Genomic DNA, 55,469 nt, shown 5'->3' with positions numbered 1-55,469 from the left:
TTATCCACAGCTGTGGGATATCTGGACCTTCGATTGGGTGCAATGGACCGGTTCGGCGCAGCAACCGATGGCGCGCAATATTGGCGAGGCGTTGGGTGTCGGCGCGACGTTGAATTTCTTCGACGCTGACGGTCAGCCGCTGCAAGGCGATGCGCGCTATCCCTCCAGCGTCCGCGTGCGCGACTTGAACCTGATCGAAGAAACCCTGCAACGCCTCAAGCCGCCCGCCTGGCCGGAAGACGTGTTGGGCAAGGTCGACAAAACCTTGGCGGCCCAAGGTCGCGGGTTGTTCGCCGAAAACTGTGCCGGTTGCCATGTGCCGCGGGTGAAGCCAATCGACGGGCGCGAGGTGCAACAACTCAAACTGATTCCGGTCGCCGCCATCGGCACCGATCCCACTGCGGCCAACAACATTGCCGATCACCGTTTCGACCTGACGGCCCTGCAATGGGACCCGGCGGAGCTCGGGCAACTGGACGTGCAATTGCACCCCAAACCGACTGAACCGCTGGACTTGAGCCAACTCTCGGTGGCCAAGGGGCTCGCGTATGTCACAGCGTTTGTCGAGAACCAGGCGTACCGCGAGGCCAATGTCACGCCGGCAGAGCGGCCGAACATGGACGGTTTCGGCTTGCCGATCGGTGTCCAGGAACTGCGCGCCTACAAGGCCAGGCCACTGGCCGGCGTGTGGGCCACGGCACCGTTCCTGCACAACGGTTCGGTGCCGAGCATTTATCAGTTGCTCTCGCCCCAGGACGAACGCGCGACCACCTTCTATAAAGGCAGCTTCGAGTACGACCCCCGGCATCTGGGCTATCGCACCGAGGCCTTCAACAACGGCTTTGTGTTCGATACGCGCATCACCGGCAATCACAACAGCGGCCACGAGTTCCGCGCCGGTGAGCGTGGCAGCGGCGTCATTGGCCGATTGCTGCAACCGCAAGAACGCTGGGCGCTGCTGGAATACCTGAAAGTCCTGGGTGGTCCGCTGGAGGCGCAATTGCCATGAACCCTGTCTCCGTCATAAGGATTTGCTCATGCTGATCACGCTTTGGCTGCGCCTCGGTGCATTCCTCGGAAAACTCCTGCTGTGGCTGCTGGGCCTGGGGTTGTTGGGCTGGGCATTGGCCACCGCGTGGTTTGCCTGGCAACACAGCGGCGCGGTGTCCGCCGATGAGCAAATCCCGCCCGGTGAAGCGGCGATGACCCAGGACATCATCCAGACCGCCGTGCGCATCGTTGATCAACACCGTGAAAGCACCCGCTACCTGCGCGATGCCCACGCCAAGGCCCATGGTTGCGTGAAGGCCGAGGTCCAGGTGTTGCCGGATCTGGCGGCGGAATTGCGTCAAGGTGTGTTCAGCGAGCCGGGCAAAACCTGGCAAGCGACCGTCCGCCTGTCCAATGGCAACGCCTACCCGCAATTCGACAGCATCCGCGATGCCCGGGGCATGGCGATCAAGTTGCTCGATGTGCCCGGCAACCCCTTGCTGGCTGATCAAGCGAGTCGTCATGAACAGGACTTTGTGATGTTCAGCCATCCGAACTTCTTCGTCAGCGATGTCGCCGAGTACCGTCAGAATGTGGCCGCGCAGGCTGACGGCAAGTCGGTGATGGCGTTCTTTCCGGGTTGGGATCCGCGTACGTGGCAGGTTCGTCATTTGTTTATTGCCCTGGCGACGCTCTCCCCTGCTCCGGACAGTCCGACGCAGACTACGTACTTTTCGGTTTCGCCCTACAAGTTCGGGGGAGCCAATGCCAAATTCCGGGTGATACCGGATCCGGGAAGCTGTCCGGCCTACGTCCTGCCCAAGCAAAATCAGGATCTGCCGAACTTCCTGCGCAGTGCGCTGAACCAACAGTTATCCACAGACCGGGTGCCAGCGTGTTTCGTCCTGCAGATCCAGCGCCAGGATGCGAACAAATACATGCCGATTGAGGACACGAGCATTGAATGGCGGGAAAGTGATGCGCCGTTTGAGACAATCGCGAAGATCAACATGCCGGCCCAGGACTTCGATACGCCGGCGTTGAATCTGCAATGCGATAACCAGTCGTTCAACCCTTGGTTTGGACTGGAGGCGCATCGCCCGATTGGCGGGATCAATCGTCTGCGCAAAGCGGTGTATGAAGCGATCAGCGACTATCGGCACAGCCGCAACGCCGAGCAATAACAGTCAAACACACAACCCCCTGTGGGAGCGGGCTTGCTCGCGAAGGCGGTAAATCAGTCACCGAAGATGTTGGCTGATACACCGTCTTCGCGAGCAAGCCCGCTCCCACAGGGGAAAGAATCGCGGTAGTGAGTCAAATCCCAGACGACAAAAAGCCCGCATTAAGCGGGCTTTCTGTGTGGTGACCAGGCGTTCAGCGTTCCAGGTTACCGAATATGGCGCAGCGGACGGGACTCGAACCCGCGACCCCCGGCGTGACAGGCCGGTATTCTAACCGACTGAACTACCGCTGCGCGTAGCATTGAAAGTAATGGTGGGTGATGACGGGATCGAACCGCCGACATTCTGCTTGTAAGGCAGACGCTCTCCCAGCTGAGCTAATCACCCAGTACCTTCGTTACGGGGCGCATTATGCCACAAGTTTTCGTAACGTGTTGATTTAATTGAATATTTTTTCAAATAAATCCGAAAACCGGAGAAACAACACATCCCGCAGGAACAACAGACAGAAAAAAACCCGCGTGAGCGGGCTTTTCCGTGGTGACCTGGCGTTCAGCATTCCAGGTTACCGAATATGGCGCAGCGGACGGGACTCGAACCCGCGACCCCCGGCGTGACAGGCCGGTATTCTAACCGACTGAACTACCGCTGCGCGTAACACTGAACGAATGGTGGGTGATGACGGGATCGAACCGCCGACATTCTGCTTGTAAGGCAGACGCTCTCCCAGCTGAGCTAATCACCCTTCGCTTCGGTGTGGCGCGCATTCTACGGAGCACCCCCACCTCTGGCAAGCACTTTTTTAATTAATTTTCTCAGGCCTTCCAAAGGCTTAGAGAAGGGTTGGCCTATGGCGCCGCGAAGAGAATAATGCCCCCCTTTGTATAAAGGAGAGACTCGCCCCATGTGGTTCAAAAACCTGCTTATCTATCGCCTGACCCAAGATCTGCCTTTTGATGCCGAGGCGTTGGAAACTGCACTGGCGACCAAACTGGCGCGTCCTTGTGCAAGCCAGGAGTTGACCACCTACGGTTTCGTCGCGCCGTTCGGCAAGGGCGAAGATGCTCCGCTGGCCCACGTCAGCGGCGACTTCCTGCTGATCGCCGCCCGTAAAGAAGAACGCATTCTGCCGGGCAGCGTCGTGCGTGACGCGGTGAAGGAAAAGGTCGAAGAGATCGAAGCCACGCAAATGCGCAAGGTCTATAAGAAGGAGCGCGACCAGATCAAGGATGAAATCATCCTGGCCTTCCTGCCGCGCGCCTTTATCCGTCGCTCGTCGACCTTCGCCGCCATCGCGCCGAAACAAGGCCTGATCCTGGTCAACTCCGCCAGCCCGAAACGCGCCGAAGACCTGCTGTCGACCCTGCGTGAAGTGATCGGCACCCTGCCGGTACGTCCGCTGACCGTGAAAATGGCCCCGACTGCCACCATGACCGACTGGGTGAAAACCCAGAAAGCCGCGGACGATTTCTTTGTACTGGACGAGTGCGAACTGCGCGACACCCACGAAGACGGCGGCATCGTGCGTTGCAAGCGTCAGGACCTGACCAGCGAAGAAATCCAGCTGCACCTGAGCACCGGCAAAGTGGTGACCCAGTTGTCCCTGGCGTGGCAGGACAAGTTGTCGTTCATGCTCGACGACAAAATGACCGTCAAGCGCCTGAAGTTCGAAGACTTGCTGCAGGATCAGGCGGAACAGGACGGCGGCGAAGAAGCCCTCGGCCAACTGGACGCCAGCTTCACCCTGATGATGCTGACCTTCGGCGACTTCCTGCCGGCGCTGGTTGAAGCGTTGGGTGGGGAAGAGACTCCACAAGGCATCTAAAGCTTGGTGATCTCGACTGTGGGAGCGGGCTTGCTCGCGAAGGGGGAGTGTCAGTCGACATCTATATTGACTGACACACTGCTTTCGCGAGCAAGCCCGCTCCCACATGGGTTCTGTGTGATTATCAAAAACGAATAATAAGGATCAGACCATGCGTGCCCTCGCCGCTTTAAGCCGCTTCGTCGGCAACACCTTCGCCTACTGGGTGCTGATTTTCGCTGTCGTGGCGTTCTTGCAGCCTGCGTGGTTCATTGGCCTGAAAGGCGCCATCGTGCCGCTGCTGGGGCTGGTGATGTTCGGCATGGGCCTGACCCTCAAGCTCGAAGACTTCGCCGAAGTCGCTCGCCATCCGTGGCGCGTGGCGTTGGGCGTGGTCGCTCATTTCGTGATCATGCCGGGTATGGCGTGGTTGCTTTGCCAGGCGTTTCACCTGCCACCGGAAATCGCGGTCGGCGTGATCCTGGTCGGTTGCTGCCCAAGCGGCACCTCGTCGAATGTGATGACCTGGCTGGCTCGCGGCGACCTGGCGCTGTCGGTGGCCATCGCCGCCGTCACCACCCTCCTCGCCCCACTACTGACCCCGGCGCTGATCTGGCTGCTGGCTTCGGCGTGGTTGCCGGTGTCGTTCATGGAGTTGTTCTGGTCGATCCTGCAAGTGGTGTTACTGCCGATCGTGCTCGGCGTGGTTGCGCAACGAGTGCTCGGTAACAAGGTACGTCACGCGGTAGAAGTGTTGCCGCTGGTGTCGGTGGTGAGCATTGTGATCATCGTCGCGGCGGTGGTGGCGGCCAGTCAGGCGAAGATTGCCGAGTCCGGCCTGCTGATCATGGCGGTGGTGATGCTGCACAACAGCTTCGGCTACTTGCTGGGTTACTTCACCGGGCGCCTGTTCAAGCTGCCGCTGGCCCAGCGCAAGTCCCTGGCGCTGGAAGTCGGCATGCAGAATTCCGGTTTGGGCGCCGCGCTGGCCAGTGCGCACTTCTCGCCACTGGCGGCGGTGCCGAGCGCGCTGTTCAGTGTGTGGCACAACATTTCCGGGGCGCTGCTCTCGACGTATTTCCGCCGGATGAGTGAGAAAGAAGACCGGGAAATCGCCGCTCGGGAAGCGACGGAATAAGCCCTAGGCTTGATCCCCGGATTAAGGGTTGGCACTCTATGGCGCAACGCGGGGACGACCTCGCGGCTCGATCGAGTCATTAATCTGGGGACGACCCCGTCAATCGATGGAGGTCTTTCATGTCCTGGATCATTCTGTTTTTCGCCGGCCTGTTCGAAGTCGGCTGGGCCGTCGGCCTGAAATACACCGATGGCTTCAGCCGCCCGCTCCCCACTGCCCTCACCGTCGCCGCCATGGCCATCAGCCTGGGTTTGCTCGGCCTTGCCATGAAGGAATTGCCCCTGGGCACGGCCTATGCGATCTGGACGGGTGTGGGTGCGGTGGGCACGGTGATTGCCGGGATTATTCTGTTTGGGGAATCGATGGCGCTGTTTCGGCTGGCCAGCGTGGCGTTGATTATTGCCGGGCTTATTGGGCTTAAGGTTAGCGCTTAGCTTTCAGACCGCTTTCGCGAGCAAGCCCGCTCCCACAGTGGAAATGTGTTGTGTCACAAATGGTGGACACACCACCCTCTCACTGTGGGAGCGGGCTTGCTCGCGAATAGGCCCTCAATCACACCAATTATCTAACGGCCCCGCGCAACTCCCCCACCATCGCCTGCAACTTCGCCGGCTCAGCCACTTCAACCGCCACCGCCGGCCCCGCCACCAACGTCACCCGCGACCACAACCGGCGAAACAAACCCTTGCCCGGATCGCGGCTGAAGAAACTCCCCCACAACCCCTGCAACGCCAGTGGAATCACCGGCACCGGTGTCTCTTCGAGAATCCGCGTCAGCCCGCCCCGGAACTCATTGATCTCACCATCAGCGGTCAATTTTCCTTCAGGGAAAATGCACACCAACTCACCGTCCTTCAGATACTGGGCAATCCGCATGAAGGCCTTTTCGTAGATCTGGATGTCTTCCTGACGCCCCGCGATCGGAATGGTCCCGGCGGTGCGGAAGATAAAGTTCAGCACCGGCAGGTTGTAGATTTTGTAGTACATCACAAAACGAATCGGCCTACGCACCGCACCGCCAATCAGCAAGGCATCGACGAACGAAACGTGATTGCACACCAGCAACGCCGCGCCTTCGTCGGGAATCAGGTCGAGGTTGCGGTGCTCCACGCGGTACATGGAATGGCTGAGCAGCCAGATCATGAAACGCATGCTGAACTCGGGAACGATGCTGAAGATGTAGGCGTTGACGCCGATGTTGAGCAGCGACACCACCAGGAACAATTGTGGGATCGACAGTTTCACCATGCTCAGCAGCACGATCGAGACTATCGCCGACACCACCATAAACAGCGCGTTGAGAATGTTGTTGGCAGCAATCACCCGCGCCCGCTCGTTCTCGGGGGTACGTGATTGAATCAAGGCATACAGCGGCACGATGTAAAAACCACCGAAAACCCCGAGCCCGAGGATGTCGATCAACACCAGCCAGGTATGGCCGAAACCCAGGATTTCGATCCAGCCATGGCCGGTCACGCTGTCCGGGATACCGCCGGAATGCCACCACAACAGCAAGCCAAACACGGTCAGGCCAAACGAGCCGAACGGCACCAGGCCGATCTCGACTTTGCGCCCGGAAAGCTTCTCGCAGAGCATCGAACCGAGGGCGATACCGACCGAAAATACGGTGAGGATCAGTGTCACCACGGTTTCGTCGCCGTGCATCCACTCCTTGGCGTACGCCGGGATCTGCGTCAAATAAATCGCCCCTACAAACCAGAACCACGAGTTGCCGACAATCGAACGCGACACCGCTGGCGTTTGCCCCAAGCCCAATTTCAAGGTGGCCCAGGACTGGGTGAAAATGTTCCAGTTCAAGCGCATTTCCGGCGACGCAGCCGCCGCGCGCGGAATGCTGCGGCTGGCCAGATAACCGAGCACCGCCACACCGATGATCGCCGTGGAGACGATGGGCGCGTAGTGACCGGACGACATCATGATCCCGGCGCCAATGGTCCCGGCGAGAATCGCCAGGAACGTGCCCATTTCCACCAGGCCGTTACCGCCCACCAGCTCATCTTCCCGCAAGGCCTGGGGCAGGATCGAATACTTCACCGGCCCGAACAGCGCCGAGTGAGTGCCCATGGCGAACAGCGCCACCAGCATCAGCGACAGGTGATCGAACATAAAGCCGACCGCGCCCACCGCCATGATGGCGATTTCCCCGAGTTTGATCAGACGAATCAGCGCGTCCTTGGCGAATTTTTCCCCGAACTGCCCGGCCAGGGCCGAGAACAGGAAGAACGGCAGGATGAACAACAGCGCGCACAAGTTGACCCAGATCGAGCGGTCACCCTCTATGGTCAACTTGTACAAAATGGCGAGGATCAACGACTGCTTGAAGATGTTGTCGTTGAAGGCCCCGAGGGACTGTGTCACGAAAAACGGCAGGAAACGCCGGGTGCGGAGCAAGGTGAACTGTGAGGGGTGACTCATCTTCCGTGTTTCCCTGATGTTGGGTAGCTGATGTTAGATAGAGAGTGACGTGGATTTTGTTATTGGAATATCGAACGCCGATCCAGGCCACACATTACCTAATCTTTGCAGGTTATTTCTTTAATCCTGCGATGCACGGCGAGACAAACAGCTCGCCACGCCAGGCGCCCTGCACGGTGCGCTTGCCGACGATCAGCCACATCACCGCCAGCAACGCCACCAGTACACAGCCGAAGACACTGAAAAAGGTGAGGTTCAAAGTGCTGGCCAGTTTCAACGTCGCCAAAGAATAGACGCCCAGTGGGAAAGTAAAACCCCACCATCCCAGGTTGAACGGGATACCGGCGCGCAGGTAACGCACGGTGATCAGCACCGCGATCAACATCCACCACAGCCCGAAGCCCCACAGCGTGATCCCGGCCACCAGCCCCAGCCCGGCGGCGATTTCGCCGATGCCAGGCAAGCCATTGGCGGCGAAGATCGCGGGGGCATCGGCGCCCAGCAGCAACATGCCCAACGCGCCAGTGCCGATCGGGCCGAGCGCCAGCCAACTCGAGGCGGCCATGTTTTCGTGGGGCAGTTTATGCAGCGCCATGCGCAGCAACAGGATGGTGAGAATGCTGAACGCTACCGGTAGGGAAAATGCCCAGAGTACGTAGCTGGTGACCAGCACCACCAGTTGCGAATGAGCCTCGGCCAGGTACGGCGCCAACAGACCACCGCTGGCGGCCGCCACTTCCGCCGCGACCACGGGCAACAGCCACACAGCGGTCATCTGGTCGATGCTGTGTTCCTGGCGGGTGAACATCATGTACGGGATCAACACCCCGCACGCCAGGGACATCGCCACATCCAGCCACCACAACACCTCGGCCACGTGAATCACACCATCGCCCCAACGCGGCAAACCGAACACCAGGAAGCCGTTGATGATGGTCGCCAGGCCCATGGGAATGGTGCCGAAAAACATCGAAACCGTTGAGTGACCGAAAATCCGCCGCGCTTCATCGAAGAACAACACCCAGCGCGCGGCGTACAACCCGGTGAACAACACAAACAGAAAGATATTGAACAGCCACAAACCTTCGGCCACCGCGTGCAAACCGGGGATGGCGACGGGCACTTGCGCCAGTGCCAAGGCCAGCACGCCCGTGCCCATGGTGGCGGCGAACCAGTTCGGGGTGAACTGGCGAATCGCTTCCAGCGGACGCGGAAGAAGACTTAAAGGTTTGTAACCGGGCTTGGCAGTATTGGGGCAGATCATGGCGAACTCCTGTCCTCTGATGAGGTAGAGCCCATGGTAGATCCGGATCGAATATCTATATAACGGGTAATATCTCTAACTGTTATCTGTTTTGCAGATATAACGTCAGACGCTGCCTTCCGACTCGATCACCAAGATCCGCGCCGCGCCAATAGGATGCGCCACATGCGCGGTGCCCACCGACGCATAAAAAATATCGCCGACTTCCAGCAAGGTTTGCTGCTCGACGCCCTCTTCGCGGTAATGCATCTGCACTTGCCCATCGAGCACCACAAACACTTCCTGACCATCATTGACGTGCCATTTGTACGGCTGGTCGGTCCAGTGCAAACGGGTGGTGATGCCGTTCATGTTGGCGATGTCCAACGCGCCCCAGGCACGCTCGGCGGTGAAGGATTTGCTGCGGATGATCTTCATGGGGCGGTCCGTCGAATGGGTGGCAAGGCCAAGGCTAACTCAAACCGGCAAACAACTGCGCCAGCCAATCGATAAATACCCGCACCCGGTTGCTCAGGTGACGATTCGGCGGGTACAGCACATGAAACGGATAGCGCGGCGGGCGCCAGTCTTCAAGGATCGGCACCAGCTCGCCACGCTCGATGTGCGACTGCACGGTGTAGGTGAAGGTGTGGATGACGCCCAGTCCGGCGAGCCCAGAAGCCAGATGCGCGTTGCTCTCGTTGACACTGAACACACCCTGCCCGCGAATTTCGTACTTTTCCCCGTGACGTTCGAACCGCGCCGGCATCACCCGCCCGGTGCGGGCCGAGTGGTAGCTGACGATGTGATGGTTTTTTTCCAGATCCCGGGGATCGGCTGGAACGCCGAACCGTTCGAGATAACGCGGCGCGGCGCAGGTGGTCCATGACGACATTCCCAATGGCCGCGCGGCCATGGACAGTTCGGTCAGCGGTCCGCCGCGAATCACGCAGTCCACGTTTTCGCTGATCAGGTCCACCGGCCGGTCGCTGACGCCCATTTCAATCTGGATGTTCGGGTAGCGCGCGTAGAAATCCGGTAGTGCGGGGATGATCAGCAGCGTCGCCACCGAACCACCGCCGTCCACGCGAACCTTGCCTCGGGATTGGCCCTGGGCGCAGGCGAAGCTGTTATCCAGATCATCCAGCTCCACCATCAACTGCATGGCGCGTTCACAGTAAGCCATGCCATCGGCGGTCACGGTCAGCCGGCGGGTGGTGCGCTGCAGCAGCCGCACGCCGAGGTGTTCCTCCAACTCGGCGACCAATTTGCTGACGGATGTCTTCGGCAGGCTCAGGGAGTCAGCGGCTTTGGTAAACGACCCGGCCTGCACGACACGCGCAAACACGCGCATGGCCAACAATTGATTCATAGCGGACACCTCAGGTGACAGGCCCTGAGTATTGTCCACAACCATGTACAAACAAACCCGATTCAGGTGATTTTTCCGCTGAATCATGAGGCATAGAGTGGGTTCAACGGCGCACAAACTCGCCAACAAGTTTCCTACATGACTTAGCGGAGATTCACACGATGAGCAGCACCCTCAAAGGCAAAATCGCATTGATCACTGGCGGCACCACCGGCATCGGCCTGGCCTCGGCCCAAGCCTTCGTCGATCAGGGCGCCACCGTCTTCATCACCGGTCGCCGTCAAGCGGAACTGGATGCGGCGGTGGCTTCCATCGGCCACAACATCACAGGGATTCAGGGCGACGTGTCGAACCTGGCCGATCTGGACCGGATCTTTGCCGTGATCAAAGACAAGGCCGGCGCGCTGGATATCGTGTTCGCCAACGCTGGCGGCGGTGACATGTTGCCACTCGGGGCGATCACCGAAGAACACTTCGACCGTATCTTCGGCATCAACGTCAAAGGCCTGCTGTTTACCGTGCAGAAATACCTGCCCTTGTTGAAGGACGGCGGTTCGGTGATCCTCACGGCGTCCACCACCGCCACCAAAGGCACGGAAAACTTCAGCGTCTACAGCGCCAGCAAAGCCGCAGTGCGCAACTTCGCTCGCTCATGGTTGCTGGATTTGAAAGCACGCAAGATTCGCGTCAACGTCATCAGTCCCGGCCCGATCCATACGCCAGGCCTGACTGAGCTTGCGCCGCAGGATCAGCAGCAAGGCTTGCTGGATTTCCTGGCCAGCCAGGTTCCGATCGGTCGTCTCGGCGAGCCGGCCGAAGTCGGGAAAGCGGCGGTATTCCTGGCGTCGGATGACAGCAGCTTCATCAACGGAATCGAGTTGTTTGTGGATGGCGGGTTCGCGCAGATCTGATCGGCGCAATAAAAAACGCGGCACCTTGGCGGGTGCCGCGTTTTTTTTATGATGGGCAGACTTTCAACGATCGTTGGCGCATCAACGTCAGCAATGCCCCTACGGCCAGGACGATCAGCACCGCGCCATAACCATCAGTGGTCGCGATCAGCCCAAAGGTGCGGGTCAAGTTCCCGGCCAGCAACGATGGCAAGCAAAACGCCAGGTAACTGAGCACATAAAACGATGACATCAACCCGGCCCGTTCATGGGGCAGGGCCAGCGGTACGAGGCTGCGCACGGAACCGAGGAAACCGGCGCCGAAACCGCAGCCGGCCACCAGCGTACCGATGAAAAACAGCGGCAGGCTGGCGCTGTGAACCGCCGCCAGAATCAGCACAATGCCCACCGGCAACAAACTCGCGCCCAGACGCAACACCTTGTCCGCCGGTCGATTGCGCAGGGTGTAGATCATTAACGCACCGGTTACCGACAACGCGGCGACGGTCGAGCCGCCAATCAGGTTCGAGGTCGAACCGGTGGCGGTGCGCACCAGCGATGGCGCCAGGGAAGCGAAGAAACCGCCCAGCGCCCACACCGCGGTGTTGATCGGCAGCACCAACCACAACGTGCGCCGCGCCTGGATCGGCACATGCAAGGTCGGCCGCAGCGAAGCCCATACGCCAGGCTGCGGGCTGACAGTTTCCGGCAGACGCCAGACGTACAGCGCCTGCATCACAAACAGCGCGAGCAGCACCCAAAAGGTCAGCTGCAATGGCAGCGGCGCGAATTCGGCCAACAAGCCGCAGCCCATGGCGCCGACGGCCATGCCCAGCAACGGCGCGACACTGCTGATCAGCGGCCCGTGCTGACGGTGGGTATCCAGCAGCGCAGCGCTCAACACGGCGGTGGCCATCCCTGTCGCAAAACCCTGAAGGACCCGGGCACTGATCAACCAGGTGACGCTGTCAGCATTGATAAACAGCAACATCGCCAGCATGTTCAGCACTGTCGCGGTGAAGATCACCGGTTTTCGCCCGAGGAAATCCGAGAGCGAGCCGACGGTCAGCAGCGCCACCAGCAAACTGAGGGCGTATACGCCGAAGATCAGGGTCAGGGTCGCGGCGGAAAAGTGCAGCTGGTCCTGATACAAGTGATACAACGGCGTCGGTGCCGTGGAAGCGGCGAGAAAACTGAGTAAAGTGATCGCCAGAAACCACAGGCTGGAACGGTTTGATACTGGAAGAGACATGGGCACACTCCGCAAAAGCTAAGTTTTTGCTTTTGCGAAGTGTGCTACTGACTAGCGCTTAAAGCAAATTCTTTGTGTTAAGGTCCGCCACATGGCTATTAAAGAAGGTTTACGCCCCGGTGGCAGAAGCGCCAGGGTGCAAGAATCGATTCATTCCGCAGTCCGTGCGCTCCTCGAAGAGCAGGACCGCGCGTCCGTGACCGTGCCGCAAATCGCCGCGCGCGCGGGAGTGACGCCATCGACGATTTATCGGCGCTGGGGCGATTTGTCGGTGTTGCTCGCGGATGTCGCCCTCGCCCGCATGCGCCCCGACAGCGAGCCGGCCAACACCGGCAGCCTGCGCGGCGATCTGCGTGCCTGGGGCGAGCAGTATCTGGATGAGATGAGTTCGGAACTGGGTCGCAACCTGTTGCGCGACGTGCAATGCAGCTCTACGCCGGGCTTTTGCGTGGCGATCATTGGCGGGCAATTGCAGACCATTCTGGATCGATATCCGGATCAGCCGTTGCCGAGCATTGACCGGCTGATCAACCTGATCTCGGCGCCGACGGTGTTTCGCGTGCTGTTTTCGGCGGCGCCGCTGGAGGTTGAGGAGTTGCATCGGTTGATCGAGATTGCGTTGAATCAGTGATTCCGCGATTCGCGAGCAGGCTCGCTCCCACATTGGAATGCGATCAAATGTGGGAGCGAGCCTGCTCGCGAAAAGGCCCGCCCAGACACCCAAGATCCAAAGCCCAGCCCCCCCCTGCGACACCCCGCCACGCCACGACTTTGGTCGACACTGACGAACTTACGCCATCGTGCGAGACTGTCTGTCCGGGCCTGAACCCCGGTGTCTTTGTCTGGAGTTTCCATGTCGCTGTCCAGCGGGCTGATCGCCGCCGTTGCCCTGGCCTATATGGCCATCATGTTCGCCATCGCCTTCTACGGCGACCGTCGCAGCGCGCCGTTGCCGCCGCGTGTGCGTGCCTGGGTCTACAGCCTGTCGCTGGCGGTCTATTGCACCAGTTGGACGTTCTTTGGCGCCGTGGGCCAGGCTGCCGAACAACTTTGGTCATTCCTGCCGATCTACCTCGGACCGATCCTGCTGCTGGTGTGCGCGCCGTGGGTCCTGCAAAAAATGGTGATGATCAGCAAGCAGGAGAACATCACCTCCATCGCTGACTTTATCGCCGCGCGCTATGGCAAGTCGCAGTCGCTGGCAATCGTGGTGGCGCTGATCTGCCTGGTCGGCGTGTTGCCCTACATCGCCTTGCAACTCAAGGGCATCGTCCTCGGTGTGAACCTGTTGATCGGCGCCGGGGCCGATGCCATGGGCACCCGCGCCCAGGACACGGCGCTGATCGTCTCGCTGGTATTGGCGCTGTTCACCATCGTCTTCGGCACCCGCAACCTCGACGCCACCGAACACCACCGCGGCATGGTGTTGGCGATCGCCTTTGAATCGCTGGTCAAGCTGTTCGCTTTTCTCGCGGTCGGCGCGTTCGTGACGTACGGTTTGTACGACGGTTTCGACGATTTGTTTGACCAGGCCATGCTCGCCCCGCGCCTGGAGGAATACTGGAAGGAAACCATCAACTGGCCGTCGATGGTGGTGCAGACCGGCGTCGCGATGATGGCGATTATCTGCCTGCCCCGGCAGTTCCACGTCACGGTGGTGGAGAACATCGAGCCTCAGGATTTGCGTCTGGCCAAATGGGTGTTCCCGGCCTACCTGGCATTGGCGGCATTGTTTGTAGTCCCGATCGCCCTGGCCGGTCAGATGTTGTTACCGAGTTCGGTGCTGCCGGATTCTTTCGTCATCAGCCTGCCGCTGGCCCAGGCCCATCCGGCCCTGGCATTGCTGGCGTTTATCGGCGGTGCTTCGGCCGCCACCGGCATGGTGATCGTGGCCAGCGTGGCGCTGTCAACCATGGTGTCCAACGACATGTTGCTACCGTGGTTGCTGCGCCGGAACAACGCCGAGCGGCCATTCGAAGTGTTCCGTCAGTGGATGCTCTCGGTGCGCCGGGTCAGCATCGTGGTGATTCTGCTGCTGGCCTACGTCAGTTATCGACTGCTCGGCTCCACCGCGAGCCTGGCAACCATTGGCCAGATCGCCTTCGCCGCAGTCACTCAACTGGCCCCGGCCATGCTCGGCGCGTTGTATTGGAAACAGGCGAATCGTCGCGGCGTTTTTGCCGGCCTCGCCGCCGGGACGTTCCTGTGGTTCTACACGTTGATCCTGCCGATTGCCGCCCACAGCCTGGGCTGGTCGCTGAGCAGTTTCCCGGGGCTGGCGTGGCTGCACAGCAATCCGCTGCACCTGCCGCTCACTCCGCTGACCCAAGGTGTGGTGCTGTCCATGGCGGCCAACTTCACGCTGTTCGCCTGGGTGTCGGTGCTGTCGCGCACGCGGGTTTCCGAGCACTGGCAGGCCGGGCGATTCATTGGCCAGGAAATCAGCGCCCGGCCCAGCGCTCGCTCAATGCTTTCGGTGCAAATCGACGATCTTCTGCAACTGGCCGCGCGGTTTGTCGGTGAAGAACGCGCCCGTCAGAGCTTTATCCGTTTCGCTTATCGCCAAGGCAAAGGCTTCAACCCGAACCAGAACGCCGATGGCGAATGGATCGCCCACACCGAACGCTTGCTGGCCGGTGTGCTCGGCGCTTCTTCGACACGAGCCGTCGTAAAAGCCGCCATCGAAGGTCGGGAAATGCAGCTGGAGGATGTCGTCCGCATCGCCGACGAAGCGTCGGAAGTGTTGCAGTTCAACCGCGCGCTGCTGCAAGGGGCGATCGAGAACATCACCCAAGGCATCAGCGTGGTCGACCAATCGTTGAAACTGGTAGCCTGGAACCGGCGTTATCTGGAGTTGTTCAACTATCCGGACGGCTTGATTAGCGTCGGCCGGCCGATCGCCGACATCATTCGCTACAACGCCGAGCGCGGACTGTGTGGTCCCGGTGAAGCGGAAGTGCATGTCGCCCGCCGTTTGCACTGGATGCGTCAGGGCCGCGCCCACACCTCCGAGCGACTTTTCCCCAATGGCCGTGTGATTGAGCTGATCGGCAACCCGATGCCCGGCGGCGGTTTCGTTATGAGCTTCACCGACATCACCGCGTTCCGCGAGGCCGAGCAGGCGCTGACCGAGGCCAACGAAGGCCTGGAACAACGGGTGACCGCGCGGACCCACGAACTATCACAACTCAATGTCGCCCTCACCGAAGCCAAAGGCACCGCCGAGTCGGCCAACCAGTCAAAAACCCGGTTCCTGGCGGCGGTCAGCCATGACTTGATGCAACCGCTGAACGCCGCGCGCCTGTTCTCCGCCGCCCTGACCCATCAGGACGATGGCTTGTCCAGCGAGGCGCAGAAGCTGATCCATCACCTGGACAGTTCGTTGCGCTCGGCCGAAGATTTGATCAGCGACTTGCTCGACATTTCCCGCCTGGAAAACGGCAAGATCAACCCCGATCCCAAGCCGTTCGTGCTCAATGAGTTGTTCGATATCCTCGGCGCCGAGTTCAAGGCTCAGGCGCAGGAACAAGGGCTTAAATTCCGCTTGCGCGGCAGTACGTTGCGGATCGACAGCGACATCAAGTTGCTACGGCGGATCCTGCAAAACTTCCTGACCAACGCATTCCGTTATGCCAAAGGCCCGGTATTGTTGGGCGTTCGCCGGCGCAAGGGTGAACTGAGCCTGGAGGTCTGGGACCGCGGGCCGGGGATTCCGGAAGATAAGCAGCAAGTGATTTTCGAAGAATTCAAACGCCTCGACAGCCACCAGACCCGCGCCGAGAAAGGCCTGGGCCTGGGCCTGGCGATTGCCGACGGCTTGTGCCGCGTGCTGGGCCACACCTTGCGCGTGCGTTCCTGGCCGGGACACGGCAGCGTGTTCAGTGTCAGCGTGCCGCTGGCCCGGGCGCAGACGGTGACGCCAAGCAATGTGGTCGAACTCAACGGCAAATTGCCGAGCGGCGCGCAGGTGCTGTGCATCGATAACGAAGACAGCATTTTGATCGGTATGAACAGCCTGCTGACGCGCTGGGGTTGCCAGGTCTGGACCGCGCGTAATCGTGAAGAGTGTGCTGCGCTGCTCAGCGACGGGATGCATCCGCAGTTGGCGTTGGTGGACTATCACTTGGACGATGGTGAGACTGGCACGGAGTTGATGGCCTGGCTGCGCACGCGATTGGGCGAGCCGGTGCCGGGGGTGGTGATCAGTGCGGATGGGCGGCCGGAGACGGTGGCGCAGGTGCACGCGGCGGGGCTGGATTATCTGGCGAAACCGGTGAAGCCGGCGGCGTTAAGGGCGTTGTTGAGTCGGCATTTACCGTTGTGATTCAGCAGGTTTGAATTCGCCGGAGGCTGTACTGACGCCTTCGCGAGCAAGCCCGCTCCCACATTGGATCTGTGTGGCACTGAAGCCCCCTGTGGGAGCGGGCTTGCTCGCGAAGCTTTTGACTTACTCCGGTAATTCAGCCAACCCATCCACATCGGTCATCGCCCGCTCCAGCAAATCCGCCGGCAAGCTCTTGCTCGCCCGCGCGCCCAGCAACTTCAGTTGCTCGCTGCGGCTGACCAGGTTGCCGCGCCCTTCTGTCAGCTTGTTGCGCGCCGAACTGTAGGCTTTGTCCAGTTGCTGCAAGCGATTGCCGACTTCGTCCAGGTCCTGGATAAACAACACGAACTTGTCGTACAGCCACCCTGCCCGCTCGGCGATTTCCCGGGCGTTCTGGGTCTGGCGTTCCTGTTTCCACAGGCTGTCGATGACCCGCAACGTCGCGAGCAACGTAGTCGGGCTGACGATCACGATGTTGCGATCAAAGGCCTCTTGGAACAGCGTCGGCTCAGCCTGCAACGCCGCCGAAAACGCCGCTTCGATCGGCACGAAAAGCAACACGAAATCCAGGCTGTGCAAACCGTCAAGTCGCTTGTAATCCTTGCCAGACAAGCCTTTGACGTGATTGCGCAGGGAAAGCACGTGTTGCTTGATCGCGATCTGGCCGATGGCATCGTCGTCGGCGGCGACGTATTGCTGATAAGCGGTGAGGCTGACCTTGGAGTCGACCACCACTTGCTTATCGCCGGGCAGATAAATGATCACGTCCGGCTGGAAACGCTCGCCGTCCGGGCCTTTGAGGGTGACTTGGGTCTGGTACTCGCGGCCCTTCTCCAGACCGGCGTGTTCAAGCACCCGCTCAAGAATCAGCTCGCCCCAGTTGCCTTGGGTTTTCTGGCCTTTCAAGGCGCGGGTCAGGTTGGTGGCTTCGTCGCTCAGCCGCAGGTTCAGCTGTTGCAGGCGCTCCAGTTCCTTGGCCAGGGAAAAGCGTTCGCGAGCCTCGGCTTGATAGCTTTCTTCGACGCGTTTTTCGAAGGACTGGATGCGTTCCTTCAACGGATCGAGCAATTGCCCAAGGCGCTGCTGACTGGTTTCGGCGAAACGCTGTTCACGCTCGTCGAAGATCTTGCCCGCCAGCTCGGCGAACTGCGCCCGCAACTCATCCCGTGAGCCTTGAAGGTCGTTGAGACGTTGCTGGTGGCTTTCCTGCTGTTCGCGCAGCTCGGCGTTGAGGGAAGCAGCTTGCGCGTCCAGGCGACGCAACTCAGCCTCTTTGCCGGCGCGCTCGATATTCCAGGCGTGAGCTGCATCGCGAGCATCGTCGCGTTCGATTTGCAGCAGCTCGACTTCACGGCGTAGCGCGGCAAGATCAGCTTGCTTGGTGGAATTGGCCTGGCTCAGGTCACCGATTTCGTCGCGGCACGCATCGAGCTGGGCATTCAAGCCATCCTGAGCCAATTGGGCCATGGCCAGCCGCTCTTCCAGCAGCGCCACACTGGCCTGCTCCGCACTCGCCCGGCGCTGGATGTGCCAGGCCAGCGCCAACAATGGCACTGCTGCGCCCGCCAGACCGAGCAAGATGCTGGTCAAGTCCATAGCCATAGCGACTCCTGCCGATGAGATAAAGCCTGAAGGTTAACCAAGGCGTCAGGTCTTGGACAGCTCAGTCTTCGACCAGCCCCAGTTCCTGCTGGGCGCGGCGGTCACCGGCACGGGCGGCCTGGCGCAGCAGGTCGTGGCCGATGCGCCGGTCCCGGGCATTGCCGCACTCGCGGCACATCAACTGGCCCAGACGGCTTTGCGCGGCTACCACGCCTTCACGGGCTGGCTGCTTGAGCAAACGTCCGGCGAAATGTTTCACCTTGTGGTTATCGCCCAGGCGCGGGCTGTCCAGTAGCCACTCGGCCACACGCATGGAAAAGCGCTTGGGTGGGGTAACAGTCGGGGGCGTTGCGGTAACAGCGGTTGATACTGAGCGAAACTTCATAAAGCACTGTAGGGCAGATCGGAAGGCGCGCCACTCTACTCTTTTTTTCTTACAGGTAAAGTCGAAAAAAACCCGGCACGCCCGTCCTAGAGCAAGCGCTTGGGACAATCCACAGAAGCTGTGGATAACTCAGTGGACAACCGCCCTTGAACTCTCGCAAAGCCCTGTGGAATGGGGCTCGCAGTCAAACTGACGATTTTTTCACCAGTAAAAAAAAGCGATGTTTTTCATTGACTTAAATTTTCATTACAGGCACCCACTGCGTTTGAAGCCAAGGTGACAGTGGCGTGACAGCTTGCGCAACTTATGTGCACAAGTACCTTCGCAGCGGTTATATCAATGCGCTATTTCGGCGCGTTTTGCAGGCAAGGCCTGGGGATAAGCCTTGCAGGCGAGGCGACCAACGGCAAAGTCTTGGGCCATTTCAGGGCAGCGTCCCTGTTTACGGCCTATAATCACGGCCCCGGAAGCGCCTGGATGGCTTCGCCGACAATCTTTTTTGCTAACACACTTCCTTTCTCAAATTCAATCCGTTAGTATCCGCGGCGTTAGTACCAAGCTGAAAGTCAATTCTGGTCGAACAAATCCCCCCGGTCAGCCTTCCCTTGAGAAGCCTCCACCGACAAAGCGGGATCGACCACCTCGATGGTTTCCAGGTAAATCTTGCGTCAACACTGCCTTTGAAATGATTGCAAAGGGTGTTGCGAAGCTCACTTACTCTGACCGAACCAGCCTGCAAATTGATCAGGATCTTCACCCCGGGCCCCGAACCTTTGCCCTTGATGTGTTGCCTGCCCTCCTAAGTACCTACCTGCCAGCCCAAGCGCGCCAATTATCAGCGCTTCAAACTGGCTGCTTTGTTCCAGTCGGGTTCTTCGTTCGACCAATGGTGGTCGTCGTCACTGGAACGTTTTAATTTTGCACGGTTCTTATCCGTGTCGCTTGTAGGAACACCAATAATGTCTACTCAAATCCACACTCAGGATGCCATTCGCACCCTAACCAACGCTTTTGCACCAATGAACTGCCTGATCATGGCCGCTCGCAAAGGCTGCTTCAGCTTCACTCTGGTCAACGAACACGGCATCGCCCGTCACAGCGAACGCCTGTACCCCGATCAATACTCCAGCGCTGAACCGCTGCAGGCCGTGATCGATCGTACTCGCCAGGCACTGGTTGCCTGAGACGCCAGAAAGACTGAAAACCTCAAAAGCCCTGCTCAAAAAGCGGGGCTTTTTATTGCCTGATATTTCCCTTTCCCCGCTCTGCTCCTAAGCACTAACCGATATAACGGTTATAACTGGTCGCCGGAAATATTTTAAAAACAGGCCTTTACAGCGCGAATATGACACTACACTTCAACTCAAGCGGCTTGATCCGCTTCCGGCGAGCCTGAGTCGATTCACTGCTGCCAAGCCCCCCTTCAGGTATCGCCGCCCATTTCATGTTTCGAGGGCTTTATGGGTATCGCTGCCAGCGAACTGTGCCGTTATGTGATCCGCCCGACCTTGATTTACCTCGGGCGCCATAGCGCAACTGCCGAATCCCTGTTGCTGGGCATCGCCGCCAGCCAGTCAGCCCTTGGCTCCGCCCTGCATGACCGCCGTGGACATGGCCTGTACCGAATTGCCGAGCCCCGCCACCGGGCGTTGTGGGATCACTACCTGGCCCTCGACCCTGAGCGAGCGAGCCTGGTGCGTGGCTTGGCCAGCCAGCATGCCTTTTTAAGCAGTCCGCACCTGGAATTGACCGTTAACCTGCGTTACGCCACCGCCATCGCCTGGCTGTTGGTAGAAGAGCAAAACACTCCCCTCCCCGATCCCGATGATTTGCTGGGCATGGCCCGAATCTGGCGCCAGACCTTCCAGCCTCAGGGACGCCTGCGCGACTTCACCTGCGCTTGGCAAACCTGTGTTTCATCCATGAATCAAGTCGCTTGCTGACCAGCGCGTTTCGTAAGATCCCGCAACAAGACGCGAATCTGGTTGGATTGTCCTACAAAACCGCTCTAACTCAACCCATACAGGCTATAGCGCTGGGACGAAAATGTTGGTAATTTTCGCCCCGGTGATCACCAGGAGTTCTAATAATGAAAAAAGTCATGCTCAAAACCACCCTTAGCCTCGCCGTTACCTTGGCATCCACCCAGCTCTTCGCAAGTGGCTTCGCCATCAACGAACAAAGTATTAGCGGGATGGGTACAGGTTTTGCTGGGCGATCTTCCTCTGCCGATGACGCAAGCACCATTTATGGCAACCCGGCCGGCATGGCGCGCATCAAGCGCGAACAAGTCACCGGCGGCGCTGCAATGCTCGACGCACACACCGACATCAGCAAGGCCAGCTCCCGCCCGAACAGCGGCAGCAACGACGGCGACATGGTGCCGTTCATCGCCGTGCCGATGGGCTACTACGTCAAGCCAATCGATGACCAATGGGCCGTTGGTGTAGGTGTATACGCACCGTTTGGTCTGGTGACCGACTACGAACACGGCTTTGCCGGCCGTTACTTCGGCAGCACCAGCGACGTGAAAGTCGTGACCCTGCAACCGACCGTGAGCTACGCCTTCAACGACAAGGTGTCGATCGGTTTCGGTCCGACCATCAACCGTATCGACGGCAAGCTGGAGTCGAACATTTCGGCCACCCAGGCCGCTCCAGATGGCGAAGTCAAGATCAAGGGCGACGACACCGCTCTGGGCTACAACATCGGGATCCTGGCTCAGTTGACCGACAGCACCCGCGTCGGCCTGACCTACCACTCGAAAGTGAAGTACAAGCTCGAAGGCAACACCAAGATCAACTACGGCGTACTGGGCCTGCTGGGCCAGAACCCGAGCCAGAAGTACGACGCTTCGCTGGACCTGACCACGCCTGAATCGGTGGACTTCTCGCTGACTCACCAGATCGATGACAAGTGGACCGTTTACGCGGGCAGCACCTGGACTCGCTGGAGCCGCCTGAAAGAAATCACCGTCGAAAACAAAGGTGTTCCGACCATCCTGAATGGTCAATTCGGTTCCATCACCGAAGAACAGAACTGGCACGACACCTGGGCTCACGCCATCGGCGCGTCCTACCAGCTGAACAAGCAATGGGTCCTGCGTACCGGCCTGACCTTCGACCAGGCACCGACCAATAACGCCGACCGCTCCCCACGCATTCCGACTGGCGATCGCAAGATTTTCAGCCTGGGCGCCGGCTGGAGCCCGACCGACGACCTGACCATCGACGTGGCGTACTCGTACCTGCGCGAAGAGTCGGTCAACATCAACAACACCAACGACCGTGGCCAGGCCTACAGCGCCAAGTATCAAAACTACGCGAACGGTTTCGGTGTTGGTGCGACCTACCGCTTCTGATGATTCACGGCGAGCCTGAACCACTCGCCACCTGAGTCAAAAAAGCCCCGCTCTCTTGTACAGAGGCGGGGCTTTTTAGTGGGCGCCGATCAGGGTTTCGAGGCCAGGGCTTTCTCGACGGCTTCGATAAATTCAGGGTTATCGGGTTTGGTCAGGCTGGAGAAATTGGCAATCACCTTGCCCTGGCGATCGACCACGTATTTGTAGAAATTCCACTTCGGTGCGCTGCTCTGTTTAGCGAGGACCTTGAACAAATGGGTCGCATCATCGCCGCGGACTTTCTGCGGCTCGGTCATGGTGAAAGTCACGCCGTAGTTGACGTAGCAGACCTTGGCCGTTTCTGCGCCGTCCTTGGACTCCTGCTTGAAGTCATTCGACGGCACGCCGACCACCTCCAGCCCTTGGTCCTTGTAGCGCTGATACAGCGCCTCAAGGCCTTTGAACTGCGGGGCGAATCCGCAGAAGCTGGCGGTGTTGACCACCACCAGCGGTTTGCCGGCGAAGCGCTGGCACAAATCGATGGATTCCTTGGCCCGCAACTTGGGCAGCGAGCCCTGTAACAGCTCGGGACAATCGGCCGCCTGGGCCAATCCGGTAAACGCCATCAGCAACGCGGGGACTGCAAGCCAGCGTTTCAGCATGTCGGTGGATCCTTGAAAAATCGTCAGAAAACGAAGTTACTCGCCCTCACATCCGGCTAGCAAGTCCCCATGCCCAACTGCATCAACGCCAACCCGCCCTGATGCCAGCCCCACCACGCCAGGGCCAGCAGCAATGCACCGCTGGCGACTGCAAGGATTCGCGGCCAAAGACTGTTCATATCGCACTCATTTGGGTTTGCAGGCGCGCCACCGGCCGTTCGCGCACCGGCCAGTTCAGGGCAGCCGCCAACAGACTCAAGAGAATCGCCACTTGCCAGATCAAGTCGTAGCTCCCGGTCCGGTCATACACCACCCCGCCCAACCAGCCGCCGAGGAACGAACCGAGCTGGTGAAACAGGAAAACAATCCCACCGAGCATGGACAGGTTTCGTACGCCGAACAAGGTCGCCACGGTGCCGTTGGTCAATGGCACCGTGGATAACCAGAGAAAGCCCATCGCCATACCGAACAGATACGCGGTGGTCGTGGTAACCGGCGCCCACAGGAACAACCCGATCACCACCGCTCGCAACAAGTAAAGGCCAGTGAGCAAACGCGGCTTGGACATCCGCCCGCCGAGCCAGCCTGCGGTGTAGGTGCCGAAGATATTGAACAGTCCGATCAGCGCCAGCACCGTGGTGCCAACGGAAGCCGGCAGGTGTTGATCCACCAGATAGGCCGGCAAGTGCACGCCGATAAACACCACCTGGAAACCGCAGACAAAAAAGCCGAACGCCAGCAGCCAGAAACCGGAGTGAGAACAGGCTTCGCGCAACGCTTCGGACAAGGTTTGCTCATGGCCGAGGGTCGGCAGCGGCTTGTCCTTGAGCATGCTCACCAGCGGCACGATCAGTGCCACCAACAGGCCCAGCACCAACAAGGCTGCGGACCAGCCAAGCCAGCCGATCAGCCCCAGCGTGCCGGGCAACATGGCGAACTGGCCGAACGAACCGGCGGCGCTGGCAATGCCCATGCCCATGCTGCGTTTTTCCGGCGGCACGGCGCGGCCGACCACGCCGAGGATCACCGAGAACGAGGTGCCCGACAGGCCGATGCCGATCAACAGGCCCGCGCTCAGGGACAAGGTCACGCCCGAGTCGGCAAAGCCCATGCAGATCAGGCCCACCGCATACAACACGCCCCCGACCAGCACCACTTTTGCCGCGCCGAAGCGGTCAGCCAACGCGCCGGTGAACGGCTGCGCCAGGCCCCAGATCAGGTTCTGCAAGGCGATGGCAAACGCAAAGGTTTCACGGCCCCAACCGAACTCGGCGCTCATCGGCGCGAGGAACAGGCCGAAGCCGTGCCGCACGCCCAACGACAACGCCAGAATCAGCGCGCTCCCCACTAAAACCCAACCGCACGTACGCCACATCGATGTCATTCTTATTCTCCGGTCGCGGGTATATACCCGCTTAAGGTCGAACTAACCGGCGTCAAGCCAGTTCGTCCAGCAATCTCAGTAAGGTTTCACGTTTTTCGGCGCCCAGACGGTCGATCAACCGCTGTTGCGCTGCTTCCCACGCCGGCAAGGCGGCTGCCAGGCGTTCGGCGCCGGCCTCGGTGAGCTTGACGATGCGGTTGCGCATGTCTTCGCCCTCGACCAGCAGTACCAGCCCTTCGCCTTCCAGTACGCGCAAATTGCGCCCCAGGGTGCTGCGGTCCAGGCCCATGGCCTCGGCCAGGGTGGAAATACTCGGTTGATCCAGACGCTGCAGATTGCACAGCAAAGAATACTGGGCAACATTGATGCCGAAGCCATCAAGAGCGCCGTCGTAATGCCTGCTGACGCCACGGGCGGCGCGGCGCAGGTTGATACATAAACATTGGGAATCGAGCATGGTGCGTGTATATACCCGCGGTTAAATGAAAGCAAGGTTCAAGATGAGCGTTGTAGGGTAGATCGCCTTCGCGAGCAAGCCCGCTCCCACAGGTGATTGCATTCCCATGTGGGGGCGGGCTTGTTCACGAAGAGGTCGGAACATCCACCCAATCATTCAGCAGACCAGCGCCAACCCCACCAACACCGCCATCTCCAGCAACTCCAACAACGCCCCCGCAGTATCGCCCGTGGTCCCGCCCAACCGCCGCACCATCACCTGCCGCAGCCAGACAAACCCCACCGCCGCCAGCGCGAGCGCAACCAGACCTTTGAAAACACCCGCGATCAACACACAAGCCAGCGCACAGACTACCAGCACCTGCCACCCCGCCTTGCGCGGCAGATGATCGGCCAACGCCTGCCCCAACCCGCCGGCCCGCACATACGACGTGGTCAGGAACAACCCCAACAATGCCGCACGCCCGATCAACGGCACGATGATCAACACCACACCATGCCCCTGCTCGATCAACGCCAGCAACGCGGCGAATTTCAGCAGCAACACCAACACCAGCGTGACCACCGCAATCGGTCCGCTGCGCGGGTCTTTCATGATGGTCAGGGTGCGTTCACGATCGCCAAACCCACCGAGCCAGGCATCGGCGCTGTCGGCTAAACCGTCCAGGTGCAACGCACCGCTGAGCAACACCCAAACCGTCAGCAGCAGTGCGGCGTGCAGCAACAATGGCGCGCCCGACAACAGTCCATTCAGCACCCACAGCAGGGCACCAAAAAGCAGCCCGACCAACGGATAAAACAGCAGCGAGCGCCCCAATTCCTGCGGCGCCGGCATCCCCGGCAGACGAATCGGCAAACTGCTCAAGAATTGCAGGGCTATCCAGAACGGCAACATGATCAAAGCGCTTCCCGTAACAAGGGACCGGCGCCGACCGCCAGCGAATGCAACGACGCATGGGCGACTTCAACGTTGAGCAACTGTTCACGAGGCAAGCCACGGGCCTGGGCCAGCAGCAACTTCATGACCCCGCCATGGGTGATCAGCAACACCCGCTCGCCTGCATAGGCAACGTGCAAACGCTCGACCGCCGCCAGCACCCGCTTTGAAAAGTCGCTGACCGGCTCACCCTCGGGCGGTGTAAACGAATACGGATCGGTCCAGAACAGCCCTAATGCCTCGGAACTGGCCTCCATCAACGCCGCCGTGCTCTGCCCTTCCCAGGCGCCGAAATGCAGTTCTTGCAGATCTTTTTCCAGTTGCACGGGCAAACCGAGTTGCCCACCGAGTTCTTCAGCAAACCGCGCACAACGCTGCAACGGCGAGCTGATCAAGCGATCCCACGGCCCCTGCCCGATCACCGCCGCACGCAGTTGCGCCCAGCCTTTCTCAGTCAGCGCATCGTCGAGGCTGCCACGCAAGCCGCCGCCGAGTTCGGTTTCGCCATGGCGCAACAAATCCAGGCGCAAAGTCATGCCGGACGATCCGCCACCGCAGCTTCAGCGAAGGTCGCCATTTGCCCATGAAGATCGCAGGCCAGACGCAACAACGGCACCGCCAACGCCGCGCCGCTGCCCTCGCCCAGACGCAGACCGAGATCGAGCAACGGCTCGGCGTTCAGGGTTTCCAGCACGTGACGATGACCCGGCTCCGCACCACGATGGCCGAACAACAGCCACTGGCGACACTCGGGATTCAAGCGCACCGCCACCAACGCCGCGACGCTGCAAATAAACCCGTCCACCAGCACCGCAACGCCTTCCTGAGCGCAGGCCAGATAAGCGCCAACCAACGCCGCAATTTCAAAACCGCCAAGGTTGAACAAGGTTTGCAACGCATCGCCACGCTGAGCGCCGTGCAGCGCCAATGCGCGCTCGATGACTTGCGCTTTATGGCTGACACCTGCCGCGTTCAAACCCGTGCCTGGCCCGGTCAGATGCACCACCGGGCAATCCAGCAAAGCGCAGGCCAGAGCGCTGGCCGCCGTGGTGTTGCCGATGCCCATTTCGCCACCGATAAATAACTGCGCACCCGAAGCGACGGCGCGCAACACGCTGTCGCGACCGGCCTGCAACGCCAGTTCGCCCTGGGCCGCCGTCATCGCCGGGCCGTTTACGAAGTTCGCGGTGCCGGGGCCGACATTCAGATGGCGTACGCCGGGCAGGTTCAGCGACGGTGTGACGGTGCCGAGGTCCACCACTTCCAGGGAAGCGCCCAATTGTCGCGCCAACACACTGATCGCCGCGCCGCCGGTGACGAAGTTGTGCAGCATCTGCCCGGTGACTTCCTGGGGAAACGCCGACACCCCTTCCGCGACCACGCCATGGTCACCGGCAAAGATCGCGATCCACAATTGATCGAGATTGGGTTTGACCTGCCCCTGCAACCCGGCCAATTGCACCGCTACCGACTCCAACCGACCAAGGGAACCGGCGGGTTTGGTCAGTTGCTGCTGACGGGCCTCGGCCTGTTCAACGACGGCCGCATCGATCGGTTTGCATGGGTTCAGCCACCAGGATTGAGTCATAACGCAGTACCTTTCAGAGTCAGGGGCAGGCCGGCGACGGTCAGGACAACACGCTGACAGCGCTCAGCCAGGGCTTGATGCAGCCAACCGGCTTCATCGACATAGCGGCGAGTCAATTCGCCCAGCGGCACGACACCCATTCCGGTCTCGTTGCTGACAAAAATAATTTCACCCGGCAGCGACCCCAGGCAGTCCAGCAAGGCATCGCGCTCGGCAGTCAGGCGCTCGGGGTTGTCGAGCATTAGCAGGTTGGTCAACCACAGGGTCAGGCAATCCACCAACAGGCAACGCTCGGCACTGGCGTTTTCGCGCAGGACGCGGGCCAGTTCCAGCGGCTCTTCGATCAGCGCCCATTCGGCGGGACGACGGGCGCGGTGATGGGCGACGCGTTCGTTCATCTCGCCGTCCAGGGGTTGGCTGGTGGCGATGTAGGTGACCTGGAGTTGACTGCCTGCCGCGAGTTTTTCCGCCAGGCGACTTTTGCCGGAGCGGGCGCCGCCGAGGATGAGTTGGAGCATGGTGACGTCCTATAAATGTGCGGTGAGGCGATTGCCGTCTTCGCGAGCAAGCCCGCTCCCACAGTGGATCTCTATTGACCACTCAACCTGTGGTTAACCCAAAACCCTGTGGGAGCGGGCTTGCTCGCGAAGAGGCCATCAAACCCACCTTAAAACCCGCAGAGCTCACGCAGCAGCCGGGTATCCAAATGCTTCTCCACCAAATCCGCCAACCGCTCGATATCCCGCTCGCGCAAGGCGTGATAATCCACCGCTTGCACGTTCTGCAAACCGGCCCAGCGCAACAACGCGCTGCTCGCCGCCGGTGATTCAAACAGCCCATGCAGGTAGGTGCCGAAAATCTGCCCATCAAGGCTTTGCGCGCCATCGCAGCGACCATCATCGAGTTGCACGGCAGCATTCTCCAACGCCGGCCCGGTGGTCACGCCGGCATGGATTTCATAGCCAATGACTTCAGCATTCTCCAACGCCAATCGCCCACGCACATTGCGCAATTGCTTCTCTTCTTCGAGCAAGGTTTCGAACGCCAGCAAACCCAAACCGGCGCTGGAACCCGGTGCGCCTTCAAGGCCCAGCGGATCGTGAACTTGTTCGCCAAGCATTTGCAGACCGCCGCAGATCCCCAGCACTTTGCCGCCGTAGCGCAGGTGCCGGGATATCGCGGTGTCCCAGCCATTGGCTCGCAGATACGCAAGGTCATGGCGCACGCTTTTCGAGCCGGGAAGGATGATCAGGTCAGCGGCCGGAATCGCCTGCCCGGGGCCGATGAATTGCAGGTCCACTTGCGGGTGCAGGCGCAGCGGATCGAAATCGGTGTGGTTGCTGATGCGCGGCAGCACCGGCACCACCACTTTCAGCACTTGATCGGCCTTGTCGGTCTGGCGCTGGTCGATGCCATCCTCGGCTTCCAGGTGCAGGTCCATCACATAAGGCAGGACGCCAATGACCGGTTTGCCGGTGCGTTCTTCCAGCCACTCGAGGCCCGGTTGCAGCAAGGCAATGTCGCCGCGAAAACGGTTGATGATGAAGCCTTTGACCCGCGCCTGTTCGCTGGGCGACAGCAGTTCCAGCGTGCCAACCAGATGCGCAAAAACCCCGCCGCGATTGATGTCGGCAATCAACACCACCGGACAATCCACCGCTTCGGCAAAGCCCATGTTGGCGATGTCGCCGGCACGCAGATTGATCTCCGCCGGCGAGCCCGCGCCTTCGACCATCACCACCGGATACGCCGCGCTCAGTCGTGCGTGGGAGGCCAGCACCGCTTGCATGGCGATGGCTTTGTAGTCGTGATACGCGACGGCGTTCATGGTGGTGACGGCGCGGCCGTGAATGATCACTTGGGCGCCGGTGTCGCTGTTGGGTTTGAGCAGCACCGGGTTCATGTCGGTGTGCGGCTCCAGATTCGCAGCCTGAGCCTGCACCGCTTGGGCGCGACCGATCTCGCCACCGTCGGCGGTCACGGCGCTGTTCAACGCCATGTTCTGCGGCTTGAACGGCACAACACTGACGCCGTGGCGCGTGACCCAACGACACAACGCCGTCACCAGGGTGCTTTTACCGGCGTCGGACGTGGTGCCCTGCACCATCAACGTAGTCATTGGATTTCCTTGGCGAAGGCTTGCAGGGCTTGTTCGAGGCGGGCTTCTTCGGCGACATCGGCGGGCAAGCCGAAACGCAGGCTGCTGGTGTTCGTGAACAACCGCAGCAAGATGCCGCGCCGGGCCATGAACTTATGCAGTTCTTCGGCGCGCTCAGTGATCAGCCATTGAAACAAGGCGCAACCGCCCTGGGGTTTGAGATCGTAGCGCTCCAGCAGCGCGGCCAGGCGTTGGCTGGCCTCGTCACTGCGCAACCGTTGCCGGGCATGGCCTTCGGCGTCCTGCAAACAAGCCTGGCCCAATACGCGGGTCGGCCCGCTGACTGCCCATGGTCCGACTTGCTCGGCGAGCAACTTGAGTAACTTGCGCTCGGCCAGGACGAAGCCCAGTCGCACCCCGGCCAAGCCAAAAAACTTGCCGAACGAGCGCAATACGATCAACCCGACCTGATTGGCAAACGGTGCCACGCTCAGTTGCGGCGTGTTGTCCATGAACGCTTCGTCGACCACCAGCCAGCCGCCGCGCTGTGCGAGACGCGAGTGCCAGTCGAGCAGGCGACTCGGGCTCAGGCTCAGACCCGTAGGATTGTTCGGATTGACCACCACCAGCACGTCGAGACTGTCGAGAAAGAAATCGACTTCTTGCTCCAGCACTTCGCGCACGATGTAGCCGTTGCGCCGCCACGCTTCCGCGTGTTCGGCATAACAAGGCGAGAGCACGCCGACCTTGCCGGCCCGACGCAGACGCGGCAACAACTGGATCGCCATCTGCGAACCCGCCACCGGCAACACCTGGGCTGCGCCGTAATAATCGCAAGCCGCCTGCTCCAGACCGTCGTCGGTTTCCGGCAAACGTGCCCAGGCGCGCAGCGGAATCTCCGGGATCGGAAACGGCCAGGGCGCCAGGCCGCTGGACAGGTCGAGCCAATCGGCTTCGGCGATACCGTAATCGAGCGCCGCCTTACGCAGCCGGCCACCGTGCTCAAGCATAGAATTCAGCTCCCACGCAGAGAATCAGCAGCCATAACCATACGCCGCGCTGGACCAATTGCCAGCCACGGTCGATGGAGTCGGCATCCGCCGCCGGGCCTTCGCCGAGTTGTGGACGCTGATGCAATTCACCGTGATAAATCGCCGCCCCGCCCAACTCGACACCCAGCGCACCGGCACCGGCAGCCATCACTGGTCCGGCGTTCGGACTGTCCCAGGTCGGACCCTGGGTGCGCCAGCATTTCAACGCGAGTCGGGTTTTGCCCAGCAGTGCGTAGGTCAACGCCACCAGTCGTGCAGGAATGTAGTTGAGGACGTCGTCGATTTTTGCCGCCGCCCAGCCGAACCGTTCGAAACGTTCGTTGCGATAACCCCACATGGCGTCGAGGGTGTTGCTCAGTCGATAGAGGACCACGCCTGGCGCGCCGGCCACGGCAAACCAGAACAGCGCGGCGAATACCGCGTCGCTGCCGTTTTCCAGCACCGATTCGGTGGCGGCGCGGGCGACTTCGGTCTTGTCCAGTTCGCTGGTCTGGCGGCTGACCAGATAACCCACGCGTTTGCGCGCTTCGTCCAGATCATCGCTGCGCAGGGCCTTGGCCACCGGCTCGATATGTTCGCCGAGGCTGCGCATGCCGAGGGCGCAATACAGCGCCAGGATCTCGACCAGCCAACCGACATAAGGCGCCCAGGACAATGCGGTGGCCAGTAAGGTCAGCGGCACCACCGCGATCACCCACGCGGTGACGCCATGGCTGCGCCAGCCACGGCCACCGGAGTTGAAACGTTGCTCGATGCGATCGGCAAAACGGCCGAACGCCACCAGCGGATGCCAGCGTTTGGGTTCACCCAGCAGCGCATCCAGCGCAACCGCGGCGACACTCAACAACGCCACACTCATTGACTCACTCCCCAATAATTTTCATACAACAGTTCACTGAGCGGACGCGCCTGCGCCCAGCCTTCGAGTACCAGCATCGGCGCCGGATAGAATTCCTTGACCGGGCCCAGGCAAAGAACGGCCAGCGGCTTGGCGCCGACGGGCAAACCCAGCAGGTCCGCCAGGGCTTGCGGCTCGAACAGCGACACCCAGCCCATCCCCAATCCTTCGGCGCGGGCGGCCAGCCACAGGTTCTGGATCGCGCAGGACAGCGACGCCATGTCCATTTCCGGCAAGGTGCGGCGGCCGAAGATGTGGCGTTCGCGATCGTCCATCAGCGCGGCGACCAGCACTTCGGCGCAGTCGTTGATGCCTTCGACTTTGAGTTTCATGAACTCGTCGGTGCGCTCGCCGAGGGCTTCGGCGGTGCGGATGCGTTCTTCTTCCACCAGTTGCTGGATCTGGTTGCGCAGGGCTTTATCGCTGATGCGGATGAAGCGCCACGGTTGCATCAGGCCGACGCTGGGGGCCTGGTGGGCGGCTTCGAGCAGGCGACGCAGCAGTTCGGGCTCGACAGTGCCGCCGCTGAAGTGGCGCATGTCGCGGCGTTCGGCGATGGCTCTATACACCGCTTCGCGCTCGGCCTGACTGAATGCGTTGTCGGTCATGGCCTCTTCGCGAGCAAGCCCGCTCCCACAGTGGATCGCATTTCCTCAGGTAGTACAGCTTCAACTGTGGGAGCGGGCTTGCTCGCGAAAGCGGCCTCAAGATCAGGCGCAAACAGTGCGGCAATCGCCGACGGATTGGACGGAAAATAAAAGTGCACATAAGAAGCCGTCATCCGCCCCTCACGATAAACCGCCTCCGCCCCGCGCCCGCCGTTCGGGCTCAGGCCCCGGGCAATCGGCTCAAGTTCGGTGCTGGTCAACGAGTGGTGATAGGTGTGCCCACGCAACAAGCCTTCCGGCAACTCGACCGCCTGCAACGCCAACGCCGCCAGACGCTTTTGCATCACCGCATCGCCGGCCAGCAAACCGACCAATTCAGCGCGAGTGCCTTCGACATCCGTCAACGAATCGAGCAGATAAAGCATGCCGCCACATTCGGCCAGCAACGGTTTACCTGCGGCGTGATGCGCGCGAATCGCGGTCAGCATGGAGGTGTTTTGCGACAACACCACGTGGTGCAGTTCGGGGTAACCGCCCGGCAGATACAGGCTGTCAGCCGCCGGCAATTCGGTATCGCGGATCGGCGAGAAAAACGCCAGTTCAGCGCCCATCGCCCGCAGCAAATCCAGACTCGCGCCGTAGGTGAAGGCGAAGGCTTCATCGCGGGCCACGGCGATGCGTACGCCCGCCAATAATGGCTCGGCTTCGAGCACATCCGGGGCGGCGAATTCCACGGCCGGTGGCAGCGCTACCTCGCAGCTGCTGGCCAACGCATCGGCTGCCGCATCGAGGCGCAGGTCGAGGTCGTTCAACTCGCTGGCCTGGACCAGACCGAGGTGACGGCTCGGCAGTTCGATCCCGGTCTCCCGGGACAATGCGCCGTACCAGCGCAAGCCTTCGGTCAAACTGCCTTCAAGCAATTGCGCGTGGCGCAAGGTGCCGACGCGGTTGGCCAGAACGCCGGCGAACGGCAAGTCCGGCTGATATTTCGCGAGCCCCAATGCCAACGCACCAAAGGTCTGGGCCATGGCGGTGCCGTCAATCACGCCGAGCACCGGCACACCGAAGTGCCGCGCCAGGTCAGCGCTGGACGGCGTGCCGTCGAACAGGCCCATGACGCCTTCGATCAGAATCAAATCCGCTTCGCCAGCGGCTTCCCACAACAGTCGACGACTTTCCTGCTCGCCGACCATCCACATGTCCAATTGATAGACCGGTGCGCCGCTGGCGCGCTCGAGAATCATCGGGTCGAGGAAGTCCGGGCCGCATTTGAACACGCGCACCTTGCGCCCCTGATTGCGATGCAACCGGGCCAGCGCGGCGGTCACGGTGGTCTTGCCCTGACCGGAGGCCGGCGCGGCAATCAGTACCGCCGGGCATTGACGTATGCTTTTCATAAAATAGTATTCACAGCTCGACGCCTTTTTGCGCTTTGATCCCGGCCTGGAACGCGTGCTTGATCACGCCCATTTCGGTGACGGTGTCGGCCAGTTCGATCATTTCCGGCTTGGCGCCGCGACCGGTGACGACGACATGTTGCATCGGCGGACGGGCCTGCAAATCGCTGAGCACTTGATCGAGATCGAGGTAACCGTGCTTGAGGGCGATGTTCAGTTCATCCAGCACCACCAGGCCAATCGACGGATCGCGCAGCAGTTCGCGGGATACTTCCCAAGCGGCTTCGGCGGCGGCGATGTCGCGCTGACGGTCCTGGGTTTCCCAGGTGAAGCCCTCGCCCATCACGTGAAAGCGCACTTGCTCCGGGAAGCGCCGGAAGAACAATTCCTCACCGGTGCTGTTGCGGCCCTTGATGAACTGCACCACACCGCACTGCATGCCGTGGCCCATGGAGCGGGCGAGCATGCCGAAAGCCGAGCTGCTTTTGCCTTTGCCGTTGCCGGTCAGCACCAGCAGCAGGCCGCATTCATTCGGCGAGTTGGCGATGCGTTCGTCAATCACGGCTTTTTTGCGCTGCATGCGCGCCAGGTGGCGTTCGTCACGATCGGGGGTATCAGTCATGGGGAGCTCTCCGTTGAGGCTGGATAACGGCGGGCAGGCACAAGAATAGACGGCAAAAAGCTTGGCATCGCCCACCGTGATGCCGCTGGATGGATCAGGCCGGTCTCCGGGCTCATGAGTGGTTTGCACCGGACTGCGCGCCTTCCCATGTCGATGATCGACACAGTGGCTCAAGGCGCAGCCTTTGACTCATTTACCGTTGCGGGGGCAGCGCCGGGATCGTGATCGTCTTCATATGAAGAGAGGACTCACCGGCTTCCCTGTTTCACTCTGTCGACCAAGGCCACAGAGCACCTGAAACAAGCCGCGAAGGTTAGAGGGTTGGGGGGGGAGCGTCAATTAAAGCCGGGACGCCGCTCGGCGAAAAACTGCCGTCGATCAATTACCTGACGTCATTCTTGTGCCACACTTCGAGCAGTGATATCAAAGAGCCACAATCTCACAACACAATAACAAGGGTGAGCCACATGCAAGGCATGATCATCAGCAATCCGAAGCTGGAATTCCTGCGCCCGCTGCTGGAACGCTGGTTTGACTGTATCGACCGCTACAACGCCGTGCGCGGCGATAACGACACGCCCTACTGGTTCGACGAAAAGGCCAACCTCAGCCTGCTCTCGGCCGCCGCCTGGATGGCAGAAATGGTCACGTTGCAACAGACGCCGACCCGCAAACAGACCGAGGAAGGCGAACGCAATGCCCGCGCCGATCTGTTTATCGCCACCAGCGAAGAGCGCGCATTCCTTCAGGCCACCCAGCGCTGGCCCAAGGTCAACAGCCTGAATCTGACACAAGCCCTGGCCGATATCACCAGTGACGCCAGGCGCATCAGCTACGCCAGCGACCTGAAACTCGGCTGCCTGTTCGTCGCTCCGCAAAAGGCCCAGCAAAGTGCGACCCCGGAAGAACTCCAGGACATGGTCGACGACTTGCAGAAGGAACACACCTGCGCCGTGGCCTGGTATTTCCCCTACGCCTACCGCAAGTTGCGCAACGAAGCCGGGCAGTATCATCCGGGCATCGCGGTGCTGTTCAAAGAGGCTCGTGGCTGACGGGTTGAACCATCGCGGCTGTTTACTTCTCTAGATTAAATCAGTGCATTCATAGGGAAGATCAGCATGCGCAAGCCCCAGCTCGTTCTCGTTATCGCGCTCGCCGGAGGGCTTGTCGCCTGCGGCGAGACCTCCAGCCTGCAAGTCACGGACGGCACCGGCCCATCGCCTAAACTGCCAGAACCGAACAAAACCCTGATCCCGACGGTGAACATCGCCCCGGCGATCGGCTGGCCGGCCGGTGCAAAACCTACCGCGGCGGCGGGAACCCAGGTGGCGGCATTTGCCGAAAACCTCGATCACCCGCGCTGGCTCTACGTCCTGCCCAACGGCGACGTGCTGGTGGCGGAAACCAACGCGCCGCCCAAGCCCGATGACGGCAAAGGCATTCGCGGCTGGGTGATGAAGAAAGTCATGGGCCGCGCCGGTGCCGGCGTACCGAGCCCGAATCGTATTACGCTGCTGCGGGACAAGGACCACGATGGCGTGGCTGAAACTCGCACGGTGTTCCTGGAAAACCTCAACTCGCCTTTCGGCATGACCCTGGTCGGCAACGACCTGTACGTCGCCGACACCGATCGCCTGCTGCGTTTCCACTATGAAACCGGCGACACCGCGATCAAGTCTGAGCCTATGAAGGTGATCGATCTGCCGGGCGGCACGCTCAATCACCACTGGACCAAAAACGTCATCGCCAGCAAGGACGGCAGCAAGCTATACGTGACGGTGGGTTCCAACAGCAACGTCGGCGAAAACGGCCTGGACAAGGAAGAAGGTCGCGCGGCGATCTGGGAAGTGGACCGCGCCACCGGCAATCATCGGATCTTCGCCTCAGGCTTGCGTAACCCCAACGGCATGGGCTGGGAACCAAGCAGCGGCGCGTTGTGGACGTCGGTCAACGAGCGGGATGAAATCGGCAGCGACCTGGTGCCGGATTACATCACCTCCGTGAAGGATGGCGCGTTCTACGGCTGGCCGTTCAGCTATTACGGGCAACACGTCGATGTCCGTGTCGAGCCGCAAAACCCCGACCTGGTTGCGAAAGCCATCGCCCCGGATTATGCGGTCGGCCCGCACACCGCTTCGCTGGGCTTCACCTTTGCCGAGGGCAGCAAACTGCCGACACCGTTTACCAACGGCGCCTTCGTCGGCCAACACGGCTCTTGGAACCGCAAACCCCACAGCGGCTATAAAGTGATTTTCGTGCCGTTCACGGCGGGCAAACCGACCGGGCAACCGGTGGATGTGCTGACCGGGTTCCTGGATAAAGATGAAAACGCCCTGGGTCGGCCGGTGGGTGTGGTGATTGATCAGCAAGGAGACTTGTTGGTGGCGGATGACGTGGGGAACAAGGTTTGGCGGGTTTCTGCGGCCAAATAAAACGCTTCCTGCCAACACCAAAACCCAATGTGGGAGCGGCGGTGCGACGATTCGACTTGCTCGCGAAGAGGGTGTGTCATTCAACAATAATGTCGACTGACACACCGCTTTCGCGAGCAAGCCCGCTCCCACATTTATAAGCGTCAGCGTTTACGGCAAAGCGTCAATCCATCGCCAATCGGCAACAGCGACAAATCCACCCGCACATCCTCCTTCAACGCCCGATTGAGCATCTGAATCGCCCGCGTGTCCGCACTCTCGGGATTGCTCTCCAGCACCCGCCCGCTCCACAAGGTGTTATCGAATATCGCCAGGCCACCCACCCGCAGCAAGCGCAGGGCGTGCTCCAGATAACTCGGATAGTTGGCCTTGTCGGCATCGATAAAGATCAGATCAAACGCCCCCGGTTGCTCCAGTTGGGCCAGGGTTTCCAGCGCTGGCGCCAGGCGCAGGTCGATGCGTTCGCCGAGGCCCGCTTCCTGCCAGTAACGTAGGGCGATGGCGTTGTAGTCGCCGGGGATATCGCAACAGATCAACGCGCCGTTTTCCGGCAATGCTGCCGCCATGCACAAGGCGCTGTAACCGGTGAAGGTGCCGACTTCAAGCAAACGCCGGGCGCCGGTGAGCTTGACCAGTAAGGCGAGGAACTGCCCCTGCTCCGGCGCCACTTGCCAGCGGGCCATCGGCAGCGTCTGGGTTTCGTCACGCAAACGCTTGAGCAGCGGCGTTTCCCTGAGGGAAACGTCGAGCAGGTATTGATACAGGGAGTCGTCGAGATTGAGCGTGCGATTGGTCATCACAGCCTCTGCGCAGAAAACCTACTGATTACGCGCCAGGTGCTCAGGTTGCAAAACGCGTTTGGCGCTGAGATAGGCTTTCTGCCAATAGGCTTTGGACAGGCTGTCGAGCTTCACCGTGCCACCAGTGGCCGGGGCGTGGACGAAGCGGCCTTCGCCGACGTAGATGCCGGCGTGGCTGACCTGGGAACCGCCATTGGTGGCGAAGAAAATCAGGTCGCCGGTTTGCAGGCCTTCCTTGCCGACATTGGCTGCTTGCATGCTGATCATTTCGCGGGTGGTGCGCGGCAGGGAAATGCCGGCGACGTCACGGTAGACATAACCGATCAGGCCGCTGCAATCGAATCCGGAATCCGGCGTGTTGCCGCCCCAGCGATACGGCGTGCCTACCAGGCCGAGGGCGCGAAACAACACGTCTTCCGCTTCAGGGGAGAATGCTTGGGCAGGGCCAAAAACAATCGGCGCTCGAACCACCGGCGCAGGTGGCGGTGGCGTGCGGCTGGCACAGGCGCTGAGCAGCGCTGCGAAGAGCATCAGGGTGAGGCGGGCCGACATCGTCATAAGCAGAACATCCTGATCTGGCTGCGGCTTTTTTCTGCCGGGAAGACAGAAAAGAAAACCGCCTGCGCAGAGCACAGGCGGTTTGCCATCAATAATAGATCAGGATTCTAGCGCCTATGCGCCAAACTTCAAAGTAAGACTTTAAGTTCGCCTTACATAAAGTGTGCTTACTTGCGAGCGGTGACCACAGTCGGGGCCATCGCGAGTGCGCGCTTGGCTTCGATGAAGGTCTTGCTCCAGTAGCTGTCGCCCAAGCTATCGACTCGCACGCCACCGCTTTTGCGGCTGCTGGAGTGGATGAACTGGTCATCACCGAGGTAGATCCCGGCGTGACTGACACGACCGCGACGACCATTGGTGGCGAAGAACAGCAGATCACCCGGCTTGAGGTTGTTGCGCGAGACCAGTGGCGCATCCACGTTGATCATTTCACGAGTGGAGCGCGGCAGGTTCATGCCGGCCTCTTCGCGGAACAGGTAGCCGATGAAACCGCTGCAGTCGAAACCGGCTTCAGAGGTACCGCCGAAACGGTAACGGGTACCGATCAGGGACATGCCGCGTTCGAGGATGCTGTCAGCCAGAACCGGAAGCTGGTAAGACTTGCCATCGGCGAAGCTTGCCAGTTCTTTTTCGGTGGCCGTCTCTTCCTGGAAAAGAGTGTCCTGATACAGGACGGAAGATTGGGCTGTAACAGAGTTTTTAACCTGCTGTTGTTGCTCTTGCTGGGACACTGGAGAGTGAGCAGCGCAACCGAACAACAGGGTGACGAGTGCGAGAGGCACGAGGGGTGCGAAGCGATTTAGCATGGGCACGACCGTGGCTGATAGTTGTAAAGAAGCCGAGACTATGCCCGCTATCAACCTCATTTGCAAATTCAATCGAACTTAATGTGACTTCCCGGTTTCTCGTTTACATCTAAGCGCTTAAACCCATTTCGAACGTTTACGCAGCCTGCAGCCTTGTGGGAAAGCGGATTTTCTGGCGCCTGGAATATGCCAAAAGCCGCTAAAGCCCTTGGTTTACCAGCCTAAAGTCTCTTTCAAAAACGGGATTGTCAGCTTGCGTTGAGCCTGAAGCGAAGCCTGATCAAGACGCTCAAGCAGCTCGAACAGCGCGCTCATGCTGCGGGTGCCACGGGTCAAAATAAAATGCCCGACTTCGTCCGTCAGGTGCAAACCGCGACGTGATGCTCGCAGTTGCAGGGCGCGCAATTTATCTTCATCGGAGAGTGGGCGCATCTGGAAGATCAGCGCCAGGGTCAGGCGTGATTTGAGGTCCGCCAGCTTCACCGGCAGTTCACGTGGCGAGGTCGAAGCGGCAATCAACAGGCGCCGACCGCTGTCACGCAGACGGTTGAACAGGTGAAACAGCGCCTCTTCCCAATCCGCCCGCCCGGCGACGGCCTGCAAGTCATCGAGGCAGACCAGTTCGTATTGTTCGAGGTTGTCGAGGATTTCGATGCCGCGATCCAGCAACTCGGCCAACGGCAAGTACACCGCCGGTTCGCCCATCTGTTCGAACCGCAGGCAAGCAGCCTGCAACAAATGCGTGCGCCCTACCCCGTCCTTGCCCCAGAGATAAATCAGGCTTTCGGTCCAGCCGGCGTCGGCTTCGCATAGCCGCTCGACATAGCCGAGTGCAGCGGCATTGGCGCCTGGGTAGTAATTGATAAAGGTAGCGTCATCACGCAGACGCACACCTAGGGGCAGCTGAATCGGTTTCATGCTGACTGAACAGTTCCAAAGGAACCGTTAGTGGCCTCTGTGTAAAGTTTGCGAAGTTTATACCCGTGAGGCAGCCCGCACAATGCGGCAGACCACAAGCAAAATCAAAGGTTTGCGTTAACGCGCTGGTTTTGTGACAGATTCTTTGGCGGCGCATGTGACAGCCACCGGAAGGAAGCGAGGCAGCCCGGCGATAAACCGGGCCGCCCGCGAGGAGCGATCAGGTCGCGTTACAACTCGGGCTCGTCGGCACCACTGTACACATCTGAATCTTTATACAAATCATGTAGATGGCGCACCAGCACCATGATCACCGCCGCTACCGGCAACGCCAGCAGCACACCGGTAAACCCGAACAGCTCGCCACCGGCCAGGATCGCGAAAATCACCGCCACCGGATGCAGGCCAATCCGGTCGCCGACCAGTAATGGCGTGAGCACCATGCCTTCCAGCGCCTGCCCGACCATGAACACCGCAACGATCCCGAGCATCGGATACAGGTCGCCATGGAACTGGAACAGACCGGCGATCAACGCCGCGCCAATCCCGATGACAAACCCCATGTACGGCACAATCGCCGCCAGGCCCGCAATCAGACCGATCAACAGCCCCAGCTCCAACCCGACCAGCATCAGGCCCGCCGCATAGATCACGCCCAGCGCCAGCATCACCAGCAATTGCCCGCGCACAAACGCACCGAGCACTTCATGGCATTCACCGGCCAGCGACACCACGCGCTCTTCACGATCACGGGGCAGCAGGCTGCGGATCTTGGCCATCATCAGGTCCCAGTCCCGCAGCAGGTAGAAACTCACCACCGGGATCAGCACCAGATTGGCCAGCCAGCCGATCAACGCCAGCCCGGAAGCCGTCGCCTGGCTCAGCACCACGCCGACGATGTCGGTGGTCTGGCCCATGTGTTCGCTGATCGCCGCCTTGAGCTTGTCGAACTTCCAGAAATTATCCGACAGCCCGAATTTCGACTGCGCCCACGGCAGCGCCGTGTGCTGTAACCAGTCGAGCATTTGCGGCGCCAGTTCGTACAGGCGAAACAGCTGCTTGGCGAGCAACGGCACCAGCACCAACAGCAAAGTCGTGAAGATCAGGGTAAACAGCGCAAACACCGCCACCACGCCCCAGGTTCGGGACAGACCGGCCTTCTCCAGGCGATCCACCAACGGATCGAACAGATAGGCCAACAGCAGCGCCACCAGAAATGGCGTCAGGATCGGATGCAACAGCCAGACAAACGCGCAGAGCAGGAGCACCCCGCCCAACCAGAACCAACGCCGCGTATCGGCCATGTACAACTCCCTATGCTTCTATATAAAGAAAGAAAACCTTACCAACGGAATCGCAACTGCGGCACGGGTGCCGGAGCGGGCGCTACAACCGGCGCCGAACCCTCGGCCGGCTGAACCGGTGCGACAGGCGCCGGCGCTTCACCGGCCGGAACCTCCTGCAACTTCGCCAACGACAGCTGCGAGCGCAGTTGCTCGGCGCTGCCATTGACCCGATAAACAATACGATCGCCATCGACGCTGACCAGACGTCCGCCAAACGGATCCAGCAAGCGCCCCAACGCCGCGTAGCGTTCCAGGTTCATGCCCTGCACTTCAAGCAATTGTTCGCTCGAAGCCCCCGCCTTGACGACAAAGCGCGGCGCCATACGCTCAGCCACCGCCAACATCACTGCATCGGCCACCGCCGCCTGATCCGCGCCCTGCACGGTGCCCGCTTCCTTCTGGTCGCCGAGCCACAAATGCCACTTGGCCTGCCACTGGCCGCCCTCTTCGCGGGCATGCACCGCGAGCAAGGCGTCGGCGTTGTAACGTTCCGATGCGCCGCGCAATGGCGCCGCATCCGAGCCTTCAAGAGTCGGCGCCGTCGCGACCAGTTGTTCGCTCAAGTCTGCCAGCGGCAAGCGCAAGGGCAAACCACGATGTTGTGCCGCACGACGCAGTGGCGCAGCGGTGGCCTGACCATCGCCTACCAGGCTCGAACCCTCGGCGGAGTCGTTCAGCCACCAGCCCAGAATCGACGGCCGATTCGCGCCCCACAACGACAACCCGGCACGACGCAACGCCTGCTCGGTGGTGGCCGGGTCGAAATCGACCTTCAGCACTTCCGGCGGCCCGGCTTCAAAGCCGTACTGACTGATGATTTGCTGCGGGTCCTTGCGGATCGCCGCCAACCCCGGGTTTTGCGCAGCCTTGGGGTCGCCGGTCAGGCGCAACACCAGCGTATCCAGTGCCTCCTGAGTCGCTTGATCGCGTACCTCGGGGCTCTGACTGCTGACAGGCTGACGGACCTGATAAAGGCCTTTCACGGTTTCGGCATGACTCGCCAGGCTGAAAAGCGACAAACAACCCACTGCTAAATATTTGGAGAAAAAACGCATGGAAGATTCCTGACGACAAGAGCGGCTGGAACTGGCCGCGTGAACGCATTGAGCAAGGCTGTGACCATCGCCCTGGGCAAAACATTCACCCGGCCCCGATAAGTTTTTGGCACTGTCATAACGATAGACGGTTAATGGCGATACCTTATACAGGCATGAGGGACGCCACCAACACGGGCAATTACGGTTTTTTTCGGCCGATATGCCCCTGCCGTCGGCGCGAGGATGGCCGCTGCCTCTCAAGCCTGATAAAATCGCGCGCCTTCGCAGACCGGCAACAGCCGGGCAGTGTCGGAATAGCGCGCAAGGCTTTCGCCTACGCTGTTTCGGCGGCCCTAATGGACTCGGTCGTTACCCCTGAATCCCCCCTAAAGGCCTGGATCATGAGCAAGCAACCCTCCCTGAGCTACAAGGACGCCGGTGTAGACATCGACGCCGGTGAAGCATTGGTCGAACGCATCAAGAGCGTCGCCAAGCGCACTGCGCGCCCGGAAGTCATGGGCGGCCTGGGCGGTTTTGGCGCCCTCTGCGAAATCCCGGCCGGCTACAAGCAGCCAGTGCTGGTTTCCGGTACTGACGGCGTCGGCACCAAGCTGCGCCTGGCGCTGAACCTGAACAAGCACGACAGCATCGGCATCGACCTGGTCGCCATGTGCGTCAACGACCTGGTGGTGTGCGGCGCAGAGCCGCTGTTCTTCCTCGACTACTATGCCACCGGCAAACTCAACGTCGAAACCGCGACCCAGGTCGTGACCGGCATCGGCGCCGGCTGCGAACTGTCCGGCTGCTCCCTGGTCGGCGGCGAAACCGCTGAAATGCCTGGCATGTACGAAGGCGAAGACTACGACCTGGCCGGCTTCTGCGTCGGCGTCGTGGAAAAAGCCGACATCATCGACGGCTCCAAAGTCGCTGCCGGTGACGCCCTGCTCGCCCTGCCGTCTTCCGGCCCGCACTCCAACGGCTACTCGCTGATCCGCAAGATCATCGAAGTGTCCGGTGCCGACATCGAAAACATCCAGCTCGACGGCAAACCGCTGACCGACCTGCTGATGGCCCCGACCCGTATCTACGTGAAGCCGCTGCTCAAGCTGATCAAGGAAACCGGCGCGGTCAAAGCCATGGCCCACATCACCGGTGGTGGCCTGCTGGACAACATCCCGCGCGTTCTGCCAAAAGGCGCACAAGCCGTGGTTGACGTTGCGAGCTGGACCCGCCCGGCGGTGTTCGACTGGCTGCAAGAGAAAGGCAACGTCGACGAAAACGAAATGCACCGCGTGCTGAACTGCGGCGTCGGCATGGTGATCTGCGTGGCTCAAGAGCACGTTGAAACCGCCCTGAACGTCCTGCGTGAAGCCGGCGAACAGCCTTGGGTCATCGGCCAGATCTCCACCGCTGCCGAAGGCGCGGCCCAGGTCGAACTGAAGAACCTTAAGGCGCACTAATGTCCGCCACCTGTGATGTCGTGGTGCTGCTCTCCGGCACCGGCAGTAACTTGCAGGCCTTGATCGACAGCACGCGGACCGGCGACAGCCCGGTCCGCATCGCTGCGGTGATTTCCAACCGCGCCGACGCCTACGGCCTGCAACGCGCCAGGGACGCGGGTATCGACACCCGCTCCCTGGATCACAAGGCTTTCGAAGGCCGCGAAGCCTTCGATGCCGCGCTGATCGAACTGATCGACGCCTTCAACCCCAAACTCGTGGTACTCGCCGGTTTCATGCGCATTCTCAGCGCTGGTTTCGTGCGCCACTACCAGGGTCGCCTGCTCAATATCCATCCCTCGCTGCTGCCCAAATACAAAGGGTTACACACTCATCAGCGCGCGTTGGAGGCCGGCGACAACGAGCACGGCTGCTCCGTGCACTTCGTCACCGAGGAACTCGATGGCGGACCACTGGTCGTACAGGCAGTAATACCGGTAGAGTTGCACGATTCGCCGCAGAGTCTGGCGCAGCGGGTCCACGTTCAGGAACACCTGATCTACCCGATGGCCGTACGCTGGTTTGCCGAAGGTCGTTTATCACTCGGCGAACAAGGTGCTTTACTGGATGACACGTTACTCGCGGCCAGCGGCCACTTGATTCGAACCTAGGAGATTTTATGCGTCGCGCCTTGCTCTTCGCTTGCGCTCTGCTCGCCCTGCCCTTCGCGCAGGCCGCAGACCTTCAACCTTTCTCCGCCAGCTACACCGCCGACTGGAAGCAGTTGCCCATGAGCGGCACCGCCGAGCGCAGCCTGACCAAGGGCGCCAATGGCGTTTGGACACTCAGTTTCAAGGCGTCGATGATGATCGCCAGCCTGTCCGAACAAAGCACCCTGACCCTGGACAAAGACACTTTGCTGCCTCAGTCCTATCACTTCGAACGTGGTGGCCTGGGTAAAGCCAAGAAGGCTGACCTGGACTTCGACTGGACCACCAAAATGGTCACCGGCACCGATCGTGGTGACGCGGTCAAGATCCCGCTCAATCGTGGCATGGTCGACAAATCCACTTATCAGTTGGCCCTGCAACACGATGTGGCCGCTGGCAAGAAGAGCATGAGCTACCAGGTCGTCGATGACGGCGAAGTCGATACCTATGACTTCCGCGTGCTGGGCTCGGAAAAAGTCGACACCAAGGCTGGCCAGATCGATGCGATCAAGGTCGAGCGTGTGCGCGACCCGACACAAAGCAAGCGCATCACCGTGATGTGGTTCGCCAAGGACTGGGATTACCTGCTGGTCCGCCTGCAACAGGTTGAAACCGACGGCAAGGAGTACAACATCATGCTCCTGGACGGTACGGTCAACGGCAAGGCTGTCAAAGGCAGCTGATCCGGTTCGATACAAGAAGCCCCGCGATTGCGGGGCTTTTTTTTGCCTTGGAAAAAGACGCAGAACCTTGTGGGAGCGGGCTTGCTCGCGAAAGCGGTGTGTCAGGCGATATTGATGTTGACTGACACACTGCTTTCGCGAGCAAGCCCGCTCCCACAGGGGTCAGTGTTGTTCTCTACTGACGAACTAGACCGAAAACCGCGCCACCATACTGTTCAAATCTACCGCCAACCGCGACAACTCCTGGCTCGCCGCACTGGTCTGATTTGCCCCCGCCGAGGTCTGCAACGCCAGGTCACGGATGTTCATCAAATTGCGATCCACCTCCCGCGCCACCGCCGCCTGCTCCTCCGAGGCACTGGCGATCACGATGTTGCGCTCGTTGATCAAGGTGAAGGCCGAGGCAATCTCCTCCAGCGCAATGCCCGCGGCTTTCGCCACTTCCAAGGTCGAACGCGCCCGGCTATTGCTCTGCTGCATCGAGCTGACGGCGGAATCGGTGCCTTGCTGGATGCCGCTGATCATCTGCTCGATTTCCTGGGTCGACTGCTGAGTTCGATGGGCCAGCGCTCGCACCTCATCCGCGACGACAGCAAAACCGCGCCCGGCATCGCCGGCACGCGCCGCTTCGATTGCCGCGTTCAGGGCCAGGAGATTGGTCTGCTCGGCAATCGAGCGAATCACATCCAGCACTTTGCTGATGCCGTAGACCTTCTGTGCCAAATCCTCAACCTGACCGGCATTGGCCGTCACATCGTCCGCCAGGGATTCGATGGACAGCACGGTCTGCTGCACTTGCGCGCGGCCATGCTGGGCGATCCGGTCAGATTCCCGAGACGCTTCGGAAGTGGCCACCGCATTGCTCGCCACTTCTTCCACCGCTGCGGTCATTTGATTCACCGCTGTAGCGGCCTGCTCGATTTCCAGGCTCTGCTGATGCAAGCCACGGGTTGCGTCTTCCGTGACGCAACTGAGTTCTTCCGAGGCCGAAGCCAATTGGCTGGACGAGTCGGAGATTCGCCGAATGGTGTCCCGCAGACTTTGCTGCATGCTCTTGAGCGCGTGTAGCAGCCGTGCCGGTTCGTCCTTGCCGCTGATGCTGATGTCGCCGGTCAGATCGCCGCCCGCCACCACCTCGGCCACCCGCAACGACTGGGACAAGGGCAACACAATGCTGCGAGTCAGCAGCAAGGCCAGGCCGATGGTCATCAACGCCGCCAGTGTGACCATCACCCCAACCCAGACCCGCGAGTTGCTGAACACCAGCCGCGCCGCCTCGGTGGCCAGGTTGGCATTGTGCTTGTTCAATTCCACTAGGGATTTGAGGGTGACGGCGATTTCATCGGCCAACGGGCTCATCTCGCCGTTGACGATAACCGCCGCGTCTTCGATCCGGCCTTGAGCCGACAGAGTCATCACCTGCCCCTGAAATTGCAGGTACTTTTGCTCCGACGCCTTGAACCGATCAAACAACGAACGCTCCTCGGGCAGCACGATCAACGCGTTATAGCGCTGTTGCGCATCGCCGAGCACGCCTTTGAGTTCATTGAGTTTGCCGACGTTCTGCGCCAGCGCCGCCGGGTCGCGGTTGATCAACAGGCGCATGGTCAGGGCCCGCAGCCGCAGCATGTCCTGACTCATCTCCCCGACCGCCATCACGCTGGGCAGCCAGTTGTTATCGACCTGATCCGACTGGGCGCGCATGTTCGACATTTGCGCGAGGGCGAACGCCCCCAAGCCAAACACCATCAACGCCAACAGGCCAAAACCCAGGCTCGCGCGCGGCGCAATATTGAGACTGCGGATGCTCATTGCTTGGTTCCTTCCAAAAATGCACTGCATATCCCTGCAGCGGGTTGCTTTAGAAGGTATCGGCCCCGAGACAATTTGCGTAAGACCAAAACGTGATATCAAAACGCCTTGCTACTTCGATCGTCGGGCAGGAACGATTCAGCGCCCAGTTATGTAGAGCGGTTCCCGGCAAGAAAGTGGAACGCAGCACAGCACGAATGCTCTATACCTTCAGGGTCCGTTTTTGCTCGAATGACTTTTCCTACTGCCGAAGAGGTTTCCCATGACTGTTACCGTCAATACCGTTTCCAGTGAAGGCTTTCGTCACACTGTCCAGATCGATGACCACGAACTGTTTGCCGATGTACCGAAGTCCGCCGGCGGCGAAGGCTCGGCGCCGGAGCCCCACGATTACTTCGACGCCGCCCTTGGTGCCTGTAAAGCGCTGACGCTGAAAATGTACGCCAAGAAGAAAGACATCCCGCTGACCGGCGTCGGTGTCGAGGTCAAACGCGACAACAGCGAGGAGCAGAAAGGCAAATATGGCCTGCACGTGACCCTCACGCTCAAGGGCGTGCTCACCGACGCCCAGCGCGAGGAATTGTTGCGCGTCGCCGACCGTTGCCCGATTCATAAACTGATGACCACCACCGACGTCACCATCGAAACCCACGCCCCACAGGGCTTCGACAGCCAGTAATTACGACGATGCCAGCGGCGGGTTATGCTCCACGCATTACCCGCCCAGCCTGGAATGCAGCATGAACACGCCCCTCGTGATCCGCCCCCGCGCCGAAGATGTCGAAGGCCAGCCGATTCTTCGCCCGTTGCCGTCAGCCAAATGCCGCAGCGTCGGGCCTTTCGTGTTTTTCGACCACATGCTCGAAACCCGTTATCCGGCGGGCAAAGGCATGAACATCCGACAACATCCGCACATCGGTCTGTCGACCCTCACCTACCTGTTCCAGGGGCAGATCCAGCACAAGGACAGCCTCGGTTCCGATCAGGTGGTGGATACCGGTGATGTCAGCTGGATGACCGCGGGCAGCGCCATCGCCCACGTTGAACGCACGCCTGAGTCGCTGAAAGACAGTGGCTTCACAATGCACGGCTTGCAGATCTGGCTGGCGTCGCCCAAGGAACACGAGCAAGGTCCGGGGCATTACAGCCATCACCCGGCGGCCACGTTGCCGGTCAGCGATAACCTCGGCGTGAAGATCCGCATGATCGCCGGGTCAGGCTTTTGTCTGGAATCGCCGGTGCCGGTGCTTTCTCCTACGTTGTATGCCGAACTCAACCTGCAAACCGCGACGACATTGCTGATTCCCACCGAGCATGAAGAACGGGCACTGTATGTGCTGGACGGTGAGGTGCAACTCGATGGCGAGTTGGTAGAGCCACATACGCTGGTGGTGTTGCCGGTCGGCGAAGAGATGACGCTGTTTGCCGAGAGTGACGTGCACGCCGTGCTGTTCGGCGGCGCACCACTGGACGGTCCACGGCGAATCAACTGGAATTTTGTGGCGAGCGATCCGGCGGCCATTGATGAGGCGCGTCGACGCTGGGCGGCCGGGGATTGGCCGACGGTGCCGGGGGAAAGTGAGCGGATCGAATTGCCCTAGGATTTTTAGTGCCCGATACACCGCTTTCGCGAGCAAGCCCGCTCCCACAGGGGAATGCATTCCAAATGTGGGAGCGGGCTTGCTCGCGAAGAGGCCAGCCCTGACACCACCCATGTCAGGGAACAATCATCAGTCGTTAAACACTTCATCCAGCAAGTTATGCATCGACACAAACGCCCGAGTGGCGGTTTTCGCGTCATACATCGTCTTGCCCGGCACATTCGCATGGGGATCGGTAAACGAGTGCACCGCGCCGCCGTAGCTCAGCAGTTGCCAATCCACGCCCGCCGCGTTCATTTCTTCTTCAAACGCCGGCAGTTGCTCTTTCGGCACCAATGGATCGGACGCACCGTGCAGCACCAGCACCGAGCCCTTGATGTTTTTCGCATCGTTGACGTTTGGTGTATCCAGCGAACCATGGAACGATACCGCCGCTTTCACCGGCGCGCCGCTGCGGGCCAGTTCCAGTGCACAGCAGCCGCCAAAGCAGAAACCGAAAGTCGCCAGTTTCAAGGTATCGACCGCGACGTCGCCCTGCCCTTGCAGTTGCTCGAAAGCCGCCTGCATGCGCTGGCGCAGCAAACCACGATCGTTCTTCAACGGCATCATCGCCGCGCCTGCCTCGTCGCCGTTCTGCGGGCGCACCGACTGGCCGTAAAGGTCCGCGATCAGCACCACATAGCCTTTGGACGCCACTGACTTGGCAATCTCTTCGGCACCGGCGCTGATACCCATCCAGTTCGGCGCCATCAGCAAACCCGGGCGCGGGCCTTTGTGGTCGGCATCGAAGGCCAGGCGGCTTTCATAGGACTGGCCATCAACCTGATAGACCACAGAACGCACAGTGACTTGGCTCATCTCAAACTCCTAAGACTCAAGAATAAAAAAACCCGCCGAAGCGGGTTTTTGTACAACTCAGTTAAACCGACAGTTCAACCAGCAGCTTGTTGAGACGGCGCACGTAGGCCGCCGGGTCTTTCAAGCTGTCGCCAGCCGCCAGGGCTGCCTGATCGAACAGGATGTGCGACAGATCGCCGAAGCGCTCGTCGCTCTGTTCGTTGTCGAGTTTCTCGATCAGCGGGTGAGCCGGGTTGAATTCGAAGATTGGCTTCGAATCCGGCACCTTCTGTCCGCTGGCTTCGAGGATCTGACGCATCTGCAGACCCAGGTCCTGCTCGCCGATCGCGAGGATTGCCGGGGAATCGGTCAGGCGATGGGAAACTCGCACTTCAGCGACGGAATCGCCCAGTGCGGTTTTCAGACGCTCAACCAGGCCTTCTTTGGACTTGGCGACTTCTTCCGCGGCTTTCTTGTCTTCTTCCGAATCCAGGTTGCCGAGGTCCAGGTCACCGCGCGCCACGTCGACAAAGCTCTTGCCGTCGAATTCGCTTAAGTAGCTCATCAGCCACTCGTCGATGCGGTCGGTCAGCAGCAGCACTTCGATGCCTTTCTTGCGGAAGACTTCCAGGTGCGGGCTGTTTTTGACTTGGGCGTAGGTTTCGCCGGTCAGGTAGTAGATCTTGTCCTGACCTTCCTTGGCGCGAGCCAGGTAGTCAGCCAGACCCACAACCTGCTCGCCTTCTTCGCCCTGAGTGGACGCAAAACGCAGCAGGCCAGCGATTTTCTCTTTGTTGGCGAAATCTTCAGCCGGGCCTTCTTTCATCACCTGGCCGAAGTTTTTCCAGAAGCCTTTGTATTGCTCAGGCTCGTTCTTCGCCAGTTTTTCCAGCATGTCCAGCACGCGCTTGGTCAGCGCCGACTTCATGGAATCGATGATCGGGTCTTTCTGCAGGATTTCCCGCGACACGTTCAGCGACAGGTCGTTGGAATCGACCACGCCTTTGATGAAGCGCAAGTACAGCGGCAGGAACGACTCGGCCTGATCCATTACGAACACGCGCTGCACGTACAGCTTCAGGCCTTTCGGCGCTTCGCGCTGGTACAGGTCGAACGGAGCACGGGTCGGCACGTACAGCAGCGAGCTGTATTCCAGCTTGCCTTCGACCTTGTTGTGGCTCCAGCTCAGCGGGTTCTCGAAGTCATGGGCGATGTGTTTGTAGAACTCCTGGTATTCCTCGTCCTTGATCTCGGTGCGAGGACGGGTCCACAAGGCGCTGGCGCGGTTGACGGTTTCCCACTCAACGGCTGGCTTCTCTTCGCCTTCAACAGCTGCCACTTCTTTCGGCAACTCGATCGGCAAAGCGATGTGATCGGAGTATTTCTTGATGATGTTGCGCAGACGCCAGCCATCGGCGAACTCGTCTTCACCGGACTTCAGGTGCAGGACGATACGGGTGCCGCGCTCGGCTTTCTCAACGGTGGCAACTTCAAAATCGCCTTCGCCCTTGGACGACCAGTGCACGCCTTCGCTGGCGGCAGCACCGGCACGACGGCTGAACACGTCAACTTTGTCGGCAACGATGAATGCGGAGTAGAAACCCACACCGAACTGACCGATCAGGTGCGAATCTTTCTTCTGATCGCCGGACAGGTGTTTCATGAAATCAGCGGTGCCAGACTTGGCAATCGTCCCCAGATGGGTGATCGCGTCTTCGCGGCTCATGCCGATACCGTTGTCTTCGAGGGTGACAGTTTTCGCGTCTTTGTCGAAGCTCACACGGATTTTCAGTTCGGCGCCACCTTCCAGCAACTCAGGCTTGGACAGGGCTTCGAAACGTAATTTGTCGACAGCGTCAGAGGCGTTCGAGATCAACTCGCGAAGGAAAATTTCCTTGTTGGAATACAGCGAATGGATCATGAGGTGCAGCAGTTGCTTCACCTCGGTCTGGAAGCCCAGGGTTTCCTTTTGAGTTTCCACACTCATGGTCATCAAACTCCAATCAGATGGCAGTGGCCGCGACCTTCAGGGTCGACGGCGGGTTGTCATCAGAGTTTGGGGCTGAGTTCAGGATTTCAAGGGCTCCTCGATTTTGAAATGCCCCCGGGCCGTGGCAATCGGCTCGGATTCGGTGGTTTGCCAGGCCGTCACCGCCACGTTGGCCACCCGCCGCCCCTGCCGACACACCTGGCAGCGGGCCCAGGTATCGCGAAATTGCCCGGCGCGCAGGTAATCGAGGGAGAAGTCGATGATCTTCGGTACGCCCGGCGAGCCGGTGAAAATCAGCAGGTGCAACGCCGCGGACAGTTCCATGAACCCGGCAATCACGCCACCGTGAATGGCCGGCAGTAAAGGGTTACCAATGTTGTCCTTGTTGGCCGGCAGGCGAAACAGCCGTTCATCACCGACCCGTGAACATTCGACGCCGATCAACTTGGTGTAGGGGATCAGGTGCAGCAGCGAGGCGTAGTCCCCTTGCGCATGGGCCTGCTGCAGTTGTTCCTTGAAGGAGTCAGTCATTTCGCACCTCCGGCGATGGCGCCACCAAAGCCTTTGGTGCCCTTGATGCCCTTGCCCATGCGCATGAATGTGCCGACGACATGGGCGATGGGCTGGTCCGGGTCGTCCTGATAGGCAAAACCTCGGGCGAAGATAACGTCGGTGGTCACCCGGTAGCATTGGGCGAAGCCGTAGACGTCCTTGTGGGGTTCGGCGGCGTGCATGTAGTCGATGCGCAAATCGAGGGTCGGGCAGACTTCGAATTCCGGCAACACACACAGGGTGGACATGCCGCATGCAGTGTCCATCAGCGACGTCAGGGCGCCGCCGTGGATGACCCCGGTTTGCGGGTTGCCGACGATTTGCGGGCTATAAGGCAGGACGACCGTTAGTCCGTCCGTGCTCGCACTGTGAACTCGCAAGCCCAGCACCTGACAATGTCGCAGCGCCGATAGAAATCGTGTTGCACGCTCAAAAACAGGGTTTTCGGCCATGTGATAAATCCCTTCTTAGTACCCTGCCAACGCCTCAGATGAATCAGGCAAAAGTTCCGTCGCGTTTAAAACTTATATATCTGTATGAAATGAGGAACTTATCGCTGAGGGCTGTGCTCGAAAGGCCAGTAGATATATTCCATAAGGAGAAACACCCCATGCGTAAGACTTTAGCTATTGCCTTGATGTTGACCGCTTCCCTCGGTCTCGCTGCCTGCGATAAAAAATCCGAGGACAAAGCTCAAGAAGCTGACAAACATGCTGAGCAAGCTCAGCAAGACATGAGCAAAGCTCAGGATAAAGTGAACGACGCTGCGAAAGAAAACGCCGATGCTGCCAAAGCTCAGGCTGAATCGAACGAAGCGGCAGCAAAAGAAGCGCCTAAAAACTAAAACAGTTTTTAGCGTGACAAAAGAAAACCCGCCAAGTGCGGGTTTTCTTTTGCCTTTTAGTTGGTGGATTAGAGCAGCACGGTTCTAAAAGTCGGACTAATCATCAGCAATAATGAGCAGACTAGTCCGATGAACCACACCAGGCTGCGCTGCCAGGCAAGATCGCCCCAATAACACAACAAATAGAGGATGCGCGTGATCACAAAGATGATCGCCAGCGAGTCGATCAACCATCCCGCCGTTTGCGTGGTGTGCGCCATCAACACCCCTACCGCAAATAATATGAATGCCTCGAAACAATTCTGATGGGCCGCCACGGCGCGGGCGCCGAACCCGGTCAGTTGCGCCTGTTGCTGGCGCGGCAAGTGATTGTTGTAGCCGCCCTGCTCTTTCATGGCCCTGGCCACGGGCATACGGGCCACGTAGATCAGCAGTGCACTGATAAACACACACCAGAACGGAATACTCATCAAGCGGCCTCTTTGTTGGCTTCGGGCAATGGCGCCTCTGTAGGGGTATAGACCATCACGTCGAGAACGTCGGAATGAAACTCCCGGCGATACAACACCAGCACCACTCCAGCGCTCATCGACATAAACAACCAGGGGCTGACGAACCACGCCAGCATGGTCATGCCGAAGTAGTAGGAACGCAGGCCGAAGTTGAACTGGTTGGCCGCCATCGAAATCACCCGCGCCGCCCGTGCCGCGAAGGCTTTGCGCTCCTGTTCGGAAACATGTCGCTCACCGATCATCGGTGCCGAGCCGACCAGGATCGCCGCGAAGTTGTACTGGCGCATGCACCAACTGAAGGTGAAGAACGCGTAGACAAACACCAGCGCCAGGCACAGCAACTTGATCTCCGACATGCCCTGGGAGGCCTGCTGCACCATCGGAATATCCGCCAACAACGACACCGCCCGTTCGGACGCGCCGAGCACCGTGAGAATGCCCGCCAGGATAATCAGTGTGCTGGAGGCGAAGAACGAGGCGTTGCGCTCCAGGTTGCCGATCACACTGGCGTCGGCGATGCGGTTGTCCCGCAGCAGCATGCGGCGCATCCAGTCTTCGCGGTACAGGTGCAGCACGCTGGCCAGGCACGCGGTGTCGCGGCCCTTCCACGTCGCATAACGGGTGTAACCACCCCAGCAGATGACAAACCAGAGCGCGGCGAGGAAATGGATCAGGTTGGCGTGGATGAACGACATGCAGGTCCTTGTGATGTAGGTGCAAACTGTGGGAGCGGGCTTGCTCGCGAAAGCGGCTTTTCATTCAACATTAATGTCGCCTGACACACCGCTTTCGCGAGCAAGCCCGCTCCCACATGGAGTTCTCGCAGTCTTCGACGTTAGCTCGCGGAAAAAGACACTGCCTCATCCCCATAAAAAATGCCCCGTATCGATTGATACGGGGCATTTCTGTTTAACCGGCTGCCCGCTTGTGGCGGGCCTTCAGGTTTACGCCAGGGCTTCGTCGCGCTTGCCCAGCATACGGTCGCACGCGGCGGCCACAACCAGGGTCATCACCGACGGCACCAGCCACGCCAGACCTTGTTCGCTCAACGGCAGGTGCGACAGCTGTGTCGGCATCCAGTCCGCCAGGCCGGCGCCCTTCAGGGCGTCGATCATGCCGAAGATGAACGACACCAGCATCACCGGGCCGACAATACGGCTCTGTTCACGCCAGAAGTCCTTGCAGAAGCTCAGGGCGACCAGGGCGATGCACGGCGGGTAGATCGCGGTCAGCACCGGGATCGAGAACGCGATCAGCTTGGTGAGGCCCAGGTTGGACACAAACAGCGAGAACACCGCCAGGATGATCACCAGGGTCTTGTAGGACAGTGGCAGCACACGGCTGAAGTATTCGGCGCAGGCACAGGTCAGGCCGACCGCCGTCACCAGGCATGCCAGGGAGATCAGCACCGCGAGGAAACCGCTACCCAGCGAACCGAAGGTGTGTTGCACATAGGCATGCAGGACCGCCGCGCCGTTTGCAGCGCCGGCGGCCACTTCATGGCTGCCCGAACCGAGACGGAACAGGCTGACATACACCAGCGCCAGACCCACGCCGGCAATCATCCCGGCAATGATCGCGTAACGGGTGATCAGCGCAGGCGACTCGACGCCACGGGAGCGGATCGCGTTAACGATGACGATGCCGAACACCAGTGCGCCCAGGGTATCCATGGTCAGGTAACCATTGATGAAGCCTTGGGAGAACGGTGCCGCCACGTATTCCGGCGTGGCCACGCCGATATCACCGGCCGGCAAGGCGAACGCGGCGATACCGAGTACGGCCAGGGCGATGATCTTCAGCGGCGCGAGGAAACGTCCTACGGTGTCCAGCAGTCGGCCCGGATACAGCGAGATGAAGAACACCAGCAGGAAGTACACCGAGCTGTAGAGGAACAGCGCCAGCGGGCTCTCGCCGGTCAACGGCGCCAGGCCCACTTCGAAGGACACGGTGGCGGTACGTGGCGTGGCGAACAACGGGCCGACCGCCAGGTAGCACGCAGCGGCCAGCAGGCCACCGGCGACTTTACCGATCGGGCTGCTCAACGCATCCATGGCTCCGCCGACCTTGGCCAGGGCGACCACCGTGATCACTGGCAGACCGACTGCCGTGATCAGGAAACCCAGCGCCGCCATCCAGACATTAGGCCCGGACTGCAAACCGACGATAGGCGGGAAGATGATGTTGCCAGCCCCGACAAACAGGGCAAACGTCATAAAACCAAGTGCCAGGATGTCCTGGCCTTTCAACACTTTCATTAAGGAAATACCACACTACTGAATCGGAATTTAGAGAGGGATTTCCCTATGGGTGAGGGAAATGCTGTCGATCCGTATGGGACTGACCCGTTTAGCGCGTAGCGGCCTTGTGGGCTGCGGACGCAAAAATGGCTGCTAGCCTAACGAATTTGCCTGACGAACGCACTGTTAGAGGGCAAACTATCCGATACGCGACATTTCTGTGTCGCGTTTTTGCATGTAAATGGGTGTCGGCTGTAAATAAGCCTTCGCGGGCAAGCCTCGCTCCTACAGATTGGCGCCGTTTTTGTGTATTAGATCGTTCCCATGCTCTGCGTGGGAATGCATACCGTGACGCTCTGCGTCACATTCAAAAGCGGAACGCGGAGCGTCCCGGGCGGCATTCCCACGCAGAGCGTGGGAACGATCACCCCGGAAACGACAAAGGCCACCCGAAGGTGGCCTTTGTTTGGTAAAGCGTCAGCTAAGCGCGAGGCTTACTTGATCGCCCAACCGGTCAGCTCGGACAAAGCCTTGCCGATGTCTGCCAGCGAACGCACGGTTTTAACGCCTGCGTCTTCCAGGGCAGCAAACTTCTCGTCTGCAGTGCCTTTGCCGCCAGAGATGATTGCGCCAGCATGGCCCATGCGCTTGCCAGCAGGGGCAGTCAAACCAGCGATTTTTTTATGTACC

At 60.1% G+C, this 55,469-nt stretch carries 54 protein-coding genes, 4 tRNA genes, 1 pseudogene and 1 riboswitch (1 of these 60 running past the window's edge); of the genes and pseudogenes, 19 read left to right on the top strand and 40 right to left on the bottom strand.

The window, feature by feature from the left end:
• Nucleotides 1–1,009, top strand: partial view of a di-heme-cytochrome C peroxidase gene (locus tag ACIQY3_RS15965; protein ID WP_403021019.1) — the 3' portion only. Its footprint begins 800 nt before the window's first position; 1,009 of the gene's 1,809 nt are visible here — the last part of the coding sequence; its start codon lies off the left edge, out of view; the stop codon is at nt 1,007–1,009.
• Nucleotides 1,010–1,037: 28 nt separating this feature from the next.
• A complete protein-coding gene (locus ACIQY3_RS15960) occupies nt 1,038–2,174 on the top strand; it encodes a catalase family protein (RefSeq protein ID WP_403021016.1) in 1,137 nt (378 codons plus the stop codon).
• 216 nt (nt 2,175–2,390) lie between these two features.
• Here ACIQY3_RS15960 and ACIQY3_RS15955 read toward each other — a convergent pair.
• From ACIQY3_RS15955 to ACIQY3_RS15940, 4 genes are all read right to left on the bottom strand, one after another.
• A tRNA-Asp gene (locus ACIQY3_RS15955) sits at nt 2,391–2,467 on the bottom strand.
• Between the two features lie 18 nt (nt 2,468–2,485).
• A tRNA-Val gene (locus ACIQY3_RS15950) sits at nt 2,486–2,561 on the bottom strand.
• A 188-nt stretch (nt 2,562–2,749) separates the two neighbouring features.
• A tRNA-Asp gene (locus ACIQY3_RS15945) sits at nt 2,750–2,826 on the bottom strand.
• Nucleotides 2,827–2,843: 17 nt separating this feature from the next.
• Nucleotides 2,844–2,919: transfer RNA gene (locus tag ACIQY3_RS15940), tRNA-Val, on the bottom strand.
• A gap of 159 nt (nt 2,920–3,078) precedes the next feature.
• Between ACIQY3_RS15940 and rdgC the strand changes: the two genes are divergently transcribed.
• The 3 genes from rdgC (at nt 3,079) to sugE (ending at nt 5,550) form a co-directional block, all read left to right on the top strand.
• Entirely contained in the window at nt 3,079–3,999 is a 921-nt protein-coding gene (gene rdgC, locus ACIQY3_RS15935; protein ID WP_133836582.1) for a recombination-associated protein RdgC, read from the top strand.
• Nucleotides 4,000–4,150: 151 nt separating this feature from the next.
• Entirely contained in the window at nt 4,151–5,116 is a 966-nt protein-coding gene (locus ACIQY3_RS15930) for a bile acid:sodium symporter family protein (protein WP_403021012.1), read from the top strand.
• A 119-nt stretch (nt 5,117–5,235) separates the two neighbouring features.
• Nucleotides 5,236–5,550, top strand: coding sequence for a quaternary ammonium compound efflux SMR transporter SugE (gene sugE, locus ACIQY3_RS15925; protein WP_010456757.1), 315 nt, complete (start codon nt 5,236–5,238; stop codon nt 5,548–5,550).
• Nucleotides 5,551–5,677: 127 nt separating this feature from the next.
• Here sugE and ACIQY3_RS15920 read toward each other — a convergent pair whose 3' ends face one another.
• From ACIQY3_RS15920 to ACIQY3_RS15905, 4 genes are all read right to left on the bottom strand, one after another.
• Nucleotides 5,678–7,552, bottom strand: coding sequence for an MFS transporter (locus ACIQY3_RS15920; protein ID WP_403021010.1), 1,875 nt, complete (start codon nt 7,550–7,552; stop codon nt 5,678–5,680).
• Between the two features lie 112 nt (nt 7,553–7,664).
• Nucleotides 7,665–8,816, bottom strand: coding sequence for a TDT family transporter (locus ACIQY3_RS15915; RefSeq protein WP_403021008.1), 1,152 nt, complete (start codon nt 8,814–8,816; stop codon nt 7,665–7,667).
• Between the two features lie 105 nt (nt 8,817–8,921).
• On the bottom strand, nt 8,922–9,233 hold the full coding sequence (locus tag ACIQY3_RS15910; RefSeq protein WP_054615697.1) for a cupin: 312 nt from the start codon (nt 9,231–9,233) through the stop codon (nt 8,922–8,924).
• A 34-nt stretch (nt 9,234–9,267) separates the two neighbouring features.
• Complete coding sequence (locus ACIQY3_RS15905; protein WP_403021005.1) at nt 9,268–10,167, bottom strand: LysR substrate-binding domain-containing protein; 900 nt, start codon at nt 10,165–10,167, stop codon at nt 9,268–9,270.
• 161 nt (nt 10,168–10,328) lie between these two features.
• Here ACIQY3_RS15905 and ACIQY3_RS15900 point away from each other — a divergent pair, with 161 nt between their 5' ends.
• Nucleotides 10,329–11,078 (top strand): SDR family NAD(P)-dependent oxidoreductase, encoded by a 750-nt coding sequence (locus ACIQY3_RS15900; protein ID WP_403021003.1) that lies wholly within the window; start codon nt 10,329–10,331, stop codon nt 11,076–11,078.
• A gap of 46 nt (nt 11,079–11,124) precedes the next feature.
• Here the strand turns inward: ACIQY3_RS15900 and ACIQY3_RS15895 are convergent, their stop codons facing one another.
• Nucleotides 11,125–12,309: an MFS transporter gene (locus tag ACIQY3_RS15895; RefSeq protein ID WP_403021000.1), complete on the bottom strand. Its 1,185-nt coding sequence runs from the start codon at nt 12,307–12,309 to the stop codon at nt 11,125–11,127.
• Between the two features lie 91 nt (nt 12,310–12,400).
• Between ACIQY3_RS15895 and ACIQY3_RS15890 the strand changes: the two genes are divergently transcribed.
• Complete coding sequence (locus ACIQY3_RS15890) at nt 12,401–12,940, top strand: TetR/AcrR family transcriptional regulator (protein ID WP_403020998.1); 540 nt, start codon at nt 12,401–12,403, stop codon at nt 12,938–12,940.
• A 222-nt stretch (nt 12,941–13,162) separates the two neighbouring features.
• Nucleotides 13,163–16,633 (top strand): NahK/ErcS family hybrid sensor histidine kinase/response regulator, encoded by a 3,471-nt coding sequence (locus tag ACIQY3_RS15885; RefSeq protein WP_403020996.1) that lies wholly within the window; start codon nt 13,163–13,165, stop codon nt 16,631–16,633.
• A gap of 123 nt (nt 16,634–16,756) precedes the next feature.
• On the opposite strand, the gene rmuC is transcribed toward ACIQY3_RS15885, so the two are convergent.
• Both rmuC and ACIQY3_RS15875 read right to left on the bottom strand, forming a co-directional pair.
• Nucleotides 16,757–18,121, bottom strand: a complete 1,365-nt coding sequence (rmuC, locus tag ACIQY3_RS15880; RefSeq protein ID WP_403021303.1) for a DNA recombination protein RmuC — start codon at nt 18,119–18,121, stop codon at nt 16,757–16,759.
• A gap of 175 nt (nt 18,122–18,296) precedes the next feature.
• Nucleotides 18,297–18,620, bottom strand: coding sequence for a sel1 repeat family protein (locus ACIQY3_RS15875; RefSeq protein WP_403020993.1), 324 nt, complete (start codon nt 18,618–18,620; stop codon nt 18,297–18,299).
• Nucleotides 18,621–19,579: 959 nt separating this feature from the next.
• On the opposite strand from ACIQY3_RS15875, the gene ACIQY3_RS15870 reads away from it, so the two are divergent.
• From ACIQY3_RS15870 to ACIQY3_RS15860, 3 genes are all read left to right on the top strand, one after another.
• On the top strand, nt 19,580–19,804 hold the full coding sequence (locus ACIQY3_RS15870; RefSeq protein ID WP_003214941.1) for a hypothetical protein: 225 nt from the start codon (nt 19,580–19,582) through the stop codon (nt 19,802–19,804).
• 276 nt (nt 19,805–20,080) lie between these two features.
• Nucleotides 20,081–20,563, top strand: coding sequence for a hypothetical protein (locus ACIQY3_RS15865; RefSeq protein ID WP_054049533.1), 483 nt, complete (start codon nt 20,081–20,083; stop codon nt 20,561–20,563).
• A 146-nt stretch (nt 20,564–20,709) separates the two neighbouring features.
• On the top strand, nt 20,710–21,981 hold the full coding sequence (locus ACIQY3_RS15860; protein WP_403020990.1) for an OmpP1/FadL family transporter: 1,272 nt from the start codon (nt 20,710–20,712) through the stop codon (nt 21,979–21,981).
• Between the two features lie 89 nt (nt 21,982–22,070).
• On the opposite strand, the gene ACIQY3_RS15855 is transcribed toward ACIQY3_RS15860, so the two are convergent.
• From ACIQY3_RS15855 to cobO, 14 genes are all read right to left on the bottom strand, one after another.
• Complete coding sequence (locus tag ACIQY3_RS15855; protein WP_403020987.1) at nt 22,071–22,622, bottom strand: glutathione peroxidase; 552 nt, start codon at nt 22,620–22,622, stop codon at nt 22,071–22,073.
• A 56-nt stretch (nt 22,623–22,678) separates the two neighbouring features.
• A complete protein-coding gene (locus tag ACIQY3_RS15850; RefSeq protein WP_403020985.1) occupies nt 22,679–22,801 on the bottom strand; it encodes a hypothetical protein in 123 nt (40 codons plus the stop codon).
• Nucleotides 22,798–24,006, bottom strand: a complete 1,209-nt coding sequence (locus ACIQY3_RS15845; protein ID WP_163909131.1) for an MFS transporter — start codon at nt 24,004–24,006, stop codon at nt 22,798–22,800. The genes ACIQY3_RS15850 and ACIQY3_RS15845 overlap by 4 nt, the downstream gene beginning before the upstream one ends.
• A gap of 52 nt (nt 24,007–24,058) precedes the next feature.
• Complete coding sequence (locus ACIQY3_RS15840) at nt 24,059–24,463, bottom strand: MarR family winged helix-turn-helix transcriptional regulator (RefSeq protein ID WP_403020981.1); 405 nt, start codon at nt 24,461–24,463, stop codon at nt 24,059–24,061.
• Between the two features lie 156 nt (nt 24,464–24,619).
• Nucleotides 24,620–25,357, bottom strand: coding sequence for an adenosylcobinamide-GDP ribazoletransferase (locus ACIQY3_RS15835; RefSeq protein WP_403020978.1), 738 nt, complete (start codon nt 25,355–25,357; stop codon nt 24,620–24,622).
• 2 nt (nt 25,358–25,359) lie between these two features.
• Nucleotides 25,360–25,935 (bottom strand): alpha-ribazole phosphatase family protein, encoded by a 576-nt coding sequence (gene cobC, locus ACIQY3_RS15830; protein WP_403020975.1) that lies wholly within the window; start codon nt 25,933–25,935, stop codon nt 25,360–25,362.
• Nucleotides 25,932–26,987: a nicotinate-nucleotide--dimethylbenzimidazole phosphoribosyltransferase gene (gene cobT / locus ACIQY3_RS15825; protein ID WP_403020973.1), complete on the bottom strand. Its 1,056-nt coding sequence runs from the start codon at nt 26,985–26,987 to the stop codon at nt 25,932–25,934. The genes cobC and cobT overlap by 4 nt, the downstream gene beginning before the upstream one ends.
• Nucleotides 26,984–27,505 carry a bifunctional adenosylcobinamide kinase/adenosylcobinamide-phosphate guanylyltransferase gene (cobU, locus tag ACIQY3_RS15820; protein WP_403020971.1) on the bottom strand — a complete coding sequence of 174 codons (522 nt, stop codon included), beginning with the start codon at nt 27,503–27,505 and terminating at the stop codon, nt 26,984–26,986. The genes cobT and cobU overlap by 4 nt, the downstream gene beginning before the upstream one ends.
• A 149-nt stretch (nt 27,506–27,654) precedes the next feature.
• Nucleotides 27,655–29,106, bottom strand: coding sequence for a cobyric acid synthase (locus ACIQY3_RS15815; protein ID WP_403020968.1), 1,452 nt, complete (start codon nt 29,104–29,106; stop codon nt 27,655–27,657).
• Nucleotides 29,103–30,095, bottom strand: coding sequence for a threonine-phosphate decarboxylase CobD (gene cobD, locus ACIQY3_RS15810; protein ID WP_403020966.1), 993 nt, complete (start codon nt 30,093–30,095; stop codon nt 29,103–29,105). Before cobD ends, ACIQY3_RS15815 begins: the two co-directional genes overlap by 4 nt.
• Nucleotides 30,088–30,996 (bottom strand): adenosylcobinamide-phosphate synthase CbiB, encoded by a 909-nt coding sequence (gene cbiB / locus ACIQY3_RS15805; RefSeq protein ID WP_403020963.1) that lies wholly within the window; start codon nt 30,994–30,996, stop codon nt 30,088–30,090. Before cbiB ends, cobD begins: the two co-directional genes overlap by 8 nt.
• Nucleotides 30,993–31,643 carry a 5,6-dimethylbenzimidazole synthase gene (gene bluB / locus ACIQY3_RS15800; protein ID WP_403020961.1) on the bottom strand — a complete coding sequence of 217 codons (651 nt, stop codon included), beginning with the start codon at nt 31,641–31,643 and terminating at the stop codon, nt 30,993–30,995. The genes cbiB and bluB overlap by 4 nt, the downstream gene beginning before the upstream one ends.
• Nucleotides 31,640–33,040 carry a cobyrinate a,c-diamide synthase gene (locus ACIQY3_RS15795; RefSeq protein WP_403020958.1) on the bottom strand — a complete coding sequence of 467 codons (1,401 nt, stop codon included), beginning with the start codon at nt 33,038–33,040 and terminating at the stop codon, nt 31,640–31,642. The genes bluB and ACIQY3_RS15795 overlap by 4 nt, the downstream gene beginning before the upstream one ends.
• A gap of 10 nt (nt 33,041–33,050) precedes the next feature.
• The gene (gene cobO / locus ACIQY3_RS15790) at nt 33,051–33,662 is read right to left on the bottom strand and encodes a cob(I)yrinic acid a,c-diamide adenosyltransferase (RefSeq protein WP_213937078.1); all 612 of its coding nucleotides are present in this window, start codon (nt 33,660–33,662) and stop codon (nt 33,051–33,053) included.
• 79 nt (nt 33,663–33,741) lie between these two features.
• A riboswitch (cobalamin riboswitch) is annotated at nt 33,742–33,975 on the bottom strand.
• Between the two features lie 154 nt (nt 33,976–34,129).
• Here cobO and ACIQY3_RS15785 point away from each other — a divergent pair.
• On the top strand, nt 34,130–34,714 hold the full coding sequence (locus ACIQY3_RS15785; RefSeq protein ID WP_403020956.1) for a hypothetical protein: 585 nt from the start codon (nt 34,130–34,132) through the stop codon (nt 34,712–34,714).
• 66 nt (nt 34,715–34,780) lie between these two features.
• Nucleotides 34,781–36,094, top strand: a complete 1,314-nt coding sequence (locus tag ACIQY3_RS15780; protein ID WP_403020953.1) for a PQQ-dependent sugar dehydrogenase — start codon at nt 34,781–34,783, stop codon at nt 36,092–36,094.
• Between the two features lie 143 nt (nt 36,095–36,237).
• On the opposite strand, the gene ACIQY3_RS15775 is transcribed toward ACIQY3_RS15780, so the two are convergent.
• The 6 genes from ACIQY3_RS15775 to ACIQY3_RS15750 all read right to left on the bottom strand — a co-directional run bounded on the left by ACIQY3_RS15775 (nt 36,238) and on the right by ACIQY3_RS15750 (nt 41,577).
• Nucleotides 36,238–36,891, bottom strand: a complete 654-nt coding sequence (locus ACIQY3_RS15775; RefSeq protein WP_403020951.1) for a class I SAM-dependent methyltransferase — start codon at nt 36,889–36,891, stop codon at nt 36,238–36,240.
• Between the two features lie 21 nt (nt 36,892–36,912).
• Nucleotides 36,913–37,452: a C40 family peptidase gene (locus tag ACIQY3_RS15770; protein WP_403020949.1), complete on the bottom strand. Its 540-nt coding sequence runs from the start codon at nt 37,450–37,452 to the stop codon at nt 36,913–36,915.
• Nucleotides 37,453–37,619: 167 nt separating this feature from the next.
• Nucleotides 37,620–38,258: a C40 family peptidase gene (locus ACIQY3_RS15765; RefSeq protein ID WP_403020947.1), complete on the bottom strand. Its 639-nt coding sequence runs from the start codon at nt 38,256–38,258 to the stop codon at nt 37,620–37,622.
• Between the two features lie 213 nt (nt 38,259–38,471).
• Complete coding sequence (hda, locus tag ACIQY3_RS15760; protein WP_054049492.1) at nt 38,472–39,176, bottom strand: DnaA regulatory inactivator Hda; 705 nt, start codon at nt 39,174–39,176, stop codon at nt 38,472–38,474.
• Between the two features lie 230 nt (nt 39,177–39,406).
• Nucleotides 39,407–40,480 (bottom strand): AI-2E family transporter, encoded by a 1,074-nt coding sequence (locus ACIQY3_RS15755; protein WP_403020945.1) that lies wholly within the window; start codon nt 40,478–40,480, stop codon nt 39,407–39,409.
• 38 nt (nt 40,481–40,518) lie between these two features.
• Complete coding sequence (locus tag ACIQY3_RS15750; protein ID WP_403020943.1) at nt 40,519–41,577, bottom strand: DUF2066 domain-containing protein; 1,059 nt, start codon at nt 41,575–41,577, stop codon at nt 40,519–40,521.
• Nucleotides 41,578–41,960: 383 nt separating this feature from the next.
• Between ACIQY3_RS15750 and purM the strand changes: the two genes are divergently transcribed.
• Genes purM through ACIQY3_RS15735 form a run of 3 tightly spaced genes read left to right on the top strand, consistent with a single transcriptional unit; the run spans nt 41,961 to nt 44,391 of the window.
• Nucleotides 41,961–43,019, top strand: a complete 1,059-nt coding sequence (purM, locus tag ACIQY3_RS15745) for a phosphoribosylformylglycinamidine cyclo-ligase (protein ID WP_403020941.1) — start codon at nt 41,961–41,963, stop codon at nt 43,017–43,019.
• Nucleotides 43,019–43,669, top strand: coding sequence for a phosphoribosylglycinamide formyltransferase (gene purN, locus ACIQY3_RS15740; RefSeq protein WP_403020939.1), 651 nt, complete (start codon nt 43,019–43,021; stop codon nt 43,667–43,669). Before purM ends, purN begins: the two co-directional genes overlap by 1 nt.
• A gap of 8 nt (nt 43,670–43,677) precedes the next feature.
• Entirely contained in the window at nt 43,678–44,391 is a 714-nt protein-coding gene (locus tag ACIQY3_RS15735; protein WP_403020937.1) for a DUF3108 domain-containing protein, read from the top strand.
• Between the two features lie 186 nt (nt 44,392–44,577).
• Here the strand turns inward: ACIQY3_RS15735 and ACIQY3_RS15730 are convergent, their stop codons facing one another.
• Nucleotides 44,578–46,203: a methyl-accepting chemotaxis protein gene (locus tag ACIQY3_RS15730; protein ID WP_403020934.1), complete on the bottom strand. Its 1,626-nt coding sequence runs from the start codon at nt 46,201–46,203 to the stop codon at nt 44,578–44,580.
• A gap of 262 nt (nt 46,204–46,465) precedes the next feature.
• Between ACIQY3_RS15730 and ACIQY3_RS15725 the strand changes: the two genes are divergently transcribed.
• Complete coding sequence (locus ACIQY3_RS15725; protein WP_403020932.1) at nt 46,466–46,882, top strand: OsmC family protein; 417 nt, start codon at nt 46,466–46,468, stop codon at nt 46,880–46,882.
• 61 nt (nt 46,883–46,943) lie between these two features.
• Nucleotides 46,944–47,804, top strand: coding sequence for a pirin family protein (locus ACIQY3_RS15720; RefSeq protein ID WP_403020930.1), 861 nt, complete (start codon nt 46,944–46,946; stop codon nt 47,802–47,804).
• A 129-nt stretch (nt 47,805–47,933) separates the two neighbouring features.
• Here the strand turns inward: ACIQY3_RS15720 and ACIQY3_RS15715 are convergent, their stop codons facing one another.
• The 4 genes from ACIQY3_RS15715 to ACIQY3_RS15700 form a co-directional block, all read right to left on the bottom strand.
• Complete coding sequence (locus ACIQY3_RS15715) at nt 47,934–48,662, bottom strand: dienelactone hydrolase family protein (protein WP_403020928.1); 729 nt, start codon at nt 48,660–48,662, stop codon at nt 47,934–47,936.
• A gap of 61 nt (nt 48,663–48,723) precedes the next feature.
• On the bottom strand, nt 48,724–50,628 hold the full coding sequence (gene htpG / locus ACIQY3_RS15710; protein ID WP_403020926.1) for a molecular chaperone HtpG: 1,905 nt from the start codon (nt 50,626–50,628) through the stop codon (nt 48,724–48,726).
• A gap of 81 nt (nt 50,629–50,709) precedes the next feature.
• The gene (locus tag ACIQY3_RS15705; protein WP_403020924.1) at nt 50,710–51,162 is read right to left on the bottom strand and encodes a PaaI family thioesterase; all 453 of its coding nucleotides are present in this window, start codon (nt 51,160–51,162) and stop codon (nt 50,710–50,712) included.
• Nucleotides 51,159–51,635, bottom strand: coding sequence for a PaaI family thioesterase (locus tag ACIQY3_RS15700; protein WP_403020922.1), 477 nt, complete (start codon nt 51,633–51,635; stop codon nt 51,159–51,161). Before ACIQY3_RS15700 ends, ACIQY3_RS15705 begins: the two co-directional genes overlap by 4 nt.
• 158 nt (nt 51,636–51,793) lie before the next feature.
• Between ACIQY3_RS15700 and ACIQY3_RS15695 the strand changes: the two genes are divergently transcribed.
• Nucleotides 51,794–52,027, top strand: coding sequence for a hypothetical protein (locus tag ACIQY3_RS15695; protein WP_403020920.1), 234 nt, complete (start codon nt 51,794–51,796; stop codon nt 52,025–52,027).
• Between the two features lie 68 nt (nt 52,028–52,095).
• Here ACIQY3_RS15695 and ACIQY3_RS15690 read toward each other — a convergent pair whose 3' ends face one another.
• The 4 genes and pseudogenes from ACIQY3_RS15690 to ACIQY3_RS15675 form a co-directional block, all read right to left on the bottom strand.
• On the bottom strand, nt 52,096–52,497 hold the full coding sequence (locus ACIQY3_RS15690) for an MAPEG family protein (RefSeq protein WP_403020917.1): 402 nt from the start codon (nt 52,495–52,497) through the stop codon (nt 52,096–52,098).
• The gene (locus ACIQY3_RS15685) at nt 52,497–53,234 is read right to left on the bottom strand and encodes a DUF599 domain-containing protein (RefSeq protein ID WP_403020915.1); all 738 of its coding nucleotides are present in this window, start codon (nt 53,232–53,234) and stop codon (nt 52,497–52,499) included. The genes ACIQY3_RS15690 and ACIQY3_RS15685 overlap by 1 nt, the downstream gene beginning before the upstream one ends.
• Nucleotides 53,235–53,483: 249 nt before the next feature.
• Nucleotides 53,484–54,797: a branched-chain amino acid transport system II carrier protein gene (gene brnQ, locus ACIQY3_RS15680; protein ID WP_403020913.1), complete on the bottom strand. Its 1,314-nt coding sequence runs from the start codon at nt 54,795–54,797 to the stop codon at nt 53,484–53,486.
• A 476-nt stretch (nt 54,798–55,273) separates the two neighbouring features.
• A pseudogene (locus ACIQY3_RS15675) lies at nt 55,274–55,469 on the bottom strand (succinate--CoA ligase subunit alpha); the annotation flags it as partial.

Source organism: Pseudomonas sp. NPDC096950 (assembly GCF_044762525.1).
Classification (GTDB): Bacteria; Pseudomonadota; Gammaproteobacteria; order Pseudomonadales; family Pseudomonadaceae; genus Aquipseudomonas.
The sequence above is the reverse complement of the archived record's forward strand: the minus strand, read 5'-3'. Positions and strand labels throughout refer to the sequence as shown.

Coding starts and splice junctions, on each gene's coding strand:
- ACIQY3_RS15960 (WP_403021016.1), top strand. CDS start 1,038: ATGCTGATCACGCTTTGGCTGCGCCTCGGTGCATTCCTCGGAAAACTC.
- rdgC (WP_133836582.1), top strand. CDS start 3,079: ATGTGGTTCAAAAACCTGCTTATCTATCGCCTGACCCAAGATCTGCCT.
- ACIQY3_RS15930 (WP_403021012.1), top strand. CDS start 4,151: ATGCGTGCCCTCGCCGCTTTAAGCCGCTTCGTCGGCAACACCTTCGCC.
- sugE (WP_010456757.1), top strand. CDS start 5,236: ATGTCCTGGATCATTCTGTTTTTCGCCGGCCTGTTCGAAGTCGGCTGG.
- ACIQY3_RS15920 (WP_403021010.1), bottom strand. CDS start 7,552: ATGAGTCACCCCTCACAGTTCACCTTGCTCCGCACCCGGCGTTTCCTG.
- ACIQY3_RS15915 (WP_403021008.1), bottom strand. CDS start 8,816: ATGATCTGCCCCAATACTGCCAAGCCCGGTTACAAACCTTTAAGTCTT.
- ACIQY3_RS15910 (WP_054615697.1), bottom strand. CDS start 9,233: ATGAAGATCATCCGCAGCAAATCCTTCACCGCCGAGCGTGCCTGGGGC.
- ACIQY3_RS15905 (WP_403021005.1), bottom strand. CDS start 10,167: ATGAATCAATTGTTGGCCATGCGCGTGTTTGCGCGTGTCGTGCAGGCC.
- ACIQY3_RS15900 (WP_403021003.1), top strand. CDS start 10,329: ATGAGCAGCACCCTCAAAGGCAAAATCGCATTGATCACTGGCGGCACC.
- ACIQY3_RS15895 (WP_403021000.1), bottom strand. CDS start 12,309: ATGTCTCTTCCAGTATCAAACCGTTCCAGCCTGTGGTTTCTGGCGATC.
- ACIQY3_RS15890 (WP_403020998.1), top strand. CDS start 12,401: ATGGCTATTAAAGAAGGTTTACGCCCCGGTGGCAGAAGCGCCAGGGTG.
- ACIQY3_RS15885 (WP_403020996.1), top strand. CDS start 13,163: ATGTCGCTGTCCAGCGGGCTGATCGCCGCCGTTGCCCTGGCCTATATG.
- ACIQY3_RS15875 (WP_403020993.1), bottom strand. CDS start 18,620: ATGAAGTTTCGCTCAGTATCAACCGCTGTTACCGCAACGCCCCCGACT.
- ACIQY3_RS15870 (WP_003214941.1), top strand. CDS start 19,580: ATGTCTACTCAAATCCACACTCAGGATGCCATTCGCACCCTAACCAAC.
- ACIQY3_RS15865 (WP_054049533.1), top strand. CDS start 20,081: ATGGGTATCGCTGCCAGCGAACTGTGCCGTTATGTGATCCGCCCGACC.
- ACIQY3_RS15860 (WP_403020990.1), top strand. CDS start 20,710: ATGAAAAAAGTCATGCTCAAAACCACCCTTAGCCTCGCCGTTACCTTG.
- ACIQY3_RS15855 (WP_403020987.1), bottom strand. CDS start 22,622: ATGCTGAAACGCTGGCTTGCAGTCCCCGCGTTGCTGATGGCGTTTACC.
- ACIQY3_RS15850 (WP_403020985.1), bottom strand. CDS start 22,801: ATGAACAGTCTTTGGCCGCGAATCCTTGCAGTCGCCAGCGGTGCATTG.
- ACIQY3_RS15845 (WP_163909131.1), bottom strand. CDS start 24,006: ATGACATCGATGTGGCGTACGTGCGGTTGGGTTTTAGTGGGGAGCGCG.
- ACIQY3_RS15840 (WP_403020981.1), bottom strand. CDS start 24,463: ATGCTCGATTCCCAATGTTTATGTATCAACCTGCGCCGCGCCGCCCGT.
- ACIQY3_RS15835 (WP_403020978.1), bottom strand. CDS start 25,357: ATGTTGCCGTTCTGGATAGCCCTGCAATTCTTGAGCAGTTTGCCGATT.
- cobC (WP_403020975.1), bottom strand. CDS start 25,935: ATGACTTTGCGCCTGGATTTGTTGCGCCATGGCGAAACCGAACTCGGC.
- cobT (WP_403020973.1), bottom strand. CDS start 26,987: ATGACTCAATCCTGGTGGCTGAACCCATGCAAACCGATCGATGCGGCC.
- cobU (WP_403020971.1), bottom strand. CDS start 27,505: ATGCTCCAACTCATCCTCGGCGGCGCCCGCTCCGGCAAAAGTCGCCTG.
- ACIQY3_RS15815 (WP_403020968.1), bottom strand. CDS start 29,106: ATGACTACGTTGATGGTGCAGGGCACCACGTCCGACGCCGGTAAAAGC.
- cobD (WP_403020966.1), bottom strand. CDS start 30,095: ATGCTTGAGCACGGTGGCCGGCTGCGTAAGGCGGCGCTCGATTACGGT.
- cbiB (WP_403020963.1), bottom strand. CDS start 30,996: ATGAGTGTGGCGTTGTTGAGTGTCGCCGCGGTTGCGCTGGATGCGCTG.
- bluB (WP_403020961.1), bottom strand. CDS start 31,643: ATGACCGACAACGCATTCAGTCAGGCCGAGCGCGAAGCGGTGTATAGA.
- ACIQY3_RS15795 (WP_403020958.1), bottom strand. CDS start 33,040: ATGAAAAGCATACGTCAATGCCCGGCGGTACTGATTGCCGCGCCGGCC.
- cobO (WP_213937078.1), bottom strand. CDS start 33,662: ATGACTGATACCCCCGATCGTGACGAACGCCACCTGGCGCGCATGCAG.
- ACIQY3_RS15785 (WP_403020956.1), top strand. CDS start 34,130: ATGCAAGGCATGATCATCAGCAATCCGAAGCTGGAATTCCTGCGCCCG.
- ACIQY3_RS15780 (WP_403020953.1), top strand. CDS start 34,781: ATGCGCAAGCCCCAGCTCGTTCTCGTTATCGCGCTCGCCGGAGGGCTT.
- ACIQY3_RS15775 (WP_403020951.1), bottom strand. CDS start 36,891: ATGACCAATCGCACGCTCAATCTCGACGACTCCCTGTATCAATACCTG.
- ACIQY3_RS15770 (WP_403020949.1), bottom strand. CDS start 37,452: ATGACGATGTCGGCCCGCCTCACCCTGATGCTCTTCGCAGCGCTGCTC.
- ACIQY3_RS15765 (WP_403020947.1), bottom strand. CDS start 38,258: ATGCTAAATCGCTTCGCACCCCTCGTGCCTCTCGCACTCGTCACCCTG.
- hda (WP_054049492.1), bottom strand. CDS start 39,176: ATGAAACCGATTCAGCTGCCCCTAGGTGTGCGTCTGCGTGATGACGCT.
- ACIQY3_RS15755 (WP_403020945.1), bottom strand. CDS start 40,480: ATGGCCGATACGCGGCGTTGGTTCTGGTTGGGCGGGGTGCTCCTGCTC.
- ACIQY3_RS15750 (WP_403020943.1), bottom strand. CDS start 41,577: ATGCGTTTTTTCTCCAAATATTTAGCAGTGGGTTGTTTGTCGCTTTTC.
- purM (WP_403020941.1), top strand. CDS start 41,961: ATGAGCAAGCAACCCTCCCTGAGCTACAAGGACGCCGGTGTAGACATC.
- purN (WP_403020939.1), top strand. CDS start 43,019: ATGTCCGCCACCTGTGATGTCGTGGTGCTGCTCTCCGGCACCGGCAGT.
- ACIQY3_RS15735 (WP_403020937.1), top strand. CDS start 43,678: ATGCGTCGCGCCTTGCTCTTCGCTTGCGCTCTGCTCGCCCTGCCCTTC.
- ACIQY3_RS15730 (WP_403020934.1), bottom strand. CDS start 46,203: ATGAGCATCCGCAGTCTCAATATTGCGCCGCGCGCGAGCCTGGGTTTT.
- ACIQY3_RS15725 (WP_403020932.1), top strand. CDS start 46,466: ATGACTGTTACCGTCAATACCGTTTCCAGTGAAGGCTTTCGTCACACT.
- ACIQY3_RS15720 (WP_403020930.1), top strand. CDS start 46,944: ATGAACACGCCCCTCGTGATCCGCCCCCGCGCCGAAGATGTCGAAGGC.
- ACIQY3_RS15715 (WP_403020928.1), bottom strand. CDS start 48,662: ATGAGCCAAGTCACTGTGCGTTCTGTGGTCTATCAGGTTGATGGCCAG.
- htpG (WP_403020926.1), bottom strand. CDS start 50,628: ATGAGTGTGGAAACTCAAAAGGAAACCCTGGGCTTCCAGACCGAGGTG.
- ACIQY3_RS15705 (WP_403020924.1), bottom strand. CDS start 51,162: ATGACTGACTCCTTCAAGGAACAACTGCAGCAGGCCCATGCGCAAGGG.
- ACIQY3_RS15700 (WP_403020922.1), bottom strand. CDS start 51,635: ATGGCCGAAAACCCTGTTTTTGAGCGTGCAACACGATTTCTATCGGCG.
- ACIQY3_RS15695 (WP_403020920.1), top strand. CDS start 51,794: ATGCGTAAGACTTTAGCTATTGCCTTGATGTTGACCGCTTCCCTCGGT.
- ACIQY3_RS15690 (WP_403020917.1), bottom strand. CDS start 52,497: ATGAGTATTCCGTTCTGGTGTGTGTTTATCAGTGCACTGCTGATCTAC.
- ACIQY3_RS15685 (WP_403020915.1), bottom strand. CDS start 53,234: ATGTCGTTCATCCACGCCAACCTGATCCATTTCCTCGCCGCGCTCTGG.
- brnQ (WP_403020913.1), bottom strand. CDS start 54,797: ATGAAAGTGTTGAAAGGCCAGGACATCCTGGCACTTGGTTTTATGACG.